At 43.1% G+C, this 57,671-nt stretch carries 32 protein-coding genes (2 of these 32 running past the window's edge); 28 read left to right on the forward strand and 4 right to left on the reverse strand.

Going from position 1 to position 57,671, the window contains the following annotated elements; all coding sequences use genetic code 11:
* The 7 genes from B2107_RS06830 to B2107_RS06860 form a co-directional block, all read left to right on the forward strand.
* On the forward strand, positions 1 to 2,950 hold the 3' portion of the coding sequence (locus B2107_RS06830; protein ID WP_293954333.1) for an ATP-binding protein. It extends 953 nt beyond the left edge of the window; the window shows 2,950 of its 3,903 coding nt (coding positions 954-3,903); its start codon lies beyond the left edge, outside the window; the stop codon is at positions 2,948 to 2,950.
* Positions 2,951 to 3,099: 149 nt separating this feature from the next.
* The gene (locus tag B2107_RS06835) at positions 3,100 to 5,676 is read left to right on the forward strand and encodes a hypothetical protein (RefSeq protein ID WP_293954336.1); all 2,577 of its coding nucleotides are present in this window, start codon (positions 3,100 to 3,102) and stop codon (positions 5,674 to 5,676) included.
* A gap of 107 nt (positions 5,677 to 5,783) precedes the next feature.
* Positions 5,784 to 8,765 (forward strand): SusC/RagA family TonB-linked outer membrane protein, encoded by a 2,982-nt coding sequence (locus B2107_RS06840; RefSeq protein WP_293954338.1) that lies wholly within the window; start codon positions 5,784 to 5,786, stop codon positions 8,763 to 8,765.
* 121 nt (positions 8,766 to 8,886) lie between these two features.
* Positions 8,887 to 10,362 (forward strand): RagB/SusD family nutrient uptake outer membrane protein, encoded by a 1,476-nt coding sequence (locus tag B2107_RS06845; RefSeq protein WP_293954339.1) that lies wholly within the window; start codon positions 8,887 to 8,889, stop codon positions 10,360 to 10,362.
* Positions 10,363 to 10,468: 106 nt separating this feature from the next.
* The gene (locus B2107_RS06850) at positions 10,469 to 11,521 is read left to right on the forward strand and encodes a DUF5111 domain-containing protein (RefSeq protein WP_293954341.1); all 1,053 of its coding nucleotides are present in this window, start codon (positions 10,469 to 10,471) and stop codon (positions 11,519 to 11,521) included.
* A gap of 36 nt (positions 11,522 to 11,557) precedes the next feature.
* On the forward strand, positions 11,558 to 12,589 hold the full coding sequence (locus B2107_RS06855) for a glycoside hydrolase family 53 protein (RefSeq protein WP_293954345.1): 1,032 nt from the start codon (positions 11,558 to 11,560) through the stop codon (positions 12,587 to 12,589).
* A 64-nt stretch (positions 12,590 to 12,653) separates the two neighbouring features.
* Positions 12,654 to 15,119 (forward strand): glycoside hydrolase family 2 TIM barrel-domain containing protein, encoded by a 2,466-nt coding sequence (locus tag B2107_RS06860; RefSeq protein WP_293954348.1) that lies wholly within the window; start codon positions 12,654 to 12,656, stop codon positions 15,117 to 15,119.
* Between the two features lie 215 nt (positions 15,120 to 15,334).
* Here the strand turns inward: B2107_RS06860 and B2107_RS06865 are convergent, their stop codons facing one another.
* Positions 15,335 to 15,925 (reverse strand): RNA polymerase sigma factor, encoded by a 591-nt coding sequence (locus B2107_RS06865; protein WP_293954351.1) that lies wholly within the window; start codon positions 15,923 to 15,925, stop codon positions 15,335 to 15,337.
* Positions 15,926 to 16,194: 269 nt separating this feature from the next.
* On the opposite strand from B2107_RS06865, the gene B2107_RS06870 reads away from it, so the two are divergent.
* The 6 genes from B2107_RS06870 to B2107_RS06895 are packed head-to-tail and all read left to right on the forward strand — an operon-like array spanning position 16,195 to position 26,694.
* Positions 16,195 to 17,229 (forward strand): FecR family protein, encoded by a 1,035-nt coding sequence (locus tag B2107_RS06870; protein ID WP_293954354.1) that lies wholly within the window; start codon positions 16,195 to 16,197, stop codon positions 17,227 to 17,229.
* A 33-nt stretch (positions 17,230 to 17,262) separates the two neighbouring features.
* Positions 17,263 to 20,883 carry a SusC/RagA family TonB-linked outer membrane protein gene (locus B2107_RS06875; protein WP_293954357.1) on the forward strand — a complete coding sequence of 1,207 codons (3,621 nt, stop codon included), beginning with the start codon at positions 17,263 to 17,265 and terminating at the stop codon, positions 20,881 to 20,883.
* 11 nt (positions 20,884 to 20,894) lie between these two features.
* On the forward strand, positions 20,895 to 22,328 hold the full coding sequence (locus tag B2107_RS06880; RefSeq protein ID WP_293954360.1) for a RagB/SusD family nutrient uptake outer membrane protein: 1,434 nt from the start codon (positions 20,895 to 20,897) through the stop codon (positions 22,326 to 22,328).
* Positions 22,329 to 22,375: 47 nt separating this feature from the next.
* The gene (locus B2107_RS06885) at positions 22,376 to 24,331 is read left to right on the forward strand and encodes a peroxiredoxin family protein (protein WP_293954363.1); all 1,956 of its coding nucleotides are present in this window, start codon (positions 22,376 to 22,378) and stop codon (positions 24,329 to 24,331) included.
* Between the two features lie 4 nt (positions 24,332 to 24,335).
* Positions 24,336 to 25,412, forward strand: coding sequence for an alpha/beta hydrolase (locus tag B2107_RS06890; protein WP_293954366.1), 1,077 nt, complete (start codon positions 24,336 to 24,338; stop codon positions 25,410 to 25,412).
* A gap of 1 nt (position 25,413) precedes the next feature.
* A complete protein-coding gene (locus tag B2107_RS06895; protein ID WP_293954368.1) occupies positions 25,414 to 26,694 on the forward strand; it encodes an aspartyl protease family protein in 1,281 nt (426 codons plus the stop codon).
* 206 nt (positions 26,695 to 26,900) lie between these two features.
* Here the strand turns inward: B2107_RS06895 and B2107_RS06900 are convergent, their stop codons facing one another.
* Entirely contained in the window at positions 26,901 to 27,368 is a 468-nt protein-coding gene (locus B2107_RS06900) for a PA2169 family four-helix-bundle protein (protein WP_293954370.1), read from the reverse strand.
* A 207-nt stretch (positions 27,369 to 27,575) separates the two neighbouring features.
* On the opposite strand from B2107_RS06900, the gene B2107_RS06905 reads away from it, so the two are divergent.
* From B2107_RS06905 to B2107_RS06925, 5 genes are all read left to right on the forward strand, one after another.
* Positions 27,576 to 29,291, forward strand: coding sequence for an FAD/NAD(P)-binding protein (locus tag B2107_RS06905; RefSeq protein WP_293954373.1), 1,716 nt, complete (start codon positions 27,576 to 27,578; stop codon positions 29,289 to 29,291).
* A gap of 138 nt (positions 29,292 to 29,429) precedes the next feature.
* Positions 29,430 to 33,050 (forward strand): response regulator, encoded by a 3,621-nt coding sequence (locus B2107_RS06910; RefSeq protein WP_293954376.1) that lies wholly within the window; start codon positions 29,430 to 29,432, stop codon positions 33,048 to 33,050.
* Positions 33,051 to 33,087: 37 nt separating this feature from the next.
* Positions 33,088 to 33,462 (forward strand): response regulator, encoded by a 375-nt coding sequence (locus B2107_RS06915; protein ID WP_293954379.1) that lies wholly within the window; start codon positions 33,088 to 33,090, stop codon positions 33,460 to 33,462.
* Positions 33,459 to 34,286, forward strand: coding sequence for a CheR family methyltransferase (locus B2107_RS06920; RefSeq protein ID WP_293954381.1), 828 nt, complete (start codon positions 33,459 to 33,461; stop codon positions 34,284 to 34,286). Before B2107_RS06915 ends, B2107_RS06920 begins: the two co-directional genes overlap by 4 nt.
* An 83-nt stretch (positions 34,287 to 34,369) precedes the next feature.
* Positions 34,370 to 35,026 carry a response regulator transcription factor gene (locus B2107_RS06925; RefSeq protein WP_293954383.1) on the forward strand — a complete coding sequence of 219 codons (657 nt, stop codon included), beginning with the start codon at positions 34,370 to 34,372 and terminating at the stop codon, positions 35,024 to 35,026.
* A 143-nt stretch (positions 35,027 to 35,169) separates the two neighbouring features.
* On the opposite strand, the gene B2107_RS06930 is transcribed toward B2107_RS06925, so the two are convergent.
* Positions 35,170 to 37,899 (reverse strand): DUF5695 domain-containing protein, encoded by a 2,730-nt coding sequence (locus B2107_RS06930; RefSeq protein WP_293954385.1) that lies wholly within the window; start codon positions 37,897 to 37,899, stop codon positions 35,170 to 35,172.
* A gap of 248 nt (positions 37,900 to 38,147) precedes the next feature.
* On the opposite strand from B2107_RS06930, the gene B2107_RS06935 reads away from it, so the two are divergent.
* Complete coding sequence (locus tag B2107_RS06935) at positions 38,148 to 41,555, forward strand: family 43 glycosylhydrolase (protein WP_293954387.1); 3,408 nt, start codon at positions 38,148 to 38,150, stop codon at positions 41,553 to 41,555.
* A gap of 76 nt (positions 41,556 to 41,631) precedes the next feature.
* On the opposite strand, the gene B2107_RS06940 is transcribed toward B2107_RS06935, so the two are convergent.
* Positions 41,632 to 41,847 carry a hypothetical protein gene (locus B2107_RS06940; RefSeq protein WP_293954389.1) on the reverse strand — a complete coding sequence of 72 codons (216 nt, stop codon included), beginning with the start codon at positions 41,845 to 41,847 and terminating at the stop codon, positions 41,632 to 41,634.
* A 583-nt stretch (positions 41,848 to 42,430) separates the two neighbouring features.
* Here B2107_RS06940 and B2107_RS06945 point away from each other — a divergent pair.
* The 9 genes from B2107_RS06945 to B2107_RS06985 all read left to right on the forward strand — a co-directional run.
* A complete protein-coding gene (locus B2107_RS06945; RefSeq protein WP_293954391.1) occupies positions 42,431 to 45,538 on the forward strand; it encodes a SusC/RagA family TonB-linked outer membrane protein in 3,108 nt (1,035 codons plus the stop codon).
* A 16-nt stretch (positions 45,539 to 45,554) separates the two neighbouring features.
* Entirely contained in the window at positions 45,555 to 47,159 is a 1,605-nt protein-coding gene (locus B2107_RS06950; protein ID WP_293954393.1) for a RagB/SusD family nutrient uptake outer membrane protein, read from the forward strand.
* A gap of 249 nt (positions 47,160 to 47,408) precedes the next feature.
* Positions 47,409 to 49,043, forward strand: a complete 1,635-nt coding sequence (locus tag B2107_RS06955) for an alpha-L-fucosidase (RefSeq protein WP_293954394.1) — start codon at positions 47,409 to 47,411, stop codon at positions 49,041 to 49,043.
* Between the two features lie 420 nt (positions 49,044 to 49,463).
* Entirely contained in the window at positions 49,464 to 50,051 is a 588-nt protein-coding gene (locus B2107_RS06960) for an RNA polymerase sigma factor (RefSeq protein WP_293954396.1), read from the forward strand.
* Between the two features lie 66 nt (positions 50,052 to 50,117).
* The gene (locus tag B2107_RS06965; RefSeq protein ID WP_293954398.1) at positions 50,118 to 51,314 is read left to right on the forward strand and encodes a FecR domain-containing protein; all 1,197 of its coding nucleotides are present in this window, start codon (positions 50,118 to 50,120) and stop codon (positions 51,312 to 51,314) included.
* Positions 51,315 to 51,426: 112 nt separating this feature from the next.
* A complete protein-coding gene (locus tag B2107_RS06970) occupies positions 51,427 to 54,798 on the forward strand; it encodes a SusC/RagA family TonB-linked outer membrane protein (protein WP_293954400.1) in 3,372 nt (1,123 codons plus the stop codon).
* A 23-nt stretch (positions 54,799 to 54,821) separates the two neighbouring features.
* Entirely contained in the window at positions 54,822 to 56,315 is a 1,494-nt protein-coding gene (locus B2107_RS06975) for a RagB/SusD family nutrient uptake outer membrane protein (RefSeq protein WP_293954401.1), read from the forward strand.
* Positions 56,316 to 56,327: 12 nt separating this feature from the next.
* A complete protein-coding gene (locus tag B2107_RS06980; protein ID WP_293954403.1) occupies positions 56,328 to 57,134 on the forward strand; it encodes a DUF4843 domain-containing protein in 807 nt (268 codons plus the stop codon).
* Position 57,135: 1 nt separating this feature from the next.
* Positions 57,136 to 57,671, forward strand: the start of a protein-coding gene (locus B2107_RS06985; RefSeq protein WP_293954406.1) for a PKD-like family lipoprotein. It continues 913 nt past the right edge of the window; only the first 536 of its 1,449 coding nucleotides appear in the window; the start codon lies at positions 57,136 to 57,138; its stop codon lies beyond the right edge, outside the window.

A 57,671-nucleotide genomic window follows, 5' to 3' on the forward strand; every position in this document is an offset into this window, starting at 1 on the left:
ATTGTGGTCTAATCGCAAGGTAGAAAAAACACTGCCAATATATCAATTGACAGCAAGTAACGACGGTAACCGTTTTTATAAAATTGCGAAGGACCGTAACGGTTGGTATTGGCTGGGGGGCGACAATGGTTTGATTCGGGTACATGGATTGGGCGATAGAAATGCTGAAAGCAATTGGTATCGGATGGATGCTGGAACCTATCGGCTGACCCACAACCGTATCCGCGATATCTATCAAGATCATGCGGGATTGGTCTGGATTGCTTCCGATGGTGGAGTTGATGTGTTCGACGCGCGGACCAAGCAGTTTAAAAACCTGACGATTATCGATGCAACCGGCAAACGGAATGCGAAATGGTCCTATAATATGCTGGAAGATGGACAAGGTAATCTGTGGATAGCCTCCTATATGGGCGGTATATTTGTGGTCAACAGAAATAGACTCTTGGAAGCTACGGGTTCGGTGGTGGCAAACCGAAATTTCAGCAAAGAGGATGGCCTCTTAGAAGATTTTGCCAATCAGATTGTCGACAATGGAAGGGGAAAAATCTTGGCACTTTTCTATAACAAAGGAATCAGCAGCATTGATATGGCTACCGGGAGGATCAGGGATCTTAAGGATAGTGCGGGCCACCCATTAGATCGCGCCACCTTTATGCTGCGGGATAAACAGCATACGGTGTGGGTCGGAGAACATGGCGAGTTGCGAAGAATTGCCGCGGATGGAAAAAACACGTTGATTCGTTTTGATCCTGTTGGTAAGGGTGAAGTGACCGCTATGGCTGAAGTCAATGCCTATATCTGGGTAGCAACGAGTGCTGGCGCCTGGCAGATTAATAAGCAAAGTTTAAAAGCCGAATTATTGCGGTATGGACAGCGTGTATCTTCGATGTACTACGATACGGAGCGAGGGGAGGTCATCTTGGGTGGCGTTGATGAAATAGTTTTGTTGCCTGCACAAAAGGAGGAAGTGGACGTAGAACGCTCGAAAAAGATTGTACTCACCGCAATGTATGTCAATAATAAAAGATTTGGTAGTTATGATTATGGTTTGCGCTACCGAAACGAAATCACGTTAGCGCATGATCAGAACAACCTGCGGCTGGAGTTTTCCGACCTGGATTATGGAAATCATCTCGGCTATCGCCTTGCCTATTCGTTTAAAGGTAAAAATGAAACTTGGATTCCAATGGAACGCGGGGATAATAAGGTGTTACTGTCAAACTTAAATTCTGGAAGCTACGATCTTCAGTTGGCAAGGGTGGATATTGCTGGGCATGTAGTTTCTGAAATCTATACCTATCCGATTACAATACGTTACCCTTGGTATGCGACCTATTGGGCCAAAAGTCTTTATATACTCATTGCTGGTTTCTTGATCTTCTGGATAATCAACTTTTTCAGGGTACGCAGTACGCTGAAATGGGAGAGACGCGAGCGCCGTAAAGTTCAGGAGCTCACTAAGATGAAAATGGATTTTCTAACTGCTGTATCGCATGAGCTGAAAACACCCTTAAGTCTGATCTTGGCTCCCGTGAGCCAAATGATGCGGCAGACCAAGAATAGCGATAAAAAGAAACAGTTAGATGGCGTACATCGAAATGCCTTAAAAATTAGTCAGCTTATTCAGGAATTGATGACTTTTGATCAGGTGGAGCAGCAGCAAATGCCTTTACAGGGATTGCTGAATTCTCAAATTGATCTGGTCGATTATTGTACACAGCTCATAGCTGAATGGCAGCAAGTGCCTGAATACAAGAATATCCATATTGAATTCTCCACAACTGTAGAGAGCGTTTTTATACAGACGGATGTTGCCAAATTAGGATCGATTGTCAACAACCTCATCGCCAACGCATGTAAGTATAATCGACCTGAGGGTAGCGTGAACCTGCGGCTGGAAGTAAATGGTGACGACATAAAGCTGATCGTTCGAGATACCGGAATTGGCATCACTTCTGAAGATTTTCCGTATATATTCAGTAAATTTTATCGCTCTTCTTTAAAGGAGGTCAATGAAGTACAGGGAACGGGAGTAGGCCTTTACTTAGTCAAAAGTTATTGTGAACAATTAGGCTGGGACGTTGCGCTAACGAGCGACCAAAAGGGCACAACTGCAACACTTAACTGGAAGCAGGATCGTATAAACAGCAAGAATCCCGCCGCTGATAGCGACACCACAACCAGAAACAAAATATTAATCGTCGAAGATAATGCCGAGCTTGCTGATTTTTTAAGAAATACCCTGCAGACAAATTATGATTGCAGTATCGTTGGTGACGGAAGCGAGGCATTACGGTTGATTGATGGGCATAGCTTTGTGCCGGATGGTATTATTACCGATGCCATGATGCCTAATATGGGAGGCATAGAAATGGTCAAAAAACTGCGCCAAAATACATTGACAGCGACAATCCCCGTCATTTTGTTAACTGCGCAAAGCGATGAGATCATCAAACGCGAGTGGGTAGCTGTGGGCATAGATGCTTATATGGCGAAGCCTTTCGATCTGGATTTGCTGCAAATTCAGCTACAGCAGCTTCTGGAAAGGAAAAATAAGATTGTCGCTCAAGTGCGTATCGATCAAATCAGTCAACCAGCAGAACCAGTTGCAGTACATTCACCGGATGAAAAATTCCTGACCAAAGTAACGCAGTTGATTGAAGAAAATATGGATGATTCGGAATTCTCCGTGCAGCGGCTCAGCGAGCTCACTGATGTAGCGGCAAGACAACTCTACCGAAAAATGAAGCAGCTCACGGGATATACTCCTGTGGAATATATTCGCAGTATCCGCATTAAAAAAGCCGCCCTGTTGCTACAGCAAAAGAAGTTTACTGTAGCCGAAGTGATGTATATGGTCGGATTCTCCAATTCGTCCTATTTCTCAAAGTGCTTTCAGTCGGAATTTGGTATGTCGCCAAAGGTTTATATGGAGTCTTATTCGTAAAGTACTGTTGATCAGTATTGTCTCTTAGGTTAGAGATGTGGAGATGTCCAATTTGTGTTGTTCTTTGTCCGATATGTGGCCTTAAAAAATAATGCGATTTGATAGGTTTGTAAGCGTAATAACCAAAAAATTATAAATCGATACAATCCATGCGTGTAATTATTTTATGCTGCCTTGCTCTTTTGGGGTACGCCAATACCTATGCACAGGTTAGGGCCAATAAAAATGTTCCTACGGTCTTTGTTGATCGCGAAGGCGTGATGCGCTGGTCCGACACCAGGGCTGAGGCCTCATTTTATGGGGTCAACTATACCGTTCCTTTTGCCCATGCTTTTCGGGCACTTCAGGCTAGAGGGATCGACCGTAAGCAGGCTATTGATCGGGACGTCTACCACTTTTCCCGTTTGGGGTATAATGCTTATCGAATCCATATCTGGGATGTGGAAATCTCGGACAGAAATGGAAACCTGATAAGCAATGAACACCTCGATCTATTGGACTACCTCTTTTTCAAATTGCAGGAGCGTGGCATCCGGATTTTAATTACCGGCATGACGAACTTTGGAAATGGTTATCCCGAAAAAAATCAAAATACGGATGCCTTTACCTACCATTATGATAAGTGTCAAATCCATGCCAATCCACAGGCAATCGCAGCACAGGAAAAGTATATCAGCCAGTTGCTTCGCCATGTCAATCCTTATACGGGCTACGCTTATCAGGAAGATCCTTACGTTATTGGATTTGAAATTAATAACGAGCCGTGCCATACAGGTTCAGTTCAAACGACTTCGAACTATATTGCACGGATGGTTAAGGCCATAAAAAAAAGTGGTCATAAAAAGCCGATTTTCTATAATGTCAGCCATAATATGGATCATGTGCAGGCTTATTTCAATGCTGATATCCAAGGAACCACCTATCAATGGTATCCTGTGGGACTGGTTGCAGGGAGAGAACGTCTGGGAAATTTTCTGCCATACATTGATCAATACCGCATCCCCTTTGCAAACTTGAAAGGGTTTACCAATAAAGCAAAGGCAGTATACGAGTATGATCCTGCAGACAATCTCTACAGCTACCTGCATCCCGCGATGAGCCGTACATTTCGTTCCGCTGGATTTCAATGGATCACGCAATTTGCTTACGATCCGATGGATATTGCAGCCTACAATACAGAATATCAGACCCATTATCTCAATTTAGCCTACACACCGGCAAAAGCATTGAGTACGTTAATTGCTGCCGAGGTGGCCTATACAATCCCCAGGAATAAAAAATTTAATCCATACCCGCAGAATACTTCGTTTGGCGATTTTGAGGTGTGCTATGATCAGGATCTCGCCATGATGAATGCACCGGATAAATATTTTTATACGAATAATACAGCGGTCAAACCCGTGAAGCCAGAGCAATTGATGCATATTGCCGGCCATGGTTCATCGCCTGTAGTGGAGTATGGCGGATCTGGCGCCTATTTTTTGGATCGTTTGGAAGAAGGCTTATGGCGTTTGGAGGTAATGCCAGATGCAGAAAAAATTGCCGATCCTTTTGCCAAGCCGTCGCCAAGCCGCGAGGTGGTACATATCTTGTACCGGTCTCAGGCGATCGATATTCAAATTCCTGACCTTGGCGAGATGTTCACCGTACAGCAGCTGTCGCACAAAACTGGTGTGGTGGAAGATCGTATAGTGCCTACAACCAGCTTCAGCGTTGAACCAGGCGTTTACCTGCTGAAGCGAAAGCATGTGCAGCTAAAAAATAGATGGACAGACTCTTCATCCTGGAAAAATGGACGCCTGGGTGAATTTTATGCGCCAGCAGCTTCGCCACTGAAACAAGCTCTGCTAATACACCAGCAGCCCGAGGCAATCGAAAAAGGGCGTAGCGCCAAATTGGAGTTCCGCTACATCTTTGAACAGCAACCCGATTCGATTATTTTACAGACGGATCAGATCTCATTTTGGAACGAGCATAATCCTTACATCAAGCTGATCCCGAAAGATAGTTATAGGTATGAGGCGGATATTCCAGCAGCTTTGCTAAATGGCAACGCGCTAAAATATACGGCCACGGTGTTTGTTGGAGGTAAGCAGTTTACTTATCCAGACAATCAGGCTGGAGCTCCGCTTGACTGGGACTATCGCGTCAATAGCTATTGGACGGTTGGGTTATATGAACAACATGGGCCAATTTCGCTGTTTGAATCATTGTCCAAGGTCGCTACTTTTGAAACTTTCGCCATTCCAGAAACTGCTTATATGACTGCAGAATGGCAACAGAAAGATTTAGGGAAGCTGCCTTTGTGGACGTATAGTTTTCACGCGAAGGATTCGAGCGCGCAGTATTTCTGGCTTAAAGATATCAGAACAAAAATTCTTGGTCGGCCAGGAGGGCTCGATCATGTTAAAACACTTTGTATACTCTTAAAACATACTGGTGGCAATCCGACGCTAAAAGCAGGTTTTGTTACAAACAAAGGGTACACCTACGTCAAAAAAATCGATGCTGTTTCAGCTACTGAACGGTTGGTCTGCATCGATTTAGCAGATTTACAGCTGGTACCGACGGCTTTGCTGCCTGCCCCTTATCCCGTTTTTCTTGAACGGTTTTTTAAACCGGTAGTTTCCGATCAATTGGATAAAAGAGCTATCGAAAAGCTCATTATCTCGGGCGAAAATATGTCGGACGTCGTGCTGTCTGTAGCCGCGGTATGGCTGGAATAGTGGAAAAATAGCAATTTTCCCATTGGCCGAATCGAGCGCTGAGGTGAGTATAGTGGAGGAATTGCATTAAAGGAAAGAAACAATTATAAACACATAAATCTAAAAAAATGAAAGGTTTTGCATTTAAAACAAGTTTATTGAGCTTGTCATTGCTGTCCTGCCTTGGGGAAACGCAGCTCTATGCGGCAACGAAAGGGGAGAGTAAATGGATCAGGTTGATGCAACAACAGGATGTCCGCGGGGTAGTCCGCAATGAACAGGGGCAACCGATGGCCGGTGTTACGGTGTTGGTGACTGGTACCACTGTGGGGACTTCTACGGCCAACGATGGTACTTATCGTATTTCATTGCCGAGAGGCAAATCGCAACTGTCATTCTCGATAGTGGGGTATACCAGTCAAACCTTGACGGTATCCGGAACATCTTTAGACATTAAGTTGGTATCGGCGGGAAATGTTTTGGAAGAGCTGGTCATCGTAGGTTATGGCATTAGTACAAAAAAGGATCTAACGGGTGCCGTCAGCACGGTAGGTAGCAAAGATTTTAATACGGGGTTGGTTGGTTCTCCCGAACAGCTGATCAATGGAAAAACGGCTGGCGTCCAAGTGATGTCCAACAGTGGCTCGCCTTCCTCGGGCAGTACCATACGTATTCGTGGCGGAGCTTCATTGAGTGCCAGCAACGATCCACTGATCGTATTGGACGGGGTACCTTTGGAAACTGGCGGCATCAGCGGCAACAGTGGAAATTTTCTTAGTCTGATCAATCCCAATGATATTGAAAGCATGACAGTACTCAAAGATGCATCCTCCACAGCGATTTATGGATCTCGTGCATCAAATGGGGTATTGTTGATAACGACAAAGAAAGGAAAAGGGGATACATTACGGCTTTCTTTTTCCTCCATTGTATCCATGCAACAGGCGATGGGTGTGGCTGATATGATGTCGCGCGATGAATTTGCCAACCTGATCAATAGCAAAGGAACTTCTGCGCAAAAAGCGCTATTGGGTAATGCCTCGACAGATTGGCTTGCTGAGGTTTTTCAGGATGCCATAGGAACGGACAATAATTTAAGTTTGCAGGGAAAGATCGGTAAGGCGGTGCCTTTTCGAGCTTCTGCGGGCTATTACAATCAACAGGGAACTTTGCGCACCGACAAGACGGAGCGTATGACGGGAGCATTTGTGCTAAATCCGACATTTTTTGACAAACACCTCGCGGTAAATCTGAATGTTAAAGGAGCCCGAAATAACAACAGTTTTGCCAATACTGAAGCAATATGGTCTGCTGTGGCTTTTAATCCAACGCAGCCAATTTATTCGGGGGTAGATGCCTACGGGGGGTATTACGAGAGTCTCGATAATGCCGGTCTTCCAGCAACAGGTGCAAATCTCAATCCACTGGGCCTGCTTCGTCAGGAGAAGCACCTTAGTACAGTCAATCGAGCTGTAGGTAATCTTGATCTTGATTATAAGTTTCACATGCTACCCGAATTAAAAGCTCACGTAACGCTCGGATATGACTATGCTAAAGGGAATGGGTCAAATTTAATTCCCGCAAGTGCAGCCAATAATTTTACGATTGGGGGGGCTTTTGACCGTTATGAACAGACCCTTAAAAATAAATTATTCACGGGTTATCTAAATTATAACAAGTTCTTTGAAGACTTAAAAAGTACAGTCGACATTACTGCTGGCCACGATTATCAATATTGGAGTGCAGGGCGCCCACCGATCGTGTACTATAATGAAGCAGGCGATATACGTTCTACCGCTATCGCATCAGACGAGCGCCATACGCTGATCTCTTGGTATGGTCGGATCAACTACAATTACGATAGCCGTTATTTACTGACAGCAACGGTCCGGAAGGACGGTACATCACGATTCAGTCCAGAAAATCGCTGGGGAACGTTTCCCTCTGTCGCCTTGGCATGGCGCCTTTCACAGGAATCTTTCATGAAAGGCATATCGTTTTTGGACGATTTGAAGCTCCGTGCAAGTTATGGTATAACAGGACAGCAGGAAGGTATCGGCAATTATGAGTATTTGCCGGTTTATAATTTGGGAACCGCCTATGCCCAATATCGGTTTGGCGATCAGTATCATCTGGTGTATCGGCCATCGGTCTACAACAGGGATTTACGCTGGGAGACAACTAAAGCATTTAACTACGGTCTGGATTTTGGACTTTGGAAGAATAGGGTATCTGGTGTAATTGAATATTATACAAGAAAAACACATGATCTACTGGCCAATGTGCCTGTGGCGGCAGGAACAAACTTTGACCAGAACGCAACCATTAATGTCGGAAATGTTGAAAGCAGTGGTTTCGAATTTCAATTGAATACTGTCCCTATTCAGAAAGATAATTTGCGCTGGGAAGTGAATATCAATGCAACCAATCAACACACAAAAGTAACCAATATAGCCTTGGTACAGGATGCCAATGCGGTTGGAACGTACGTCGGTCCTAATGTCAGTGGCCGTGGCATACAGATCCTAACAACGGGATATCAACCTTACATGTTTTATGTGTACAAGCAATTGTACAACGAGGCAGGAAAACCGTTGGAAGGCGTGTACGCTGATCTGAATGGTGATGGTGCGATCAATGAAAAAGACCTGTATCGCTATCAATCCCCGGCCGCAAAATGGCTGTTCGGTTTCAATACACAGCTAACGTACAAAAAATGGACTGCAGCCACTACTTTACGCGCAAATTTGGGGAACTATGTCTTTAATAATACAAAAATGAACCTCAGTGCATGGGAGACCGTTCAATATGTAGATCCGTCGATCAATAACCTTCATCGGGATTACTTGCATACGGGATTTCAGACTAGACAGTATTATTCAGATTACTATGTTGAAAATGCTTCCTTCCTTCGAATGGAAAATCTTTCCGTGAACTATACTTTCGGCAAAGTGGGCAAAATTTCCAATTTACGCGTGGGTGCGGTAGCACAGAATGTTTTTATTGTGAGCAAATATAGTGGTATGGACCCCGAGGTTCCGAGCGGATTTGACAGTTCGTTTTACCCGCGCTCGAGAACATTCTCCTTGAGCGTCAATATGGATTTTTAATGGCTACCTCAAAAAAGAAACTTATATAACGATGAAAAATATAAAAAGATTTTGTTTTGGAGTGTTTAGTATAATTTTGTTACTACACTCCTGCACCAAGGACTTAAACCAATATCCAACTGTGGAAACGACATCGGAATCGGTCTATACTTCGGTAGAGGGGTACCGTTCGGTCCTTGCTAAACTTTATGCCTCATTTGCTGTTGCAGGCAATGGACGTGGTGATGCTGATCCGGACATGGCGGGCAGCACAGCCTCTTGGGGCTACCTTCGGGTGTATTTTAATCTGCAGGAAGTACCTACAGATGAGGTGATCTACACCTGGGCGGGAGGTGATAACATGACCGATATTCAGTATATGACCTGGGGAGCGTCCGATACATGGGTCAATGCCATGTATTACCGGATTTATTATACGGTGGCTATCTGCAACGAATTTCTGCGAAATGCCACCACAGCAAAACTGGCAACATTTAATTCGACCGAACAGACGCAGATTCTAACATTTGCGGCTGAAGCTCGTTTTCTGCGTGCCCTGGCCTATAGTCATGCGATGGACTTGTATGGAAATGTTCCGTTTGTGACTGAGAGCGATCCTGTAGCTGCATTTTTTCCGCCGCGGATGGCGAGGGGTGATCTTTTCAAATTTATTGAAAAGGAGCTTTTGGAGGTCGCAGCAATCTTGCCAGAAGCGCGTAAGAATGAATACGGACGGGTGAGTCGTGCTGCCGCATGGTCTTTATTGGCAAAGAATTATCTGAATGCTCAGGTGTATACGGGTACAGCACGGAACGCAGACTGTCTGAACTATGCAAAAAAGGTAATTGATGCCGGATACATCTTAAATGCGAATTATAAGCAGGTGTTTAATGCCGATAACGATAAGCGAACCAATGAAATTATCTTCCCGATAGAAGCCGATGTGGCACATACCACTACCTGGGGTTCGACAACTTATCTGGTTAATGGCCCTATTGTGGGGAGCATGAAATCGTCAGACTATGGGGTGCTTTCTGGCTGGAATAGTTTTCGTACACTTCGCGAATTTGTAGGCATTTTTGAAGCGGAAGATAAAAGAGGTGATTTTTGGAAAAATGGGCAGTCTTTGGACGTAGAAGATCCAGCTGCATCAAGCCAGGGTTACGGATTGGTAAAGTTTACAAATTTGAAGGATGATGGCACCTATACGACAGATGAAGGTTTGGTCAGTACGGATTTTCCGATGATCCGCCTGGCCGATGTTTATCTGATGTATGCCGAAGCCGTACTTCGCGGTGGCGGCGGTAGTGTACAGGAAGCCCTTACTCTCGTCAACGCGATCAGACAAAGGGGATATGGAAGTTCCGCTGGCACTATCGAGCAGGCGCAGCTCACGCTTGATTTTATCCTTGCGGAGCGCGGACGTGAACTGTTTTGGGAATGTACGCGCCGCACAGATCTCATTCGATTTGGAAAGTTTACCGGAAGTGCTTACCTCTGGCAATGGAAAGGAGGGGATATGAATGGGCGTTCTGTGGATACAAAGTTCAATCTGTATCCGATTCCAACAACAGATATGAGCGCTAATCCGAATTTAATTCAAAATGCAGGTTATTAGGGTAGTAATGTATTGGTAAATCGATGGTATAGTTATGCGGCCCAGCAGTGGAGCTGAAGCGCATCAATGAATATTTCCATACGGGTTTTAAAGATAATGATGACTTATGAAACAATTGACACTTTATATTTTAGTATTGCTTTTCGCTGCTTGTAAAAAGGAGGGCGGGACACCAGCTGTCGGGGGAATAAAACCTGCAGTGTTGCACAGCAGTACATCGGAATTGGTTTTAAAATCTACCGATCGCAAAGCTGTGGCACTGCAGCTTGTTTGGGACGAGGCGATCTTGACCAGCGAAGAACCGATGGCGCAGTCGGCCTTAAAAAATAAGATAGAAATAACGGCAGACCCCTCTTTTTCGGTTATTGCCAAAAGTATCGAGCAGGTGGCAAGCTCGATCAGCTATACGCATGAACAACTGAATAATCTCGTCACGGGGATGGGATTTGTGCCTGATGAAAAAAAGGTGTTTTATATCCGAGTTGCTTCGCGACTGGGTGCCAATACAGCATGGCTGTACAGTAACGTGATTGCCTTGACTATCACGCCTTACCAACCAATGGATGAGGCAGCTTACCTTTATCTTTCGAACAAAGAAATGACCCAATTCCCGTGGAAACTTTGTTCGAGAAAAGAAGATGGTTTCTACGATGGTTTTGTACGTCTCGACCAATGGTACAACTTCTATTTAGCCAATGCAGAAAGTGCCAGTGCATCTCTCATCTATGGTTCTTATCCATTGGATGGTAGCCAATATATTTTATATAGCGGGGCAGATCGCTGGAACTGCTGGACAAGCAAAGGCGGATATCTGTACCTGACCGCCGATGTTAATAAGTTGGCCTGGAAAGAAACGGCTGTGGAATCGATGACGGTGACGGGCGACTTTAACGGTTGGAACGCAACAGCCACGCCGATGACCTATGACCAAACGGCGAAAGTTTGGAAGGCAATAATCACGACAACAGCAGCTGAACAGTGGGGCATAAAAGTGTTGATCAATGGCAGTTGGACTTGGTTTTTTGGAGCCGCGGAAGGGGATGGCAACTGTGCACTATATACAGCAGATGGTAGTGGATTTGCTTATGACAAGGTGGGTACACATACCTTGATCCTCGATCTGAGCGATCCCAAACAGTTTAAGTATCATGTGGAGTAAACATCAATAGGATGACTCCTTAAATAATTGAATCGAATGAAAAAATTAACAATAGGAAAGGTATTTGCCGCAGCGATAGGCTTTTGTTTGGTACTGTCTAGCTGCAGCAAAAAAGAGAGCTTCGAGCCCACTGCAACCGCATCACATTTGGCAAAAGGGGCTGATATCAGCTGGATTACGGAAATGGAGGCTTCGGGTGTACAATTTTTTAATGCTGGAGGAAATGCAGTAGATGGACTAAAATTATTGCGTGGATTGGGGATGGATGCTGTACGACTACGCGTTTGGGTAGATCCCGAACGTGGTTGGTGCAATAAGAACGACGTGTTGGTTAAAGCACGTCGCGCAAATCATTTGGGAATGCGGATCATGGTGGATTTTCATTATAGTGATACCTGGGCAGATCCTGGACAGCAGACAAAGCCTGCGGCATGGAAGAGTTTGGCATTTGATGACTTAAAGAAAGCTGTAAGCAACCATACAAAAGAGGTGTTACAATTACTGAAAGACAACGACATTACACCGGAATGGGTGCAGGTAGGCAATGAAACCGGGAATGGTATGTTGTGGAATGAGGGTAAAGCCTCGGAGAGCATGGCTAACTATGCTGTATTGAATAATGCAGGCTATGATGCGGTAAAAATGATTTTTCCGACAGCAAAAGTGATCATCCATCTTCACAATGGATTTGATAATAATTTGTTCCGTTGGATGTTCGATGGTCTGAAGGAAAACGGTGGGAAGTGGGATGTGATCGGTATGTCACTTTATCCGACTCCCGACAATTGGAAGGAACGGAATACAGCCTGCGTCAGTAACATCAAAGATATGATTGAGCGATACCATTCAGAGGTCATGATCTGCGAAGTGGGCATGAGCTGGGATGCCGCCGATACCGCAGAAATCTGGCTCAAAGATCTTTTCAGCTCGGTCAATACCGTGCCAGATCATAAGGTGTTGGGAATATTTTATTGGGAACCTTTGGCTTATGGCGGTTGGAATGGTTATACGTTAGGCGCATTTGATAACAATGGACGTCCCACAAAAGCCTTGAATGCTTTTAAATAGACTATATTTATAGCGCTGAATGATGATAATGGAATTAAACTTTAGACCCTAAACCCATAATTTGATGATGAGACTATTGCATATCGCTTTCGTATTATTCTTTTTGTTTTTATTCGTGCCGAAAGAAATGCATGGACAATCGGTACGTCAGTCTTTCTTGTTGGAGAAAAACTGGCGCTTTTTTCAGGGTGAAGTTGCCCATGGCGAACAGACGACATTGGACGACAAGAATTGGAAAAATGTGACGGTACCGCACGATTGGGCCATTGCGGGACCTTTTGACCGTGCACACGATTTGCAGGATGTTGCAGTGACACAAAATGGAGAGAAAAAAGCAACTGTAAAGACGGGCCGAACCGGAGGCCTACCGTATGTTGGTATAGGCTGGTATCGCACCAAGTTTGATGTACCTCAGTTTGACCCCAGTAGTAAACGCGTGGTGCTTAAATTTGATGGTGCAATGAGTGAAGCCCGGGTCTATGTCAATGGAAAGGAAGCTTGCTTCTGGCCGTATGGTTATAATGCATTTCATTTTGATGTGACCGAATTGCTGCATAGGGATGGCAGAAACAATACCGTTGCCGTCCGATTGGAAAATAAAGCACAATCTTCACGTTGGTATCCAGGTGCAGGACTCTATCGGAATGTGCATGTGATTGTTACCGAGAAAATTCATATGCCTGTTTGGGGAGCCCATATCACCACGCCGTTTGTCTCAGACAGTCTGGCTTCAGTAAAGTTGGAAACCACTTTGGAGCATGCAGATGGTAAATTGGTGCGCATGGTAACTGCAATATTGAATGCAGAAGGCCGTGTCGTGGCGCAGAAAGAAAATGAGCAAAAATTAAACTACGGTAAGGCTTTTGTACAAAATTTTGAAGTACAAAAGCCTGCATTATGGAGCCCCGAACAACCTAATTTATACCGAGCTTCTACGCAAGTTTATGTTGATGGTAAGCTCATGGATAGTTTCGAGACCCGTTTCGGAATTCGGGAGGTACGTCTTATTGCCGACCGGGGATTTATGTTAAATGGAAAGATTCGAAAATTTCAAGGTGTATGTAATCATCACGATCTCGGCCCATTGGGCGCGGCAATCAATGTGTCGGCTTTACGCTATCAATTACAATTGCTCAAAGATATGGGCTGTGATGCTGTGCGCACCGCTCATAACATGCCCGCTCCGGAACTGGTTTCGCTATGCGATGAATTGGGATTGATGATGATGATCGAACCTTTTGACGAATGGGACATTGCCAAATGTAAAAATGGATACCATCGTTTTTTTGCGGATTGGGCAGAGCGGGATATGGTCAATATGATTCATCATTTTAGAAACAACCCATCTGTGGTCATGTGGAGTATCGGGAATGAGGTGCCGACACAATGCAGTGCCGACGGATATAAAGTGGCTTCGTTTTTACAGGCTATCTGCCATCGGGAAGACCCCTCTCGACCGGTCACCTGTGGTATGGACCAGGTTAGTTGTGTGCTGGAAAATGGTTTTGCCAGCTTATTGGATGTTCCGGGGTTGAACTATCGTACGCACCGTTATAAAGAGGCTTATTCGAAATTGCCACAAAATATAGTATTGGGTTCGGAAACGGCATCCACTGTAAGTTCCAGGGGCATATATAAATTTCCTGTAGTAAAAAAGGGGGACATGCTGTATCCTGATCATCAGTCTTCGTCTTACGATATGGAATATTGTTCATGGTCCAACCTACCGGATGAGGATTTTGCCTTGGCAGAAGACCATCATTGGACGATGGGGCAATTCGTATGGACTGGATTTGATTACCTCGGTGAGCCGTCTCCATACGATACAGATGCATGGCCCAACCACAGTTCCATGTTTGGCATTATTGATCTAGCAAGTATTCCCAAAGATCGTTATTACCTCTACAGAAGTTTGTGGAATAAAAATGAACATACCTTGCACATTCTTCCACATTGGACATGGCCAGACCGTTTGGGACAGCAGACACCTATTTTCGTTTATACGGATTATCCAAGTGCAGAACTCTTTATCAACGGCAAGAGTCAAGGGAGACGAAGTAAAAATAAGCGTTCTTTACAGGAGCGTTATCGCCTGATGTGGATGGAGACACGATATGAACCCGGAGAAATCAAGGTCGTTGCTTACGATAAATCTGGAAAGCCAGTCGCTGAGGAGACTGTACGAACAGCGGGTAGCCCGTTCCGGATCACAATGGAAACAGTGCATGATTCCATTGCTGCTGATGGCCGCTCATTGGCTTATATCCGGGTCAAAGCAGTAGATAAACAGGGCAATCTCTGCCCGCATGCCAATGGGTTAGTTCGATTTGAAGTCGGGGGAGCGGGTGCGTTTAAAGCCTTGGCTAATGGAGATCCAACGAACTTGGAGTCGTTTGAAAAACCACAGATGCACCTGTTTAATGGGCAGCTTACGTTGATTGTTCAGGCGGGAGAAGAATCGGGAAAAATTCAGATCAAGGCAAAGAGTACAGGACTGAAAGAGGGTTTGTTCACTGTTCAGACATATTGATCTTTTCGTTAGAGGCCTTTCAGAGTGCTTTTTTGAAAGAATTACACTATTTGTACTTATTCAAAGATGCTAGAGTTGATCGATTTCTTTGATCAGCTTTAGCATATTGATCAATAAGGATTTTACACAGTTGGTGGATTTTATAAATTTGATCATCCAGTGATCGTAAGAAAGGACATGCTTTGGAAATAACCGATAGAAAACGGTTATTGGTTTTAGGAGTATATAAATCTGATGGCACACAGCAGCATGAGCAGCGGTTGTTTTGGCATACCCATAATGCCTTTCAGGGCTTCCATGGCGCGATTATTCAATTTATACAAACTCTTAACAGATATGTTGGTTAGTACACTGATTTCTTCGTAGCTCAGTTCCTCGAAATACCGAAGAAAAATTACCTCTTTTTGTTTAGGTGTTAGTTGTTCTAATGCCTGAATAAGCTTGAATGCTGTCTGTCGTTGTTCTTCCGTTGCAATATAAGCGGATTCGACATCGTAGGTAAGTTGGAAATCATCTTTTTCACCAAATGATGAAAGTTTGCCATCTCTCAATTGCGTGTTCAGTAGGCTGTTTTTCAAAGCGATAAGCAAGTAATGTTTCGGATTGGAAATGCTTTGTAGCCTACTCCGATTTTCCCAAAACTTAATAAATATATCCTGAATGGCGTCTCTAACATAATCCTCATCGTTTACACGACGCATACCATACTCATATAAGCTCGGTAATAAAGCACGATAGATCTGCTCGAACGCGTGTTTGTCGCCGACAATAAAATCATTCCAGTACCGATCTATGGTGTTGTTCATCTTCGAATTAGGCAATTAAATGAAATAAATCATTCGTTACTCCAAAAATAGTAAAGATTTAATAACAATACTAAATCCCTTATTTAAAATCACTACAATGTCGTAGATTCTCTTTTTACCTAAATATGCAGCATTGCGCACTAATTGAGCAACTAAATTATGAATTTGGTAAGTGAAAGAGATGACTTTTAAATTTTTTTTAAAAAAAAATAGATTCCATGGGGTAAAATCTAAATGTTATTTGTCTTGAATTTAACAAAAGCGTAATAATGGAGAAATATACGAGTTACGGTACACAAGATTTTTTGGATGACCTGGATTTTGTCCGATTTGTCAAACAGCCGGAACGTGATGATGTTTTCAATTGGAAGGCATGGCGTGCTGGAAACCCCAAAAATGCGGCTTCCTACGATGACGCGCTTGCTTATCTGCATGCCTTGTATGGCATTACCCGGATTAGGCCGGATCAGGAATTTGCGGATGAACTTTTTGAGGATATTGAACGAGGTATAGCTGGAAATAGAAAGAAGAGAAGGGGTCAGATTGTTCGTTTGTGGGCAGCAGCCACTGGAGCAGCAGCGGTAGCAATTTTTATAACTTTATCGTGGTATTACCGCTCGATGATCGTTATCGCAACCAGAAGCGGTGAATTTCAGACTGTGCTATTGCCCGATAGCAGTACAGTACAGCTCAATGCCAATTCTTCCATTGCATACCGCCGCGCCTGGAACTGGTTGTCCAAGCGTGAAGTATTTACTACCGGAGAGGTACTACTCGAAGTCAAGCATCTTAACAAGGATACGTCAGCTATTCGGGAAGACGAACGGTTTACGGCCTATACCGGCGATGTTGCTGTGGAGGTACTCGGAACAAAGTTTAACCTAAAAAATAGGGATAACAAAATAACTGTAACACTATTGGAAGGACGTATTGCACTGCGTAATAGCAAACATCTTGGTGAAACCAAGATTCTTGCACCCGGCGATATCGTTGAGGCAGGTATCGAAGGCTTTCGTCATTTGAGCACAGGCAAAAAAGCAGCCCAGCAGGCGGTGGGATGGACCCAGAAAACGCTGATAGGCGAAAACTTAACAGTCGCTGATTTAACGAATGAATTGCGCTATGTGTATGGAAAAGAAATTATTATAAACGATCCCGCACTTTTGAATCGAAAAATCGACGGTCGTATATCGCTAGGTTCGCAGGAAAGTATCATTTATTCGATCGCGAATATTTTACAGGCGAATATCCGAATGGAAAAAGATACCATCTACCTCGATCCAAAAGAAGAAAAACAAAAATAAGCTAATACAATAGTAACATCTAACCTAACAAATATGAAAATTACAGAAAGCAGGTGGCAACCACTACGTTGCTTGTTGATGGTTCCGGTCACTTCGCTGCTATTTACCGTTGGACAACAAGCCTATGCACAGCAAAAGTTGCCACTTAACCAAGCCGTAAAACAGATTGAACAGCGTTTCAACGCGAATTTGAGTTATGAGCACAACCTTTTGAACGGGAAATTTGTCGACCCCGAATTGCTCAAGGGAAATAAGCTGGAAGAAGTGCTTAAAAAAGTGCTTTATCCTAATCAATTGGTATTTCTTTATGTGGATGACAGATCCTATTCCATTGTACGTCGCGCTGTCGGAGACGGAGAAGCTAGTCCCGTAAAAAATGGTAGCGATCAACAGGCGATAGATCGGGTCGCCGGCACGGTTGTTTCGGCGAGCGGTAAACCGATACCACTAGCAAGTATATGGGTAAAAGACACGCGCAAAGGTGCGAAAAGCGACGAGAATGGGCGATTCCTGATTTATGATATCAAACCCACGGATATTATTATGGTCTCGGCCGTCGGTTATGAAAGTACGGCCTTAACGGCTGGAAATCGTAGCCAGATCATGTTTACGATGGAGGAAAAAAATAACGTGCTTGAAGAGGCAGTGATTTCAACGGGGTATCAAAAGATATCCAAAGAAAGAGCAACAGGTTCAGTTTCGCTCATTACGTCCAAAGAACTGGAAAAAATTCCCTCCGCCAATCTGATTCAGCGCTTGGAAGGACAGGTTCCCGGATTTCAGGTTTCCATTGGAACCGGCGACCGTAGCTTTACCTACAACAATAACCAATTGAGTATTAACTCCAGCACGCGTACCATCGGTCGGAATGACTATGATTTTAACGTAAGAGGAATAGGATCAATAGACACCGAGACCGAGAAATTACCATTGATTGTTATCGACGGAGCGATCTCCACCCTGGATCTTGCGACCCTAAACCCAAACGATGTTGAAAATATTACGGTATTGAAAGATGCAGCTGCAGCTTCGATCTATGGGGTTAGGGCAGCTAATGGTGTTATTGTAGTCACAACCAAAAAAGGTTCGGTTACAGGTGTGCCTCGCATTAGTTTTTCTGCGAATACTGCATTTTCGGGAAAACCTGATTTAGGTTACTTGCGTACAATGAATAGCGCGCAGATGATCGATTATCAAGAAGAGTTGGTCGCCAAAAACATTTTGAACGGCAATAATATTGCGACTAGTCTTTATTCTTATGCGACTTACTATCCGGGTGAAGTTGCAGCAGCAGCGATCCGTCTTAAAAATGGACAGATTACCCAAGCTAATTATGATGCGCTAGTCGGTCCACTAAAAGCTATAGACAATAAGGCGCAGATTCAACGCTATCTGTTGCGCCCGATGAGTAGCCAGCAATATAACCTATCCATAAGCAATGGGACTGAAAATAATAACTATTTCTATTCGGGCTCATACGCGAATGAGAATCCATATACTAGGGGTGAAAATGGAAAACGTCTGACGTTAAACCTCAATAATAACTGGAAGCTTTTTAAAATTGCAACGCTATCCACGAGTGTGCGGGGTACATTCTTAAATCAAAAACAGAATGGGATAGGAATTTCGCAGTTTTACGATACCGGAGCGGCTACACTATTGCCTTATCAATTGCTGGCAGATGCCGATGGAAACGGCATAGCATACGACCGGCTGACACCTGAATTTGTTAGTGGACTGGGAGCAGCTTACAAAGATTGGCGCTACGACTATCTGCAGGAATTAAGGGAAGTGGACCGGGTACTCAAGAACAATAGTTTTTCGGCAGTGATTAATTTGTCGGTACCAATTTATAAGGGGATAAAAGGTACGGTCATGTATGCCAATGAGCGATCATTTGGAAGTAATCGCATGTTCAGTGGAGAAGAATCTTATGCGAACCGTTCCTTATTGAATATATTTACGCCGGTCGGCCAAGCGAAAAATACCCTGGGTATCAATAAAGGTGGCATTTATAACATTGGCAATACCGAAGTCAATAATTATACGGTACGTGGACAGCTGAACTACGATGCTTTGCTTGCCCAAAAACATGATATTTCTGCTATCGCAGGTGCTGAGATCCGGCAGACGGAGACTGAGCAGGGAAGCAGTACCTTATATGGGTATAATATGCAGACTGGATTCAATACTGCTGTAAGTTATCTGCAGTCGGCCTATCTCAGTATCCAGGGATTTAATGAGAGCCTTTCAGGATCACCAATACAGGCCGACCGAAGGAGACGTTTTTTGTCGTATTTTTCGAATGCAGCCTATACTTATGACACGAAGTATACCCTGTCGGGAAGTGTTCGTTATGATGATTATAACAATTTTGGACTTGACCGAAGTTTTCGGGCGACCCCGTTATGGTCGAGTGGTCTAAAGTGGAATGTGCGAAAAGAATCGTTTATGAACAGCCTGGCTTGGCTAAGTCAGCTGGGATTGAGGGCAACTTATGGCGTCAACGGTAATATCACACAGGATGTACGTCCGTTTACTAACATATCGCTTGATGATGGCACGCGCAATCCTACGGGACAGCCTACAGCGAGCATCATTGCCATTGCTAATCCACAACTTCGTTGGGAGAAAACGTATGTCACAAACCTTGGTCTTGATTTTGGTTTGTTCACTAATCGTTTGACCGGTACCTTTGATTATTATGTAAAAAAGGGTCGCGATCTATTGTACAGTTTTCCGATTGCTGCGCCTTACGTAGGAACAATAAATAATGGAAACTTAAAAAGAAATACGGCAACCATGAGCGGAAAAGGGGTTGATCTAGGCTTAAATGCAAGATTGATTACCACCGCCGCCTGGAATTGGGATATGGGCGCTAATTTTTCCTACAATACCAATGAGATTACTGACAACCGTTTTAAAGCAACTGATATTGCTAATTTTACCTATTCCTATACGCCAGTGGGGATTGGTTATCTGGAAGGATATGCTAGTGACAAATTGTTCGCATTTCGACATGCTGGACTGGATGCCAGTGGATTGACACAGATTTACAACAAAGAAGGTGAGGTTGTTTCCGTGAAGCAAACCTTGAAAGGAGTGGATGATCTTAAATATATGGGGCGAACAACCGCGCCTTATTTTGGGAGTTTAAAAACAAACTTACGTTATGGTCAATGGTCATTTTTTGCCCTGATGACCTACCAATTTGGGAATGTATTTGTGAAACCAAGTATTGAATCTTACATGACCCCCAGTAGGGGATTAACTTCACCAAAATTTGATCTCAGCGCTGATATTGCTAATCGATGGCGTCAGGCCGGCGATGAGGCTACCACCAATATCCCTGCTGTTACAGCGGATATTTATGGGCAATATAGTTTGTACCGCTACACCTATTCGGATATCAATGTACTGAAAGGCGACTACATCCGACTGCGGGAAGTTTCCCTGAGTTATGCGCTGCCAAAAGATTTCTTAAAGAGAATGAAAATTGAGCAAGTCAACCTAACGGGTTCGGTCCGTAATCTTGGATTGATCTGGACAGCCAATAAAGAAGGTATTGATCCTGATTTTGCCAATTATGTTGGTAATACAACCAACCTGCGTCCAGTTCCTTCGTACAATTTTTCAATCAATGTTAACTTCTAATCGCCAAAATCATGAAAATAGCTATAAAAAACAGCGGTCTTAAACTGGTAATAGCGTTAGCCGCAACAGGTATGGGCTTTACGATGACAGGTTGTGAAAAATATGTAGACATCAAAACACAGGGGCAATTGACACCTGGTACGATAGAAAACTACCGCTACGTCTTAAACAATACGGCAACCTTTGAAGCTTCGCCCGCGCTGTCTGATATGGCAGCTGATGACCTTGAGCTCATCGATGGTTCAGCCCAACAAAAATCATTGTCAAGTAGTGATTTTTATGGCTATTATAGTCGTTCATATCAATGGGCAGATGATATTTACCCCATCGGAAACCAAAATTATAAAGATGACAACTGGTCTCGATTGTACAATGCGATTGCCTATGCGAATACCGTCATTGCCGAGGTACCTCTAGTTTCAGACGGTAGCGCGTCTGAAATTGCCCAATTGATAGCAGAAGCGAAAATACACCGTGCTTCAGCGTACTTAATGTTGGCCAATACGTATGCGGTACCTTACGTTCAATCAACTGCAAATAACGCGTTGGGCGTTCCATTAATTTTGCAGCCAAATACAGAGCAGTCACTTGAGCGAGGTACATTACAGCAAGTCTATGATGCGGTTTTAGCGGATATTGAAGCAGCGCTTCCTGCATTGCCATCACAGCAGCAATTTACAACCTTACCCTCCAAAGCTTCAGCCTATGGTTTGCTGGCACGAACATACCTGTATATGAACCGCTATGCGGATGCGGCAAAAGCGGCCGATCAGGCGCTGGCTCTGAATGACAAGCTAGTAGATTTGACAAAAATTACGGAGGCAACTATGGCCAACTATCCATTACGAATCTATAATCCTGAGATTTTGTTGTCCAAAGTACCTATAAATGGTATTACCGCCTATTCGCCGACAGCATTTCGGTTAAGCAAAGAATTATTGTCTTTATTTGACGGAAGCGACCAGCGCTATAATTTATTTACGGTTCCTGGATCGAAAATATCAGCATGGGAAGTCTATGATGGTCGGTATTATTATTTGGATTTTATAAAAAGTGAAGGCCGAAATGTAGGTCCGTCAGTTCCTGAAATGCTGTTGATTAAGGCGGAGGCTGCTGCGCGGGACAATCAACCTGCCAATGCAATGACATTCGTCAATCGGTTACGGGCCAGTAGAATTCTGCCGGGGTCAACAGTCAATCTGAGCGCAACAGATGGGGATGATGCTTTGGTGAAAGTGATGCAGGAACGCCGTCGGGAGTTTATGTTCCGCATGTTGCGCTGGTGGGATATGCGCCGTCTGAAAGACGATACACGTTTTCAGAAAACGTATACGCGTACATTCGGTGGAAATACTTTTACATTGGCTCCGAATAGCAACCGCTATGTGTTTCGGATCGCGCAATATGAAATTAATTTGAGTCCAGAAATAGTGCAAAATCCATAAAGAACAGGTCTACTGTTCATTTATTTTAAAAAGGAAAAATAAGAGATATGAAAAATTGTATGATAAAAACTACAGCTGTATTGGCATGGACACTTTTGTGTTGCACTGCTGCCTCTGCGCAACAACAGAAACAGCCGCAGGTTTTTAAGGTGATACCGGAATTTCCAAAACAACAGGATACTGTACAGCTTGTATATGATGCTCGTAATACGCTGCTGAAGGATGCCAAAGATATTTCGGCACAGCTAACGGGTTATACTGATTTTAAATGGACGACTACAGATCTCAAGTTTACTAAAAATGATTCGGTATGGACTGCAAAATATGTACTGCCGGCACATTTGGCCTTAATGAATCTTGTTTTTAAATCGGATACCCTGGTAGACAAAGGTGGGGAGCAAACTTATTCCTATATCCTCTCCGCAAACGATAAACGCCAGATGTCGGGAGGAATGGTCGGTTGGGGCATGTTGCGGACGCCGCACATCGTTGCGGGTGTTCCTTATGTCGTAGATACCGTGGCCTACAAATCGAATGAGATACTTTTGATGTGGGTGAAATATGAATTACAGTATCATCCGGAAAACCGATTTCGTGTGCTTTACGCTGCCGCAAGTGCCTTGAAACACATGAATACCCCAGAGTCCTTAGCCAAGCTTGATCGGGAGCTGAACAGCCTGGAACAGATGCCCAATATCAAAGAAGAGGATCTACTGGAAATTTATCGTGTCTATAAGGATATTTTAAAAGATGCTGCTAAAGCTGAGGCATTACAGCAAAAAATTGTCGCCCAGTTTCCAAAGGGTCAATATGTAAAGGATCAACAGCGTCTGGCTGATTTTAAGCTCATTCAACAAGCGAAGACGGACGATGAACGCCTGAAAGCTGCGATGGACTTTATTGATAAACATCCCTATGAGGAAGCTGAAGATGCTTTTAACGAAGCGAATCGAATCAGCTATATCAGTGCTTACTGGATTATTTCGGTGTACACCAGCATGAAAAAAGATCTGTCCAACTATAGTAAGTATATGTCCAAGATCGCACCCTACGAGGCCCTTTCCAATGTGATCTACCGTTCCTTGGAGGTGCCGTATCTTTCGCAAAAAAGCATAGGACCTGCCGAAATATTGCCTTATGCCCGAGTTATTATGGAACGTCTGAATTACTACAAGGATAACTTTCAGGGGGATAAATATGCAACGTTATATTATTCAAATGCACCTTTATTTGCCAAGATATTGGTGGACAATAAACTTTACGACGAAGCCTTTGCCTATGCCGCCGCCGCGCAGAGTACCGCGAGCTACAAAAATGCAAACTTAAATGATACTTATGTACGTGTGCTTGAGGGGCAGGGGAAAACCAAAGAACTGCAAATGGCACTGGAGCAAAGTTATGCCATGAATCAGAGTTCGACCTATATGCTGGAGCTGATGAAAAAAATCTATAATGCAAAAAACAAATCAGATAAAGGCTACGAACAGTATTTGGCTAGTCTCAAAAATGCCGACAAGGGAAAGGAGCTAAAAGAAAAGGTACAGAACCTTTTAATCAACAAGAATATGCCGGATTTTGAGTTGTTGGATCAACATGGAAAGAAAGTACGCCTTTCTGCACAGAAAGGAAAAATTGTTGTATTGGATTTCTGGGCTTCGTGGTGTGCCCCCTGTAAAGGTGCATTTCCGGGGATGAAATTGGCGGTAGATCATTTTAAAAATGATCCGAACGTTGTCTTTTATTTCATCAATACACAGGAACGTAAGCCAGACATGAAAGAATACGTGACCAATTATATGAAAGAAAATGGCTATCCTTTCACCGTATTACTGGATACGGATAGTAAGGCTTCAAAGGCCGCTGGTGTAGGACCTATTCCGCATAAGATGGTGGTGGGGCCAAATGGCAAACTTCGTTTTTCGGAGGTTGGTTATATGGGCAGCACCTCTGAGCTCGCCGATGAAATCATTGAAATGGTCAACATGTTAAAAGCTGGGAAATAAGGATATGAAAACAATCAAATCACTCTTTCTAGCTGTAGCTTCATTGATTTTTTACGGCATTACTTCAGCACAGTCCATCAATCAAAGGGAGGTTATCTTTAAGTCAAAAGCAGATAGTATTACCATTGGCGCCACCATTTCCTCGCCTATCAAGGCGGGGAAATATCCGGCCGTTATTATCGTTTCAGGTACTGGACCACAGGACCGGGATGGTACAATGGCCGGGACAAAGATGTTTGCCCGTATTGCCAATTTTTTAACACCCAAGGGATATGTGGTGTTACGTATGGATGATCGCGGTGTTGGTAAAACGACAGGCGAATACCGATATGCTACAACAGCAGATTTTGCACTTGACGTTTTAGGTGCGCTGCAATTTTTGAAAACTGAAAAAAATGTTGACTTAAGGCATATCGGTCTGCTGGGGCATAGCGAAGGGGGGGCTGTGATTTCGATAGCGGCTTCACAAAGCAAAGATGTCGCTTTTTTAATCAGCTTATCGGGCTTGGCTTCTAGCGGTTTGGAATCGCTTTTTGTGCAGAATGAGAACCTTGTGAATACCTCACCTTTGAAAGAGGTCGACAAGCAACGTTCCAATGAAATCAATCGGTTAATGTTTGCGACCGCCTTCCAATATGCCAATTCGGACAGCCTGGAGAGTAAGCTTCACGCGACATATAATTACTGGAAACAAAAAGATGATCTTTACTTTAAATCTTTAGGTATTGAGTACGATCATTTCCGCTTTCCGATTTGGTCCTATGTGCAGCAGGCTATCGGACCTTGGTATCGCTATTTTGTCACCTACGACCCACGGATCTTTTTAAGTCGCGTGGATGTTCCCATTCTGGCGATCAATGGTAGTAAAGATGTTTTTGTAGATTCCATCAATTTAACTTACTGGAAGCAGTACAGTCGTGCCGGCCAGCACGGAAAGGTAACGACCATCCTGCTGCCAAATGTAAATCATTTATTGCAGCCTTGTCAAACCTGCCTACCTGCGGAATACGCAAAACTTGGTGAAATACCCGAGAGTACGTTAGGCTCAATTGTGAAATGGTTGAAAGAAACCGTAAAGTAAGATGAGAAAGACCATATTTATACTAGTTGTTTTATCGCTGATAGGAAATCTAGCAGTCGCTCAACAGATTGATAATGTCAAATCGATTGATCGGATTATGGCGGCCATGAATAAAAAAGATGCTGTTACTTTGTTGGGTATGATGGCCGACAGTGCAACGATTGGTAATCTGCCCAAGTTGAACAACCCTGTTGCTGTACCAGAAATTCTGGCTAAATTCCCAAGTATGAAAGCTTTTCAGATTGTGGATCAGCAGATGCTTGCGGATGGCGATGAACGGATTCAGCTTGAAGTAACTTATTCGGATGGTAAACCCGGTAGACCAACTTTTCTATTTAATCGTGCCGGAAAAATTATAAATCTTGGCATTATCAGAGGAAACATAAAGGGCGATCCTGATAAAGCGTTGGCGGATGCATTGGGGAATGCAGAGCAACCTGAGACACTGGTCATCCCATTTAAAATGGTGAATGGATTGGTCTACCTTGAATCGATGCTCAACGGTATAAAAGGTTATTTTCAATTTGATAGCGGTGCTCCAGTAGTCATATTACGCAAGGAATTTGTGGTCCCAGAACAAATTCGCAAAGATGTTTCGGTAGATTTCGCAGGTATTGGCGGACAAATGCAACAGGTGGTCTGGTCAACTGGTAACAACCTTCAGGTAGCTGGCATTGTACTCCATAAACTTGATGCTCCAGTCTCTCAGATGGATGATATGCACATGGAAATTGGAGATGGAAGTCCAATTTTAGGTTTACTCGGCATTGGCGTATTGAAAAACTATCAGTTTACCATAGACTACAGAAGGCAAGAGTTGTTACTAGAAAAAATGGATGATCGAGGTGAGGTGCCTGGGGAGCCAATCGATAAGGGGCTTTTGCTGGCGCAATATCCTTTACGCCTGAAAAGGCATATTCCTATTGTGGATATTACTTTCGGTGGAAAGGTGTATCCGATGGGAATAGATTGTGGTGCTAATGCCAATGTGCTGAAAAAGGCATTGGAAACGGAGCTAAAATCTTATATTGATTATGAGGAAGGTGAGGTGGATATCAAAGGGGTGAATGGAACAAGTCAAGGCAATCGTATCGCGTTTCTTACTCATGCTAAAGTAGGTCAGCTGGTATTAAAAGATATGTACACAGTTATTACAGATCAAGCTATTGGTGGCGGACAAGATTCCGACGCATTGCCTATTGAGGGTTTGTTGGGTACACCATTTTTAAATCAGTACAAGATGACATTAAATTTCAAAAAGAATACAATTAGTTTTTATTGATGTGATAGATCAAAGGAGCAATGGTTGTTTACAATGTAATAATTGTATTTGTTACAACGCATGCTGCATTTGTGGAGAATCTTCATTGTCGATGTCCTGTCCTCAATAGAAAAATACCGAAGCTTAAATCGCTTCGGTATTTTTTGTGAGAAGGTCATCTATTGAAAAGATCATCTATTTTGTTAGAATCCTGTTATTGTTAACCCTTAAATTGTTTTGCTGTCGCGTAACATTTTAATGATATTGTGTGCTTCAAGCTGTTTACTAAGTTGGGTATTGATTAAACTATGCACATTTTGCGAAAGTTCATCGGATCCATCTGCCAGCGCTGTTTGGTAGGTGGATTTAAAAGCGTCTTCTCCCTGTTCGCAGGTCTCCAATAAACTTCTTTCGTCGTCGCCTGTGATATTAACTTTGATTCCCATCCAGGCACGGAATAGTTTGCCGCTTAACATGGTGCTATCGGTAGCCTCTTTACCCTCAAGCTCAACATAAGGAGTTAATTCGGCGATAAATTCTTCTGACTGTCCGATAAATTTTTGAAACGTAGGGATCAGTTTATCTAAGCCGTGACTGGTTGCCAGATCAATTGCTTTTTTATACCCTTCAATACGGTCATTGTTGATCTTAATAATGTCGTTGATGATTTCTGGGTTGTTGATGTTGTTTTCCATAATATTATTATTTGTTATCATTTTTGTTTATTCGGAAAACAGCATCGACACAGCGTTCGTTTGCAGAATCGCAGATTCAGGTATTTAAATCGCAATCCGTATTTATCGCAGTTTTTATTGCGGCGTAATAAATGCAACTTAAAACTTTATGTAATTTATTGTTGTTCTTATTTCCGAAACTGCCATTCAGGCAGCGCAATGAAAACTATGCAACAACACATCCATATAGCCATCATCGGGGGCGGACCCAGTGGCCTGTTTATATACAAAAGATTGATTGAAAAGAATATGGGGGAGCTCAAAATATCTATTTTTGAGTCGCGAAAACAGTTAGGTGCAGGGATGCCTTACAGCTATGAAGGTGCTACACCTGAGCACCTGACAAATGTTTCCGATCATGAAATACCGAAACTGGTGACTACCATTGAAGAGTATGTCCAATCGCTGTCGGCAACTACGCTTCGTACCTATGGCATTGATGTGGACGATTTTAATCGGTATAAAGTAGTGCCGCGATTACTGCTCGGTCGCTATTTATCGGAACAGTTTACACTATTAAAGCGTATGGCAGATGCAAAAGGTATTGAAACCCAAGTGTACCTAGCCAGCCAGGTAAGCGATATCGTTGACCTAGAAAGCCAGTCGCAGGTGAAAGTAATTGTTGGAAGCACAGATACTTATATCGTTGATAAGGCCGTTATTTGCACGGGACACAAATGGCCAACTAAACATGAGGGTAATGTCGAACACTACTTCGAATCGCCTTATCCACCCTCTAAACTCGCCCTAAAGACTAACCATGCCGTTGGGATACGTGGCGCTTCGCTTACTGCAATAGATGCTGTACGTACACTTGCCCGGCACAATGGCTCTTTTGACGTGCTAGAAACAGGCGAGATAAAATATCACATTGATCCAGGAAGCGAAAATTTTAAAATAGTGATGCATACACGTAGTGGGCTTCTGCCTGCAATCCGCTTTCATCAGGAAGATCCGTTCTTAGCCAATAATCTCTTAATTTCAGAAGAGGAACTGATGCTTAATAGGCTCGAAAATGAAGGTTTTGTATCGCTTGATTTTTTATTTGAGCGAAATTTTAAAGCCCAGTTTAAGGAGAAAGATCCTGCCTTCTACGCCATGGTGGAAAAGCTCAGTCTCGAAGATTTTGTGGAAGCCGTACTTGCCATGCGGGAGCAGAAAGACGCCTTCGAAGGTTTTCGTCAGGAACACGTCCAAGCGCTAAAGTCCATCAAAAGGCACGAATCGATTTACTGGAAGGAAGTGCTTTCTGCGCTGAGCTTTACATTGAATTATCCAGCAAAATACATGTCTGCAGAAGATATGCTTCGCTTAAAGAAGGTGTTAATGCCCCTGATTTCTATTGTGATTGCTTTCGTACCGCAGGGCTCTAGTCGCGAGTTGCTTGCATTGCACGATGCCGGTGTTCTTGAGGTGGTAAACGTCGGTACTGAAAGCCGGGTCGAACCTGCAAAAGACTGTGGAGCTAACTACTTTTATACAAATGAGCAAGGCATAGAAAATAAAACATATTATAAGACCTTTGTCGACTGTGTAGGCCAGCAGCCGTTGGATTTTGAAGATTTTCCTTTTAAGAGTTTGATCGACAATGGTAATATTAGCCCCGCTTATTTGAGGTTCCGCTCTGTGGAGCATGCCAAGGAACAGTTACTGGCGGGTAATGATCATATGTTTGTAGCACCGGATGGGGCTATATTTTTGCGGGTGCCGGGAATAAAGATAGACGACAGCTTTCAGCTAGTTGATCACAGCGGGCGATCCAACCAACGTATTTTTATGATGGCTGTACCTTATATTGGTGGCTATAATCCGGACTATTCAGGTCTTGATTTTTGCGCAGCGACTTCCGAAATCATTGCCCAAAGGATTGCCGAGGGGGGATAAATACGTGACTTTTTGTTAAAATACGGTAACATTCTCCGTGTTTGCTCAAGGGATATTCATTTTAGGCCCTGTATTGCTATATTTGGCGGCCATCTAGACCATCAGTTGGCATAGTCTTAACTCAATGGATGAAAAAGCATGCCTAAAACTATTTTAAAAAACCTGCAGATAGGTTTTGGAATATCGCTATTGTTGCTCTTAGCTAGTTCAACGGCCTCTTATATTAGTATTCGTAAGCAGATTCATAATAGTGAAATGGTGGACCATAGCCGTCGGGTGATGAGCCGTGTTAATAAAATTCTACAGGATCTGCAAAATGCCGAGACGGGTCAACGTGGCTATCTGCTGACTGGGCTGGATAAGTTTTTAAATCCTTACCAAACCGGCCTTGAGTCGCTGCCCCAATCGTTGAGCCGTGCGCACGATTTGACAGCCGACAACCCCGATCAGCAGCGGGTAATTGATACCCTGTCCACGATGGTAAAATCTAGGCTTACTAAATTAGAAAATCTGGTTACGATCAAAAGGCGCGGCGGAATGGTGACGGTTTCCCAACTCGAAGAAGGGAAATCCTATATGGATAGCTGTAGAATTTTAATTGGCCAGATCATAGATAAAGAAGAATCTTTATTGAACAAGCGTTCAAATGAACTCGGACGATCTTCTGGTTATACATCTATTTTTGTTTTGCTGGCCGCGGCAGTTTCTTTGCTGATCACTGTCTTTTTTTACTTCCGTTTGCGGGCTGATTTCTTTAAGCGAGAACAGTTACAGCATGATCTGAAACGTAAAGATGAGGAGATCCAGCGGAGGCTCAGTATTACGCAGCGCATTGCCCGTGAAATCGCAGCGGGAAATTATGATATGCAGATACAGGATGCTGAACAGGACGACTTGGGAAGCTTAGCGGGATCGCTCAATGAAATGGCTCGGTCACTAAAGGTTTCTTTTGATGAACTCAATAACAATAATTGGCATCAAGCTGGATTAACGCAGCTGAGCAATCTTTTAATGGGCAATAAACTTCAAGAAGAGATCACGGCTGTCACGTTGCGACATCTAGCGACGTATGGCAGTTGTGTCAATGGGGCCATTTATCTGATGGAGCAGGATCAGTTGGTGTTAAGGGGTGCTTATGGACTTGAAGATCCCAACCATAAGCGCTTCGCAGCAGGGGATGGCATGGTAGGGCAGGTATTTAAAGATGGTCAGGAAAAATTATTTGAAAACCTCGAAGATACGCATTATGTCATCAGCTTCGCCACTGGAAAAGTACAGGTAAACAACCTTTTTATACTTCCCATTTATGATGGAAGTGAATGTATTGGTGTAATGGAACTTGGCTCATTGCAGCCCTTTTCTTCGATACAACTGGCGTTTTTTAGAGAAGCTGTGCAAAAAGTGGGGGCTACACTCGCCGCATCGCAAGCTCGGTTGGTTGTACAGAATTTATTAGAAGAAACACAGGCGCAGACTGAAGAGCTGCAAGCACAACATACGGAGTTGGAATCACTGAATTCTAGTCTCGAAATGCATACCTATAAACTGCAGGCTTCAGAGGAGGAACTTCGTGTTCAGCAGGAAGAGTTGGTGCAGTCTAACCGTGAACTGGAAGAGCGCTCCAGATTGTTGGAAGATAAAAATCTGGAAATAGCCGAACGTAACCAGGAAATTCAGAAGAAAGCGGCAGAGCTTGCACAAAGCACACGCTATAAGTCTGAATTTTTGGCTAATATGTCGCATGAACTGCGTACTCCGCTCAATTCAATTTTGCTGCTTTCCCGTCTGATGGCCGAAAATACGGACGGTAACCTTAACGAGGAACAGATGGAATCTGCAGCAGTGATCCAGAGTTCGGGAAAGAGTCTGCTGACACTAATAGATGAGATTTTGGATCTTTCTAAAATTGAATCCGGAAAAATGGATTTGGATGTACAGCCCGTATTGTTTGCGGATGTCGTGCAAGGGCTGTCGGCGATGTTCGGACCAATTGCTGCCGACAAGAAACTTGGATTGGAAATGAGTGTAGCGGAGCAATTGCCCACTCAGATCGAAACAGATAAACAGCGGCTGGATCAGATTTTACGTAATCTACTCTCTAATGCTATTAAATTCACGGCATCGGGCAAGGTAACGCTACATATCGACCGTGAACCGTCGCCACGAAACGGGATTGTATTTGAAGTGCGCGATACCGGAATTGGAATACCAAAGGATAAGCAGCACCTAATATTTGAGGCTTTTCAACAAGCTGACGGCTCTACGCGACGGAAATTTGGTGGTACGGGACTGGGGCTTTCCATAAGCCGGGAATTGGCACGATTACTTGGCGGTGAAATCTCATTGAATAGCGAAGAAGGTGAAGGTAGTGTCTTTCAACTGATTATTCCCGAACGCATTTCGGACGAAAATACATCCCTATTCGGCCCTCCGCAAACGTTGTTGACAACAGACGACGCGGAAATTTTACCTGAAGAGCACACTTCTTTGGAAAACATTCCAGCGGTGCCAGCTTTACCTGTAGAAAATACGTTGCAAATACCTATCCCAGCCGAAGTTCCGGACGATCGCGATAGCATCGTTCCTGGCGACCGCTTTATTTTGATCGTCGAGGACGATATTGAGTTTGCAAAGATTCTACTTAAATATACGCGTCAGCAAAACTATAAGGGTATTGTGGTGGTGCGTGGCGACATTGCTGCAGAAGTAGTAGCGCAATATATGCCGCTCGCAGTTTTGCTGGATATTCAGCTCCCCCTCAAAGATGGATGGCAAGTAATGGCTGAGATCAAGGAAAATCCCAAAACACGACATATTCCGGTGCATATTATGTCCTCTCTGCAGGTTAAAAGAGAGAGTCTGCTTCAGGGGGCTATAGACTTTATCAACAAACCTATGGCGTTGGAACAAATGGGTGATATGTTTCGCAGAATAGAGGAAGCGCTCACTAGACATCCTAAAAAGGTACTTATCGTTGAAGAAAACCCTAAACATGCAGCTGCTTTGTCTCTCTTTCTCGGGAGTTTTGACATTGTCTCTGAAATCAAGAGCAACGTAGAAGATAGCATTGCGGCGCTGAGTTCTGATACTGCAGACTGCGTGATACTCGATATGGGCGTTCCTGACAGGGTCGGTTACGAGACATTGGAGGCTGTAAAACGCAACCAAGGGTTAGAAAAATTACCGATTATTGTTTTTACCGGTAAGAACCTATCGCAAGTGGAGGAAATGAAATTAAAACGTTATGCGGATACAATTGTCGTTAAAACCGCCAATTCCTATCAACGTATATTGGATGAAGTGGGGTTATTTTTACATCTTGTAGAGGAAAACAAAGGTACTTCGGCGAAAGCTCCCGCTAGGCTTGGCTTTTTGGAAGATGTGTTGAAGGGTAAAAAGGTGCTTGTAGCAGATGATGACATCCGTAATATTTTCTCGCTCACGAAAGCCCTTGAGAAATATCATATGACCGTCGTACCGGCAACAGATGGAAAGGATGCACTGAAACAGCTCGAAGAAAATGAAGATGTGGCTGTGATCCTGATGGATATGATGATGCCCGAGATGGATGGATACGAAACGATTGCGTCGATTCGAAGTAATCCCCATTATAAGAATATGCCGATCATTGCTGTTACTGCCAAATCAATGATGGGAGATCGGGAAAAATGTATCGCTGCAGGAGCGTCAGATTATATATCCAAACCGGTGGATATCGATCAACTCTTGTCCCTGCTACGGGTATGGATGTATGAATAGTTGTTGTAATAAAATAAAAGGCAATAGATAAAAGAGCATGGACAAGAACAAAACCGTATTAATCATCGATGATGATCAAAACAATATATTTGCGTTGAAATTGGCCCTAAAATCGAGAGGCTTTCAAGCCTTGGGTTGTCTGTCTGCCGAAGAGGGGCTTGCTCAGCTGCGGAATAGTACTGGCGTAGGTCTGGTGTTGATGGATATGATGATGCCCGAGATAGACGGATATGAAGCGACCCAGCTAATCCGCAAAACTTGGGATTCTCAAGAAATGCCCGTCATCGCCGTCACGGCGCAGGCGATGACGGGCGACCGTGAAAAGTGTTTGGCAGCGGGAGCCAACGGCTATATTTCAAAACCGATCGATATCGAACTTCTGGTGAGGTTAATGGGGGAAATTGTTAAATGATCAGTGGCAAAAAAATTGTTAGCCAAGAGCAGGTGATGATATTGATGGAAGATGTGGAACGTCTCTATGGCTACGATTTTACCCATTATACCATAGCGTCTTTGTCGCGGCGGATCAATCAGCTTTGCCTACTAGATAATTTTGCGAGTTTTGCCGAATTGCGGTACCGTGTGTTACATGAACCCGAGTACATGCAGCGATTTGTCGAAAAGATGACGGTCAACGTTACAGAAATGTTTCGCGATCCAAACTTTTTTTTACGTCTGCGCGATGAAATTCTGCCCAAATTAGGTACTTCACCCTTTATCCGCATTTGGATAGCGGGCTGTGCGACAGGTGAGGAAGCCTATTCGTTGGCCATTTTGTTGCAGGAAACCAAATTACTGCACAAATCATTGATTTATGCCACAGATATTAACCCTTCTGTCCTAGAACAGGCTAAGCGAGCCGTTATACCCATGGCAAATCTAAAATCTTATGTGGAAAATTACCAGCTTTCGGGTGGAAAAGCAGATTTTTCCAGTTATTATACAGCCAATTATAATTGGGTGAAGCTAACATCTAGTTTGCAGGAAAAGATTGTTTTTGCTACACACAACCTGGTAAGTGATGCATCTTTCAATGCCTTTCAGCTAATTCTATGCCGCAATGTACTAATCTATTTTGATACCCAACTTCAGGCTAAAGTCCTATCTTTATTCGATGAGAGTTTGGAAACCCTCGGATACTTAGCGTTGGGAAGTCAGGAAACGCTACGTTTCTCGGTGTTGGCAAAAGATTATCAGCAGGTGGGCAATGAGAAAATATGGCGTAAGGTGAAGTAAAATAGGTTCATTTTTCAATGAACTATTTTAAAAAAATTAACTTATTAAAAAAAATAAAGTATCTTAGTGGGATTGGAGGAAAAATGACTAAAATTCTTTTAGTTGATGATCATCGGCTTGTGAGAAACGGGATACGATTGATTATTGATACCCACGACAAGCTTTCTGTGGTAGGGGAAGTAGATAGTGCAGAGGATGCATTAATGTACCTTGAAAAAAATAGCTTACCGGATTTAGTTTTAACAGACCTGAATATGCAGGGTATGGATGGAATAACTTTCATCCAAATGGCCAAGAAGATATATCCAGACGTCAGATTTGCGCTTTTATCGATGGTGGAAGAACCGAATGAAGTGGCCGAAGCTTTTCGTAGTGGTGCAGACGGTTATCTGTCGAAGGGTGGGGATTATGATGAAATCTTATTTGGACTATTACGTTTATCCCAAGGGCATAAATATCTGATGACCAATTTCGGTCTACGGTTTATGGAAAATTTTGATGTAGAGAGTAGCACCAGTGTCGATGTGGCTTCACGTCTTTCGCAATATGAAATCACGGAGCGGGAGTTTGCTGTACTTGAACTCATTGCCCAAGGTTTTACTGCTGTGGAAATTGCAGACAAGATGTTTTTGAGCAAACGCACTGTTGAAGGGCACCGTCAGAATCTTATGGATAAGACCAAAAGTAAAAATACAGCCGATCTGATCCGTTTTGCATTTCAGCAAAAGTTACTGAGTTAGGAGCGTCTTCTTTTTCGGATGAAAAGATGGCCGATGGCTTTATGGATAACTGTTATGATTGGGTTTATTGAAAGCAGAAGGTGGCTTCCAGCTCATGGAAGCCACCTTTATTGTTATCTTATGCGCGCTACTGTGTAGCACTTTTACTTCAACTTTTTCAATGTTATCATTTTAGTTGACACAGGTATTGTATAACGGTTAAATGCATCCTTATTGAAACCTTCTACTACGTAATTGCTTTCGGGATTAACATTAAGCAAGATATTCGTAATAGGTTTCTGGCTAGCGCTATTGAAAACCAGGGTGATGCTACCGTCTTTTTGATCGTAGTGCAGTTCGGCGATCTCGCCGGCATCTGTGGTGAGCCAAAGATTCTCCTTGGCGAGGAATACACGAGCTTTGGATGCTGTCGTCAGCGCAACTTTGACCAGCTGTTTTTCGGCTCTTAGATTACCGCTGAATGCGAGCCACCCAAATTCAGGGTGCTCCACTATATAGGTTCCCGAATTGACTGCATAGCCATAAAAGCCGGTTCCGTAATCTCCGGAGATACCGTCATTGGCCAATGTGGATGGATAGGAGTGGAATGCTCCCGGACCGAAGCCGTCGGTAGTAACATTGGCCAGTGCTCCCATCATGCCTGCATGTCCGATACGTAGCAAGTAGAAATCGTCGGGATGATCCCGATAGGCCATCAGCACAGGGATGGAATTAAGCGCGGAACCGTAGTGATGGAGCTGACGCTCGATTCGCGAAAGTTTGCCACCATAGACAAAATCCCAGTAACGCCGCGCGCTGCCGTTGTAACCCCAATGCGGAACGGTAGGCATATAGGCGATGATGGCATTCAAAGTGACCTGTGCTTTCTCATCAAAGCCAAAAAAGCGTGACCAAAGAAAGACTTCTTCTTGACCCGTGGAATCCCAAGGCATTTCACTTCCGAACGGATAATTAAGGGTTTTCCAATGCTCTGCCCGCTTGCGCATCGCAGCTTCAAGGTTATTGGCCATGGTCGTCAATCCTTCTCGGCGGAGATCTTGTAAGATGATAAGGAAGATACTCCCTTCCATTTGGCCGAATTGGGCGTAATAGGGTGCTTTTTCGACCATGGCGACACTCGTTTGGTAAGCACGTTCGAGGTAAGTTTGCCAGCTTTCTTCGTTCACTAAATTCGTATAGTTGCGGGCGAGTCTGTACATCACCCAGTGTGCTGCCGCCACATGAGGATAATTGTAGGAACGACCAATATCGTCAGCTTCTTTTTTCGGCCAGGCAGACCAGGTCTTCCAGTTGATGTCCGTACGATAAGTGCCAGCTGGCATGGAGTCGGGTTCATAATAAAATAGGCTTTTGACTACCCCGTATTTCTTGTCTCCTTCTTTGTGCTGGATATGGCCATATAAGGTTTCATTGACAAACCGTTTCAATTTGGCTATTTCCTGTTGGTCGGGTTGCAATACTTGTTTCATCAGTGCGGCAAGCCAGCTTGCCGCTCCAGCTTCATCACTGAGACCCGCAAACCATGCACTTTTATTTTGGGTGATGGGCTGCTGCTCCTCATAGTCGTATGATATAACAGCAGGTGAGCGACCGAAGGGATCTTTGTCATTTTCATACCATTGTTTGGTGGTCAGAAAATGACCGAGATCCTGAACCACTTCTTTTTCGGATTTGATTACTTTGTATTGGATAGTCTGCGTTATACCGTCGCTATAGTTGATTGTTAGTCTTGCGCGGCCCCAACGATTGCCTTTCACTTCATATTTGGTCCATTGCTGCGGTGTGCTCCCTTTTTTTGTCAGGGTTAATGCTCCTTCGGGATAGACACTAATGCTTCTAATAGCTGTATTGTGTTTGATAAAAAGGTTGGCCGGATTGTCCATTGGAACAAGATAGCCAGGCACGCCAATAGCTACAGGCCTGTTGTTCTTCACTAATTCGGACTCTATTTCCCGGATACTTGGGGCAAGGACAAATTTTAAGGCAAAGGTCTTTGATTCATGTGGTTTCAATAGCGTGGAAGTAGGTGTGTTCCATTGTTCTACGCCTTTCCATTCAGTCTCAGCATAGGCCTTGCTATGGATCATCCATTCATGAAAGCCCTCAAAAGTAATACTTCGGGGAGTAGGGTCAGTATTGAGCGGATTGTAAGCTTCAAATCCTGCATTTTTATAGGGCAATACCAGCAAACTAGGGCCATTGCCATGCAGGCGGTTCACTTGCAGATAACCGGCATCCTTGCCGATATAGGGATCGAAAAAGACGTTCTGGGCATGTGCCTGATCGAGATTCTTCCAGTCCATGTTATTATTGAATGGGAGAGGGATACCCATTGATCCAATCTCGATCGTATAATCGTTGGGGTTTGTCAGTTCAAAACTCAAGATCAGATCCCCCTGGTCATCTTGCCAGTGTCGGATCACTTTCAAAGGGATATGGTTAAGCGTGGGACTGATATCTGCACTGGCGAGGTTGTTTTTTGCAGGGGGTATTGTGATGACATGCTTACGGTCTGCAGCTGATGAATAGGCCGTCCATGAGCTGTCTCCCTGACGACGCAAACGGATATTGATATCGCCGATATGAAAAAACTGATTGCGATCTCTTTTATTGAGGAGCTCAACTGGCGTATAGTCAAAACCCTTTTCGACGCTATTGGGCCGAAAGGATGATAGTGTCTGGGATGCGTTGAGTATAGCCACATTGAGGTTTTTGAGGGTGAAGCTTTTTGCCCCCTCCTCCAAGCCTAAAGTGGCCTGCTGTGCTTTTACTGCTTTCCATACCGGATGTTCATCCTGCTGGCTATACACACGAGTTGACAACTGTGTGCAAACGAGCGCAAAGAGGATCCAATAGCTTTTTTTTAGATTCATTTTAGACATTTTAGTAACCATTTTAAGACAGCGAAGGTCATTGCTCTTACAAAGATGAATGATTGTACCCTGTATTTATGGGTGAATTTTAACCTTAAACACCCCATTCTTAACCGATTTGACTTCAAAATTTGGAATACCGCTGTTGATTTATAAATTTAATGTAAAATGGACATTTATCGTAGGTTTTATTTGTTATAAAATCGATTGGTTGAGCTGTCTTTTTTTTAACCAATAAACTTTGCGTTATGAGGATGGATTATTTCTATTTTACGGTTTTGGCAATATTGTGCTGGTGGTTGGGCAGCAAGACGTTCGCGCAGTCGTTACAACCTTGGCAGCAGCCGAATGTGTTGAATCCGCTGCTGCCTGGATATTTTGCTGATCCGACGATTAAAAAAATTGCGGATACCTATTATATCTTTGCGACGACTGATGGGAATGGCTGGGGTGCGGGGCCGTCACAGGTGTGGACATCGAAAGATTTAAGAAACTGGAAGATTCAACCGATGAACTGGCCCAATACACATTGGTACTGGGCGCCGGATATGACGCAGGGATACGATGGCCGTTATTACCTCTATTATAGTCAGCCTGTCGAAATTTTTGGCGCAGTGGGCGATAGCCCAACGGGCCCCTGGAAACCTTTAGTGCCTGACGGCAAATCGATGATCCCAAATTATATGATCCCCGGCGTGATTACCCTAGACGGGCAAACCTTTCGGGATGACGATGGCCGCATCTATATGTATTGGGGAACCTGGGGCATCTATCCCGATCATGGTTGTGCTGTAGGGATACTCAATAACGATATGAAAACTTTCCAAAAGACAGCGTTGATCCCCAATACCGTGGCGAAAGACTTTTTTGAAGCTCCTTATATGTTTAAACGTAAGGGCATCTATTATCTGATGTACTCTTCCGGCCATTGTGAAGATGATAGCTACCGCGTACAATACGTCAAAAGTAAAGTAGGCCCTATGGGACCTTTTGAATACCCTTCTACCAATCCCATTTTGACCACCAATGAGGATGGTAGTATTCATGGCCCAGGACATCATAGTGTGTTGGAGCTAGACAACCGTTATTTCATTGTCTATCACAGACACAATAATCCGCATTCGGGAGGTGGTTTCCACCGTCAGGTGGCGATGGACGAAATTTTCTTTACGCCCGAGGGTGACATCGTGCCGGTGCGGCCTACACATACTGGCGTGCTGGATGTAGTACCTGCTCAGGCAGAGCCGGTCGATTTGGCTTTTGGGAAAGCAGTGAGGGCATCCTCTTTTTACTCGATGGATTTTAGACCCTCTTTCGTGGTAGACAACAATAATGGAACATTATGGCGGGCCAAGAACAACGAAGGACCGTCCTGGGTAGAAATTGACTTAGGAAAGGTGGTGGATATACAGACAATAGCCATTCAATTTGAGTATCCGACTTATGCCTATCAGTACAGATTAGAGACTTCTGTCGATGCAATAACCTGGGTGACTTATGTGGATCGTTCGGACAACAACCGTTGGGCAAGTCCTATTGTTGAACATGGTAAAGCTTTGGGGCGATATGTTAGACTGCATATACTGCATACGCAATTGAATGGGCTTCCTCGTGGCCTATGGAATATGAAGGTTTATACACAGCAGCTCGTTCAGGAGACATTATGGTCGCCACCACAACACATGCCTGCTAAAGAAGTAACGCAAGGCGATCTGATCCATATTGATGCAACGGATTACGAGGAGGGGCAGCTCGTGAAAAATATTAAAAATAAGGGTTTGATAGGGGGAGTGTTTAGTTCTGAACAGGCATTGGCCGTTAAAAATTATCAAGGCAAGCGGGCATTTTTCTTTGATGGAACCACTGCGCTGCGATCGAGTTTTGCCGTACCGCAGTCACTTGCAGGAAATAGTTCGTTTAGCCTTGCACTATGGGTAAATAATCCCAGGCTTGGAAGATTTGAACAACTGCTCGCCTGGTCGTCGGGATCGCAGGATCTCAGTAGGGCACTATTTGGTTATGGCAGCGATCCAAAACAGGGTGCTATCATTCACGGATCGTGGCCTGATATGGGGTATTCTTCTGTTCCAGAGGCAAATTCCTGGCATCACATTGTATTCTCTTTCGATGGCTATCAAGAGTCTATTTATGTGGATGGAAAACTGCAGCGTACGGAGAACAGAATGCTGTTTGTTCATCCGGGGAAATCTTTTGTTCTTGGAGCTTCGGACATACTCAATCAAAACTTTTCGGGTTATGTAGCGGATTTAAAACTGTATCATACCGCCTTGGATGAGCAATTGGTAGCCAAATTGGCAAATGTGGATCCGGAATGGCATTTTTTTGCGCTGCAAGCTGATGATTTGAACCTTGGGAAGGTCAACACCTTAAGAAATCAGGGAACATCAGCAGACACGTTAGTAACGCTTCAAGATGCGGAAGTCGCTGTGAAGGGTAACAGACTGTCAATAAAAGTAAATACCCTAGAAAGTAAGGCTTTGACAGCGATATTGCAGGAGAAAAACTATGCTTTGGACTTCGATTGGTACGATGGTACTGCATGGCAACATGCTGTAATAACAGCTGATAATGGGAAGAAGAAATTTTATTGTAACGGCAAATTTGAAAAGCCGGGTTATTCTGACAAACTGCTAAGGATGATGAGTAACAGTATTCAATTGACTTATCCATTTCATTTCTTTCGTGCTTATCCACATCACTTAACATCGGATGCGGTAAATAAAAGGTTCAGCCAGTGGAAGGATGGGTTGGCTAATGATTTGGAAGCGTATGTTCCAAAGGTACTTTCGCAACCGCATTTTATCAATGGCAATCAGGTCTTTGTGCAGGTGGAAAAACAGCAAGGGCTTTGGTATCTGTTTGGTGGAACAAATGAGCTATCGGGCTGGAAACAAGAGCCCTATCATCTTTTTAAACCGTCCAAACTTGAAAAGGCCATCGAAGTGTCGGTTAAAGATGTCTTTGGACATGTGAGCAAGCCCACCCGAATTTCTGTTCGGGAGCTAAAGCCTAAATTGCTCCAGTTTTCACCACTACAGGGTGATACAACCCGAAATAAGAAGATCCCTTTTTGGGATGGATATGAAGCTATTGGTTGGAATGATAGTACACAGACTGAGGTTTCTTGGCAGAACAGCAGCTGGAAATTACAGTCGAAGGATACCAAGTGGGGCGACAAATTACCGCCCGGCCCTTTTCTTTATAAAGAGCTGGAAGGTGATTTTACTGTGGAAGTCAAGGTCAGCGATGTAGCGGGCTTGGCTCGCCGGATACGCACATCAAACGAAGCTGGTATTATGATTCAACCGGTGGACAGGAAGGGTGCTTACATCAATCATTGTATTTTAACGGGATGGAACCTCGGCAATCTGTCGCGAAGCATTGGACCGCAAATTTTTCAGGAAGACAATACGGGGACGGGAATCGATTTTTCGCCTTATCTTCAGGTTCAAAAGGTTGGTAATTATTTCTTCTTACGATCCTCGAAAGATGGTCTGGATTGGAAGGACCTTCCGGGGACGCCATTTGTAAGAAATGATCTGAATGGTAAAAAGCTGCGCGTTGGACTGTATCAAATCGCCGGTAACAATGCGTTGGGTTATGTCGTATTTGATGCATTCCGGATATGGAAATAAATCTATTTCTAATTGTATTATGCGCATAATATGGTTTTATGCGCATAATGGCCTTTACCCAATAGCTAGAAAAAGTCTATTTCTCCTCAAAGATAGATTTGTACGGATTCGTTTGTTTTCCTCTAATGTTTTTAATCCCCTTGCTGTTTAGCCATTCGGTAAACTGATCTGGATTTTCTGGGATAAACTGGATGACTTGACCATTTTTCAGGAGCAAGGAAAATATACCACAATTAGCAATGAATTTTGTGATCTCATCGGAACGGTGTTTCAATGGTGAAAAATATTCCATAACATTTGGCTCTTTTTTAAGTAGGTTGGATAAAATATCCAAAACATCATTAAATGGTTAATTCAATAGATTGTATAAATCACATCAAAGATGCGAAAAAATATTTTATATTTCTTTAAATGATTAGAAATTGTTGTTCTCTTTTTTTTTGTATAGAATTCTTTTCGTTGAGCTATCAAATTATCATATTTTATAGCGGACTTTTAGCAATATTTTCAAAAATAGCGTCATTTTGTGCTATTTTGCGCGATATTCAACATCCTTGTCGGTACCTTAGATCTTCTATTTTAAACATTTTTACCCTTCTTTTAAATATTTGTTGCAAAGGAATTTTAATAAAAACAATAGTTTCGCTTTATAACCAACTAGCAAATGGCTAACTCATTTTACAAGGATGAGCTATAAAGGGAATAATGATTTTTTAAGCATATACCTTATTGAAGAAAGCCAATATTTATGTGGTGATATCCCACATAACGGGTGAGTATAAACAATTTGAATACTAAGTAATAACCAATTCATATCAATAAATAACCAACTACCTGCCTTAATAGGCAGCAAGAAATTTATATCAAGTAAGATTATGAACAAAAATTATGTGTCATCTATCTTTTGTTTTTCCAAAGAGAGGAACAGGAAAGTGAAGTGGTTGTTAATAGCTTCCATGTTAATGTCCATTGGACGACTGTCTGCTCAAGAAAAAGTGATCCATGGGAAGATCATAAGTGATCAGGGAAAACCTATTATCGGGGCATCGATTAGAGTGAAAGATAAAACACTCAGTACTTCCACAAATGAGAAAGGTGAATTTGTGCTCAAGCTCAATCCGGGCGAGACGATTATTGTGTCCAATGTAGGTTATAAACTCGTCGAATATGTCATCGGTAGCGCTTCAGAGGTGAGCATTCCACTTGTTGCCACAACCATTGCGGTGGATGAGGTTGTGGTGGTTGGATATGGTAAGCAAAGGAAGGTGGATCTAACATCTTCTATTGCGGTTGTCGATACCAAAGATCTTGTAAAAGTACCTGGAGGAACGATTGCCACGCTTCAGAGTGCTGTGCCCGGCGTACAGGTAACCAATGGAGCTATTCGCATCCGTGGTGTTGGATCCATTAACGGAACCGATCCCCTCTATGTGGTAGATGGTATGATCGGCGGGGCAATGCCCGACGAAAATAATATTGCCAGTATTCAGGTGTTGAAAGATGCTGCTTCCAGTGCTATTTATGGTGCCCGGGGAGCGAATGGCGTTATTTTGGTCACCACAAAACGGGGTAAAGCTGGAGATGTAAAGATTGATTACAATGCTTTCGCTGGCATCAAAAATATCTCCCATAATGTACCGCTATTGAACGGACAGCAGCTGGCGGAATTGATCAATGAGGAAATGTATAATAAAGATCCCTCACGTCAAGACTATTTGGCTGCGCTCGCCAAACCGTCGGCAATTGGGGAAGGATATAACATGATGGATGAATTGCTGCATACTGGCAATTACCAACGGCATAATCTTTCCCTTTCGGGCGGTTCTCAAAATGCGAATTTTCGGTTAAGTGGTATTTATGCTACAGATAAATCCATTATTATTCAGGATAAAAATAAGTATTATGGCGCCCAATTCATCTCTGATTTTACCAAAGGTAAACTTAAGATAGGGGAAACACTTTCATTGGGTTATACGCGCCGGAATTGGAGTGATAAAAACATCTTCGATGCACAGAAGTGGTCTTCGACATTGCCACTATATGATGCGAATAGCAGTACCGGGTTTGCAGGAGCTGGCAACGGAACCGACGTCCCAAGTGCATTGGCAAACGCATACCTCAATAAAAACGTCAATGATAATTTTTCGGTAAACGGTAATGCATGGGCTACCTATGAAATTATCAAAGGACTGGTCTATAAATTTAATATGGGAATAGACCTTAGCCGTGTGCGAAATGAGGGTTACATCGGCAACTACTCGGTCGGTCAATACCAAAACCATAGTCCGGATGAACTCAATATATCGAGTAGTCAAAATAACAGATGGTTATTTGAAAATACGCTGAATTATGAAAATAATTTTGGCAAACATGCAATTTCGGCTTTAGCGGGTATCACGTCGGAAGAATCCCGTTATAATGCGGTCAATGCCGGCGCCCGGGGGTTGCCAAGTCCAGATGTTTTGATTCTCAATTCGGCCTCCTTGGCGAGTTCCCGCCTTGTTGGTTCAGGAGTGGGGCAGTCGGCCATGTATTCTATGCTTGGACGTGTCAACTATAATTATGACAATCGATATCTTCTGACATTAAATATGCGAAGGGATGGATCGGCAAACTTTAGCAACCAATATCGTTATGGAAACTTTCCTTCGATATCTGCAGGATGGCGCATCAGTCAGGAATCATTTATGAAAGCATTTCCTGCGATTAGCGAATTGAAGCTCCGCGGTAGTTATGGACTTCTGGGGAATTCGGATATCGCGCAATATCAATATCAACGGACGGTGAGTTTTGATCATGTGTGGTATTATCTGAACAATGTGATGGTAACAGGTGCTTTACCACAGACTCCTTCTAATCCGAATGTAAAGTGGGAAAGCCAGTACTCTACTGATATTGGTGTCGATTTGGAACTTTTTGATCATAAATTGGCTTTGACCATCGACTACTACAATAAAAGGACTGAGGACATGCTGATCAATGTGCCTATTTCGTTCACTGCTGGGTATGGCAACAACTTTCCAGTGCTGAATGCCGGTAGCATACGGAACCGGGGTTGGGATGTCTTGGCATCGTATAAAGATCGAGCAGGCAATTTTAGCTATCAAATCGGGGCCAATATATCTTTTGTGAAAAACCGTGTGCTCAGCTTGGGCAACAATAATGAAATTTTGTGGGGAAGTATCTCACCCGGTGGAGAAAATGTAACAAGGACAGCTGTTGGCCGATCAGTGGGGGAATTTTGGGGCTACACTACCAACGGTTTATATACAAGCCAAGCGCAATTGGATGAAGATAAAGCTTTTGCGCCTAATGCAGCACTTGGGGATGTGCGATTCAACGACCGAAATGGCGACAAGGTATTAAATGATCAAGATAAGGACTTTTTGGGAAGCCCAATACCCGATTTTAGTTATGGATTCAATGCTGACGTGAGTTATAGCAGTGCTATAGGGATTTTTGATCTGTCGATGATGTGGCAGGGAAGTCAGGGGAACGATATCTATAACAATAGCCGCTATTGGGGCGAGGGAATGTACCATTACTATAACAATTTTGCTTCAACGCTGGATCGCTACCGTGCAGAAGAACTTATCTTCAAAAATCCAGTATCCGGTGAGACGACAGTGTATCCCAAAAATACAGATACCGATATTCCACGTGCTGTACTTGGTGATCCTAATCAGAATTTAAGGGCTTCGAACAGGTTTGTTGAGGATGGCTCTTATCTGCGTCTCAAAGTCGTCAATATTGGTTACAGTTTTTCTAGCCCAACGCTTGAACGCTGGAAGATCGACCGATTACGGTTTTATGTCGGCGCAAAAAACCTGCTGACCTTTACCAAATATTCGGGATATGATCCTGAAGTGGGGTCGGGCGATACACGCTCCAATTTGAGCCGTGGAATTGATGGGCAAACGCCATGGGGGCTGAGCTTCCCGAATTCAAGAGAGTATTTTATGGGTATTCAATTTACATTCTAACTACGATATCGACATCATGAATAGACACTATATAAAACTTGTTGCTGCTGCTCTGCTGTTACAGTTTTCGAGTTGTAAACCAAATTTGGATCTTTCCAATCCTCAGGAATTGTCGACAGATACTTATTATAAGACGGCAGATCAATTGGAAAATTCCGTTATACCCGCATACCAGGCGCTGATTGGGCGTACGCAGGGTGGATATGCTCGTAGTTTGTATTTTGAGCTTTTGGCTCCTGGGGATGATTACAACCACACGTTTAAGTGGGAGCCTATGTATCAGGATAGCTACAATACGCCTGCGAGCGATGGAATGACAGCGCAGACCTGGAGAGATTTTTGGAACGGGGTATTTGCGGCTAATTTAGCTATTGACCGTATTCAGAAATTTGAGGGCGAAATAGAACAAAATAGAAAAAATAGATTGTTGGGGGAAGCGTATTTTTTGCGAGGTTTGAATTATCTGCATCTGGGCATGTTGTTTGGTGAAACCATTCCACTAATGAGTAAACCTGTTGAAACAAATGAAGATTATTATCCGGGCAATGCACCGGCGGGCGCCGTTTATGCGCAGATCGTGGATGATTTCAAGAAAGCATCGGAATTGTTGCCAGCACGGGCAGCACTTTATGCCGACAGTAAAATGATCGGTAGGGCGACAAAAGGTGCTGCACAGGCTTATCTCGCCAAAACCTACCTTTATAAACCCATTTTGGCTAAAGGACAGGCGGCGGATTTTGCAAATGCTGAGATTCAATTAAAAAGTGTTATTGATAGTAAGGAGTACCAGTTGATGTCCTCTTACAGGGATAATTTCTTGGAGACAAAAGAGAATAATCAGGAGTCTATTTTTGAAGTCCAGCTTTATAATGGTCCGGGCTGGCTAGGTGACGATATATCGAGTTCGTGGCGATGGCAGGAAATCGGCATGTTTGACGGTACTGGCGGCGCTTGGTGGAATCTCGCGCCCAATAAAATGGCGCATGATCAATTTGAAGATGGCGATCCTAGAAAGTTTATGACTTTATGGTGTGAGAATGGTGCGAATTTTACGCAATTGGATGGTAAGGTCACCACTTATACGGACTGGATGAAGAATTTGGCGACGAATAAGGATCTATATGGTACAAGAAAATATTGTCCTGACGTGCAAATAGCGGACTTTGATAACGGTAATAACGACCGCATTTTTCGGTACAGTGATGTGCTGCTTCTTTATGCGGAGTGCCTCAACGAACGGGGGGATGTAACTGGAGCCAAGCAATACATCAATCTGGTTAGGATGCGTGCCAATAATATCGTTCCCGATGAACAGCCGCATCTTTGGTATCAAAAATCGAAAGGAACGATTCCTGACGTAGACGGATTGCTTGCGCAAGGTTTAGTAAAAAACGGTGTTTCATTAAATACCGTCAAAAATATTATCGTTCATGAGCGATTTGTCGAATTCCTTGGTGAATATCAACGGTATTTTGATTTATTGCGGTGGGGAATGGCTGATCCTGTCTGGTTGGAGCCGTTGAAGAAAGGGGGGTGGTCGCCAAAAGCCATGTATTATCCTTTCCCTCAAGCTGAACTGGATAATAATAAAAATTTAAAAGGTAATGAGATGAACAATTGATCTTAGAAAGTTATTGGTTATTTATTCATAGTTAGTGTTAGGTGGGGGTGCCCTTTTTAGGGCACCTTTTTTATTGCCTAACGGTGCAAAAAATGGAGTCTGTGTCGATATTGTATTAGTATTCATCGATTATGTAGTTTCATTGTTGGTTCAATTCAGGTATTTTTGGTATTCAAAAAGATAACAGATTATAAACCAAATGCCTTTGTCGAGCATCTTTAGGTGAGGCATTTCGCAGATCATGATATAATGGACAGAAGAACAGCAATTAAGTTTCTCGGTGCAACTATTCCGACCCTTTTCCTTAGTAGATTCAGCGCGGCACATGCGTATCTTGGGAAAGTGCCCTTTCACCCCGACTGGCGTTCGCTAGCAAGTTACCAGGTTCCTAATTGGTTTAGGGATGCCAAATTTGGTATATGGGCACATTGGGGGCCGCAGTGTGAACCGGAAAGGGGAGATTGGTATGCGCGAGGTATGTATCAGGAGGGATCCGACCAGTATAATTATCACGTCGAAAAATATGGACATCCTTCGGTGTTTGGTTTTAAAGATGTTATCCATCAGTGGAAAGCCGAAAATTGGAATCCGGAAGAGTTAATGGAATTGTACAAAAATGCTGGAGCCCAATATTTTATGGCGTTGGCCAATCATCATGATAATCTGGACCTTTACCGGAGCAGCCACCATAAATGGAACAGCGTGAATGTTGGCCCTAAAAAAGATATTGTGGGCGGTTGGGAAAGTGCAGCAAAAAAAAGAGGGCTTAAATTTGGCGTGAGCGTTCACGCAGCACATGCTTGGACCTGGTATGAAACGGCTCAGCGAAGTGATAAAGCAGGGAAGTTTGCCGGAGTTCCTTATGATGGTAAATTGACAAAAAAAGATGGTGTAGGAACATGGTGGGCAGACTACGATCCGCAGGAGCTTTACGCGCAGGAGCATGAACTTAGTTTGGATAGCAAAGATGATCATACCGTTCATCGGCAATGGCATTGGGATGTAGACTCTGGCGTGAGTGTACCTGATAAGGCATACTGTGAAAATTTCAAAGCGCGGACGATGGAATTGATCCATAATTACAACCCGGATATCGTTTATTTTGACGATACGGTGCTACCCCTCTATCCAATAAGTAATGTTGGACTGGAGATTGCAGCCGATTTTTATAATAAGAGCATGCAGGAAAATAATGGTAAAGTTAATGTAGTCATTAATGGGAAGATCCTGAATGAACAGCAACGTAAATGCTTGGTATGGGATATCGAACGGGGACAAAGCAATACCATCGAACCGCAGCCATGGCAGACCTGTACTTGTATAGGATCTTGGCATTACGACCGTCGTATATATGATAACAATCACTATAAATCTGCTAAAACCGTTGTCCACATGTTGATTGATGTGGTCAGTAAAAATGGTAATTTATTATTAAGTGTACCCTTGCGGGGAGATGGTTCTATTGACGAAAAAGCGAAGGAGGTGGTTCAAGGAATAGGGAACTGGATGTCTGTTCATCAGGAAGCCATCATTGGTACGAGACCATGGGTTATCTTTGGGGAGGGACCGGCACAGGAGGAGGCTCCGTCATTGAGCGTGCAAGGTTTCAATGAAGGGAAAGGAAAAGCTTTTACCAGCGATGATGTCCGTTTTACCACGAAGGGAAATGTTTTGTATGCCTTTGTTATGGGGATGCCGACCGAAAAGCAAATCAACATTAAGTCTTTAGGCCGTTCGGCCCCGAATGCGAGAAAAGTAAGGCGGATACAGCTGCTCGGAAGTGATGATCGAATTTCCTATCAGCAACTCGATAATGTTCTTCAGGTCTCCTTACCGGATAACTTCGCTCAAAACAACATTGCGATGGTATTAAAAATCACGTAAAGTTTTGATTTTTTCTGTTTTTAAAGCATGTGTTGGATGCTGGTTAAAAATGCTATAATTGTATCTCGCGGGATAGCAAGGCAGGCGGTATGACTAATGCGCAAACTGTTGAACATATGAAGTTACGCTGTTGGTCGACGACCAGTGTCCAAACTACTTAGCAATACCTTGCCTTTCATCGGAAAAAATAACGAAAAAATACGCCTCGGGATTTCGCGGCCGGCGGTATGCCTATCCTGCGTTAAGCAGTAGGCTGAAAATGTGGTGAGACATAGAGTTTTCCAGATCATAAAGTATCTGAGCATGGGGTTTTCAGAAATGCAGTTTGCTGAAAAATTTATGGTTGAATTACGAAAATTATGAAAAACTCAATTATCTTTATCCACGAAAAGATGTGCCGCTAGCTAAACGAATCTACCCATGAACTATCCGAGCGAAAAAGAACTGCTTGAAGCTTTCCTAAAAGGAGAGGAGCAGGCTTGTGCGCAGGTATATAATCTTTATTTCAGCCGTATCTGTTTATATGCATCGAGCTTTGTGGATGAAAGCAGAGAAGCTCAAGATATTGCCGAAGAGGGTTTTATCCGCTTGTGGGAAAGTGGACGACGCTATGAGAGCTTATCCCATTTGAAGGCAGCACTCTATCAGGCTACCCGGCACGTTGGGATCAATCACCAGACCGCCCGCAGCAGAAGATTGAATCGGGTGGATCGTTATATGGCACAGCAGGAACCGAATCAAAAATCCTATTTGCATGAAATAGTTTATACTGAAGCAATGGCAGAGCTTTATGAAGCTATTCAAAAACTTCCACCCAAAGCACGCGAAATTATACAGTTGAGCTATCTCGAAGGAAACAGCAACCAGCAAATTGCGGATCTACTGCAATTAAATATTCAAACGGTAAAAAATCAAAAATTACGTGCTTTAGGCCTTCTACGCCAACATTTGAAGCGCGATTCCTTTAATTATCTACTCTCGCTGATCGTTCTTTTTGGAAAAATTTAATTTTTTTTCAATTGTCTTTGGTACTTTTTTAAATCGGTGTGGTATCTGTAGATGAAATAGCTCAAAATGGATACTAAAGAAGAAGAAAAACTTATCCTTATCAGTTCGCTTGTACTCCGTGAAATGCGGGGAACGCTCAGCGGCGAAGACCGTCTTTTTTTGGAAAGCTGGCTGCAAGAATCGATATGGAACCAACAGGTTTATCAACGTTGCCTGGATGAGGCGCAACAACGTGAAGGGTATGCCGGCTTGGCGCATTTTGATAAGCAACGTAATTTCGAGTCGTTAAAGGCTAAAATTTCGTTCCATTCTTCAAAGGGAAGAGTTGGACTCGTGAAGCGTCTATGGCCTTACGTAGCTGCCGCGAGCGTACTTTTGGCCCTGTCTGTCATCTGGTATTGGTTTCAGGAAAACAGTCACCCAGTTGAAAGGCAGCGGACAGTTGTCACTGACCGGCTTCCAGCCTCACATCAGGCTATCATTACACTGTCGGACGGTAGACGGTATGCATTGAATAAAGATGAAAAACAAGTGGTTATCAATGGGAGTGGTATACACTATGATGACGGTCATGAAGTAGCCTCGATCGATGCGGCAGTATCTGCCAAAATTGAAACTCCGCGTGGTGGTACCTATGAGGTCACTTTGCCCGACGGCACCCGGGTTAAGCTAAATGCCGGAACAATACTTTCTTATCCAACGCAGTTTGCGAAGGACAAACGCGAGGTCAGTCTCCAAGGAGAGGCATTTTTTGAAGTTGCCAAAAGGAAAGATCAGCCTTTTATAGTCCATACCAAAAATCAGCAGGTACAAGTTTTGGGAACACAATTTAATATTAATGCGTATCCGACATCAACCCAAATAAAAACAACTTTGCTAGAGGGTAGCGTACAGGTAAAGGAACTGATTAAAGGCCAAAAAGTAAACTTGCTGCCTGGAAATCAGTCTGTCAACACCGGAACGCAGCTGATCAAACAATCCGTAAACGTACAGCAGGAAATCGCCTGGGTCTACGGCAAATTTAATTTTGATGGAAAGTCACTTCGACAAGTCATGGATGAACTGTCCCAATGGTATGCCGTTGATGTGGTTTATAAGGGCGATGTGCCTGATGTTTCCTTCTTTGGAGGAACATTCAGAACGAGCAAATTATCAACCATCCTCAAACTATTAAAAGACCAGGATCTGTCGTATAATCTAACGGATGATGGGAAACTCATCATTGAATATAGTAATCCTAAAGCACAGAAAGGAGGCCAGTAGAGAACAGAAAATTATACTTGACCACATAATATAAATTAACAAATTGGACAGTTAATCCACTTAGCTAATCAGTGGATTCTGTAATCTAACCTAACTAAACTAACTAGAATTAATGAAATTAAGTTGTTTTTCACAAACGACCAGGACCCTTTTATGGCTAGTTTTTGCTGTCTTACTTCAGCTGAGCCAGAAGGTAAATGGGCAAACAGTAACCTATTCCGGGCGCAATGTTCCGCTAATGGATGTGCTGCAGGCTATCAAGATTCAGACGAATTATGAGGTGCTCGGAACCAAAAAAATGTTGGAATCGGTAAAGCCAATTTCTATCAAAGCGGACAAAATGCCCCTTAAATTATTTCTTGATAAAATATTAAGTCCGCAGGATCTCGGCTATACAATTGAATCGAAGACAATTTTCCTGAAAAGGAAAGCTAGTCCATCGAAAGCTGAACCTATACGCCTTCCGCAAGGGGTAAAACCAGTGCAAAAGCAGATCCGGGGACAAGTGATGGGGAAAGACCGGGCGCCTCTTTCTGGAGTGAATATTTCACAAATGGGTAATACCATTGCAGTAGCAGATCAAGAGGGGCGTTTTTCTTTTGTCGGCACAACGCAACCGCTTACATTAAGTCGGGTCGGTTATAAAAACCTCACCCTCGCTTTGGTTGAAAACAAGGACGAATATAGCATTGTGATGGAAGAAGAGGCAAATGCACTGGAGCAAGTGGTTGTTACGGGTTATCAGGTGCTAAAAAAAGACTCGTATACGGGAACTGCGATTACCAAAAGCGGCGATGAACTGCGGCAGGTAAATCCGCAAAACGTCCTACAGGCGATGCAGGTATTCGATCCATCGTTTAAATTACTCGACAATAATCTCGCGGGCTCCAATCCAAATGCATTACCAAATATCAATGTGCGAGGATCTTCGTCACTGCCGACTGGTAGCGGTGAGGTATTAAGAAGAGATAATATTACGACGGCCATCAATATGCCGGCGTTTATTTTAGATGGTTTCGAAGTCAGTGTTCAAAAAGTGCTCGACCTTGATATGACCCGAATAGAGAGTGTTACAATTTTGAAAGATGCAGCGGCGACAGCGATCTATGGCTCTCGAGCCGCCAATGGTGTTATGGTCATCACAACCAAGATGCCTAAGGAGGGTAAACTGCAATTGACTTACACGCATGAAAGCAATATAAATACACCTGATCTCACGGGATACAGTGTTTTACATGCAAGTGATAAATTAGCTTATGAGAAATTAGCGGGACTATATGATCCAGTCATACAGCAGCGGTCCAAGGATGAGCTGGATGAAAAGTACTATAACAAATTAGCGAATGTATTGGGGGGAGTAGATACGTACTGGCTATCCCAACCTGTTCGCACTGCGATAGGACAAAAACATGGCCTTTACGTTCAAGGTGGAGCTGAAACGTTCCGTTATGGTGTAGATTTGCGTTATCAGACTCGACCTGGGGTAATGAAGGGTTCAGGCCGAGATCAGTATTCTGGAGGCTTAAATTTCACTTACAATGTGAAAAATAAGCTCCGATTTCAGAATGAACTTGCGGTAACGATAGTGAGCGGTACTGAATCCCCTTATGGCTCATTTTCTGAATACGTGAATATGAACCCATATTATCGAATGACTGATGACAACGGCAATATATTACAAGAAGTGGATACATGGAACCGGCGGACAAACGAGGGTAATTTTAATCGAGAAGTGGTATTAAACCCACTTTATAATGCAACATTAAATAGTTTTAATAAACTCAGCTATACCGAATTGCTGAACAATTTCTCAGGGGATTTTGATTTGGGTAAGGGTTTGCGCTTACGTGGTCAGGTCAGTTTATTAAAACGCCTCAATGCAAATGACAATTTCCGCTCACCGTCGGCTAATGATTTTTATACCTATGCTACTTCCCGTACAGACGAAAAAGGTAGCTATGAAAGTTATTCAAACAACGAACTGTATTGGGATGCCAATCTACGCTTAAACTGGATGCGTACCCTTGATAAACATAATTTTAATATCGTTGGAGGTACTAATATTCGCACAGAAAGCTTCGATGAGCGTTCATTTAAGGCGATAGGATTTCCAAATGACCGATTTACTAGTATAGGATTTGCTAAAGGTTACGAAGAAGGGGGAAGTCCGGCCAGTAGCATCAGTGCCTCACGATTATTTGGTGTGTTTTTAAGTTCAAATTATTCCTATGACAACCGTTTTTTGTTTGATGCTACATTTCGTATGGATGGTTCATCAAAATTCGGAGCGAATAGACGGACGGCTCCATTTTGGTCGACTGGTGTTGGATGGAATATGCATAAAGAAACGTGGTTCAGCAATGATATCATCAGTCAATTAAGATTAAGGGCAACGGTGGGTCTTACAGGATCGGTACAATTTGATCCATATATGGCCCGTACTACCTATAGTTATGATAAAAGCAATTGGTATTCATCGGGCTTGGGGAGTTCAGTTAGGAATTACGGAAATGAAAACCTGACTTGGCAAAAAACACAAAATACGGATCTTGGGATCGACCTTGGGCTTTGGAAGGATCGTTTGACGATATCGCCACGTTATTATTATAAAATCACACGGGATATTTTAGCGGATATTAACCTAGCTCCTTCGACGGGTTTTAATTCCTATAAAGAAAATTTAGGTGATCTGGAAAACAAAGGTTTTGAAATTAATGCAAATTGGATTCCGATTCGGAATGAGCAGTGGACCCTGAGTTTGATGACCAACTTGGTCCGAAACAGAAATAAAATTGTTCGGATTTCAAATGCCCTAAAAAGCTATAACCAACGGGTCGACGAGGCTCAAGAGGGAGACGATTTAAAAGCTGTACCATTATTGCGCTATAACGAAGGGCAATCTTTGGATGCAATTTATGCTGTTCCCTCATTAGGTATTGATCCAGAAAGTGGAAAAGAGGTGTTTATGAAAAAGAATGGTCAATTGACGTATGACTGGGATTCACGCGATATTGATGTTGTCGCTGTGGCAACGCCAAAACTGGAAGGATTTTTTGGTGGTACTTTGCGGTATAAACAATTTATGGTGGTGGCCTATTTTCAAGCTAGGTTTGGTGGAAAAACCTACAATCAGACGCTGGTTGACCGCGTCGAAAATGCCGATCCACGCTATAATGTGGATAGCCGCGTGTTAGCAGAAAAATGGAAAAATCCTGGAGATGTCACTTTCTATAAAAGCATTCAAGATCTTGGCCAAACACGTGTTTCTTCTCGCTTTATTATGCCTGATAAATTGTTGGCCCTTCAATCGTTTAATTTATCATACGATGCCCGTAAAGAGTTTGCTAAAAAATTGGCCTTATCTAGCCTACGCATAGGTGTCATAGCTAATGATTTATTCCGTTGGTCGTCCATCAAAGTGGAACGAGGAATTACTTACCCTTTTGCACGAAGTGTCACGTTTACCCTTCAGGCTGGTTTATAATCGAAAATATAAGAGTAGACAACATGAAAAATATTCATAAAATTTTAATATTGATATCCACATTGAGCTTATTTTCCTGCGCTAAATGGTTGGATATCCAACCAGAAAGTGATGTGGACAAAAATGTGCTTTTTTCTACTGAGGATGGGTTCAAAGAGGCATTGTTAGGTGTGTATACGCGGGCGTCAAAAAGTGACTTGTACGGATTGGAATTGACCATAGGAACGCCAGAGGTTTTGGCTCAAAATTATGTCATGGCCAGTGGTGATAAATTAAGGTACGAGGAGACTAAAAAAATTAAATATCAAGACGCTAATTTTATTACTAGGAAGGATAACATTTGGAAAGGCCTGTACAACGGGATTGTAAATGCGAATTTAATTTTAGAAGAGATTGATAAGAAGCAGAAACTATTTGTTGGCAATAACTACGCATTAATTAAAGGAGAAGCTTTGGCATTGCGGGCTTATCTTCATTTTGATGCGCTTCGACTCTTTGCTCCTTCCCCGATGCTAAACAGCACGTCCGACGCCATTCCTTATGTAACAAGCTATTCGAATAAATCGACCAAGCTTTCTACGGTGGCGCAAGTGTTAGACTCTGCAATTCGGGATCTGGAAATAGCGAAAGATCTCCTGAAAGTAGATCCAATTAGGCAGCCTTCTTATCTGATAGGCTATCCAATTATAACAGATACTTTAAAAAATTCAGAGTTAAATAGCAGTGAGCTGTTTTTACAAAATAGAAGACACCGATTGAATTATTTCGCTGTTTGTGGTTTGCTAGCTAGAATTTATTTGTATCAGGGCGATCAGGTGAAAGCCTTAGCACATGCCAACGAGGTTATCACTGCGAACAAATTTCCGTGGACAAATAAAACAGATTTTTTGGCTTTAGAACCGGATAAGAAAGATCGCATTTTTTATAAGGAATTGCTTTTTGCTTGGTATATCCCTGCCATGAGCGGAACTTATAATAATGACTGGTTTGTGGACGGAACGGTAGGGATGTATTTGGACGAAGATGAAACGCGAACCATCTATAATGTTGCTGGCGATGGTGGCACAGATATACGATTCACCCAGTGGTTTGAAAGCAGGAGTTTGGGCACGCAACGGGCATCTGTACTTCTGAAGTTTAGGAGAAACTCATTTAGTGACAGTTTTAGCGCTAATCTACATTATTTGGTCGCTCCTGCGATCAAATTAAGTGAAATGTATTACATCGCCGCTGAATGTACTTATGACAGTAATCCCACTAAAGCGCTAGCATTAGTGGATGAGGTGAGGGAACACCGCGAGATCGGGAAGAAATTGCAAGTTAGTACAAAGCATCAATTTATCAGCGAACTAGTCAAAGAATACCGAAAAGAAATGTATGCTGAAGGGCAATTGTTTTATCTCTATAAGCGGTTGAATTTACCGATCAATGGCCAACATGGCGAGGTTATTCCGGCTAGACAGGAAATTTTTGTATGGCCGCTTCCCGATGATGAGATTATTTATGGACAACGTTAAAAAGATAATTACATGAAATTTAACCCTATTTTATTTATGTTATTAGGTATGCTCTTGCTGTTTTCTTGTAAAAAGGCAAGCTTGATAACCTACGATCAGCCAGCAAACGTTTATTTTGACCTGAATGATGCCGATCGGGATAGTATCATTTACACCTTTGCATATGATTTGGAAAAATCGAGTGATACAGTGTATTTTCCTGTAAAGATTATGGGCTATCGCGATGCTAAACCTCGAAAATATGAGGCCTATATTGTGGCCGATTCATCTACGGCGAAGATGGGGATCCATTATGACAAACTAGAAACGGCATATACCCTAAAGGCAGAAGAAGGTCGAGCTTACTTGCCCATTATTGTTCATAATGTAAAGGATCTGGAGGATCGGGCCGTATCGTTGATCATCAAATTAAAAGAAAATTCAGATTTCGGTATCCGAAATCCCGATCTTATTCGTGTCAAATTGGTTTTATCCGCAAAATTGGAACGTCCAAGTTGGTGGGACAATTGGTTGAATAATTATTCTCAGGTGAAACATCAGTTATTTTACATTGCAACTGAACAGAAGTCGCTCACCACGAACGGCTTAGATGCTCCTAAAAATCTATATTTTGTCAATCTTTTACTAGCTATGTTGAATGATCCATTTAAATGGGTTATCGATCATCCGGAAAAAGGTTATGCACTAACCACAAAAGATAATGGCGAAACATATGAATTTTATCCTATTAATAATCCTGGTAGGAAAATATTAATTAAGAGAAATAATGCCACCGGTAAGTATTTCTTTATCGATGAAAATGGAAAGGAGGTGAGATAATATGATAGTCAACAAACTTAAGCTAACTGCAATAATTAAATATAGTTTTATCCTTTTAATTTGCAACCTTTTTTACGGCTGTTACAAGGATAAGGGGAATTATTCGATAGATATTCCCCATGAACCTATTGTTCAGGGATTGGATACAGTTTATGAAGTTCGTGTCGGTGATAGTTTAATCATTAAGCCGAAAATAACGGGTGTAGAGCTGAGCAATCTATCGTACGATTGGCAAATTAGTGCGCCAGAGGCCATTGATCCGGAGGTCAATCATTACAGGGGGGCGACTTTGCGCTTGGCGTTTGGGCTAGGAGCAAATCGATATAAAGTGAGGTTTACCATTTCAAATCATAGCAATAATATGAAGTATTTCCATGATTTCTATATTCAAGGAATTACTGAATTTTCCAAAGGTTCGCTTGTGCTATCGAACGACAAGGGCGTAGGCAAACTTACTTTCATAAAACCTGATAACTCCATTTTGCCAAATATTTATGAAATTATTAACAATGAGGTGCTGCCATCAGATCCGCTTCA

This window comes from Sphingobacterium sp. UBA7855 (assembly GCA_002500745.1).
Lineage (GTDB): Bacteria > Bacteroidota > Bacteroidia > Sphingobacteriales > Sphingobacteriaceae > Sphingobacterium.

Coding starts and splice junctions, on each gene's coding strand:
- B2107_RS06835 (WP_293954336.1), top strand. CDS start 3,100: ATGCGTGTAATTATTTTATGCTGCCTTGCTCTTTTGGGGTACGCCAAT.
- B2107_RS06840 (WP_293954338.1), top strand. CDS start 5,784: ATGAAAGGTTTTGCATTTAAAACAAGTTTATTGAGCTTGTCATTGCTG.
- B2107_RS06850 (WP_293954341.1), top strand. CDS start 10,469: ATGAAACAATTGACACTTTATATTTTAGTATTGCTTTTCGCTGCTTGT.
- B2107_RS06855 (WP_293954345.1), top strand. CDS start 11,558: ATGAAAAAATTAACAATAGGAAAGGTATTTGCCGCAGCGATAGGCTTT.
- B2107_RS06860 (WP_293954348.1), top strand. CDS start 12,654: ATGATGAGACTATTGCATATCGCTTTCGTATTATTCTTTTTGTTTTTA.
- B2107_RS06865 (WP_293954351.1), bottom strand. CDS start 15,925: ATGAACAACACCATAGATCGGTACTGGAATGATTTTATTGTCGGCGAC.
- B2107_RS06870 (WP_293954354.1), top strand. CDS start 16,195: ATGGAGAAATATACGAGTTACGGTACACAAGATTTTTTGGATGACCTG.
- B2107_RS06875 (WP_293954357.1), top strand. CDS start 17,263: ATGAAAATTACAGAAAGCAGGTGGCAACCACTACGTTGCTTGTTGATG.
- B2107_RS06880 (WP_293954360.1), top strand. CDS start 20,895: ATGAAAATAGCTATAAAAAACAGCGGTCTTAAACTGGTAATAGCGTTA.
- B2107_RS06885 (WP_293954363.1), top strand. CDS start 22,376: ATGAAAAATTGTATGATAAAAACTACAGCTGTATTGGCATGGACACTT.
- B2107_RS06890 (WP_293954366.1), top strand. CDS start 24,336: ATGAAAACAATCAAATCACTCTTTCTAGCTGTAGCTTCATTGATTTTT.
- B2107_RS06895 (WP_293954368.1), top strand. CDS start 25,414: ATGAGAAAGACCATATTTATACTAGTTGTTTTATCGCTGATAGGAAAT.
- B2107_RS06900 (WP_293954370.1), bottom strand. CDS start 27,368: ATGGAAAACAACATCAACAACCCAGAAATCATCAACGACATTATTAAG.
- B2107_RS06905 (WP_293954373.1), top strand. CDS start 27,576: ATGCAACAACACATCCATATAGCCATCATCGGGGGCGGACCCAGTGGC.
- B2107_RS06910 (WP_293954376.1), top strand. CDS start 29,430: ATGCCTAAAACTATTTTAAAAAACCTGCAGATAGGTTTTGGAATATCG.
- B2107_RS06915 (WP_293954379.1), top strand. CDS start 33,088: ATGGACAAGAACAAAACCGTATTAATCATCGATGATGATCAAAACAAT.
- B2107_RS06920 (WP_293954381.1), top strand. CDS start 33,459: ATGATCAGTGGCAAAAAAATTGTTAGCCAAGAGCAGGTGATGATATTG.
- B2107_RS06925 (WP_293954383.1), top strand. CDS start 34,370: ATGACTAAAATTCTTTTAGTTGATGATCATCGGCTTGTGAGAAACGGG.
- B2107_RS06930 (WP_293954385.1), bottom strand. CDS start 37,899: ATGAATCTAAAAAAAAGCTATTGGATCCTCTTTGCGCTCGTTTGCACA.
- B2107_RS06935 (WP_293954387.1), top strand. CDS start 38,148: ATGAGGATGGATTATTTCTATTTTACGGTTTTGGCAATATTGTGCTGG.
- B2107_RS06940 (WP_293954389.1), bottom strand. CDS start 41,847: ATGGAATATTTTTCACCATTGAAACACCGTTCCGATGAGATCACAAAA.
- B2107_RS06945 (WP_293954391.1), top strand. CDS start 42,431: ATGAACAAAAATTATGTGTCATCTATCTTTTGTTTTTCCAAAGAGAGG.
- B2107_RS06950 (WP_293954393.1), top strand. CDS start 45,555: ATGAATAGACACTATATAAAACTTGTTGCTGCTGCTCTGCTGTTACAG.
- B2107_RS06955 (WP_293954394.1), top strand. CDS start 47,409: ATGGACAGAAGAACAGCAATTAAGTTTCTCGGTGCAACTATTCCGACC.
- B2107_RS06960 (WP_293954396.1), top strand. CDS start 49,464: ATGAACTATCCGAGCGAAAAAGAACTGCTTGAAGCTTTCCTAAAAGGA.
- B2107_RS06965 (WP_293954398.1), top strand. CDS start 50,118: ATGGATACTAAAGAAGAAGAAAAACTTATCCTTATCAGTTCGCTTGTA.
- B2107_RS06970 (WP_293954400.1), top strand. CDS start 51,427: ATGAAATTAAGTTGTTTTTCACAAACGACCAGGACCCTTTTATGGCTA.
- B2107_RS06975 (WP_293954401.1), top strand. CDS start 54,822: ATGAAAAATATTCATAAAATTTTAATATTGATATCCACATTGAGCTTA.
- B2107_RS06980 (WP_293954403.1), top strand. CDS start 56,328: ATGAAATTTAACCCTATTTTATTTATGTTATTAGGTATGCTCTTGCTG.